At 72.6% G+C, this 55,868-nt stretch carries 55 protein-coding genes and 1 riboswitch (2 of these 56 running past the window's edge); of the genes, 23 read left to right on the top strand and 32 right to left on the bottom strand.

The window, feature by feature from the left end:
• Both ACFSL2_RS25180 and ACFSL2_RS25175 read right to left on the bottom strand, forming a co-directional pair.
• Window positions 1-25: the beginning of a hypothetical protein gene (locus tag ACFSL2_RS25180; protein ID WP_377200467.1), read on the bottom strand. 260 nt of this gene lie to the left of the window's left edge; the window shows 25 of its 285 coding nt (coding positions 1-25); the start codon lies at window positions 23-25; its stop codon lies beyond the left edge, outside the window.
• Window positions 26-29: 4 nt separating this feature from the next.
• Window positions 30-491: an ATP-grasp domain-containing protein gene (locus tag ACFSL2_RS25175; protein ID WP_377200466.1), complete on the bottom strand. Its 462-nt coding sequence runs from the start codon at window positions 489-491 to the stop codon at window positions 30-32.
• Window positions 492-788: 297 nt separating this feature from the next.
• Here ACFSL2_RS25175 and ACFSL2_RS25170 point away from each other — a divergent pair, with 297 nt between their 5' ends.
• The 5 genes from ACFSL2_RS25170 to ACFSL2_RS25150 all read left to right on the top strand — a co-directional run bounded on the left by ACFSL2_RS25170 (window position 789) and on the right by ACFSL2_RS25150 (window position 3,742).
• Window positions 789-1,265: a MarR family winged helix-turn-helix transcriptional regulator gene (locus tag ACFSL2_RS25170; protein WP_377200465.1), complete on the top strand. Its 477-nt coding sequence runs from the start codon at window positions 789-791 to the stop codon at window positions 1,263-1,265.
• A 124-nt stretch (window positions 1,266-1,389) separates the two neighbouring features.
• Window positions 1,390-1,710 (top strand): DMT family transporter, encoded by a 321-nt coding sequence (locus ACFSL2_RS25165; protein WP_377200464.1) that lies wholly within the window; start codon window positions 1,390-1,392, stop codon window positions 1,708-1,710.
• A gap of 62 nt (window positions 1,711-1,772) precedes the next feature.
• Window positions 1,773-2,195: a DMT family transporter gene (locus ACFSL2_RS25160; RefSeq protein WP_377200463.1), complete on the top strand. Its 423-nt coding sequence runs from the start codon at window positions 1,773-1,775 to the stop codon at window positions 2,193-2,195.
• 86 nt (window positions 2,196-2,281) lie between these two features.
• Window positions 2,282-2,776, top strand: coding sequence for an NUDIX hydrolase (locus ACFSL2_RS25155; protein ID WP_377200462.1), 495 nt, complete (start codon window positions 2,282-2,284; stop codon window positions 2,774-2,776).
• A gap of 93 nt (window positions 2,777-2,869) precedes the next feature.
• Window positions 2,870-3,742, top strand: a complete 873-nt coding sequence (locus ACFSL2_RS25150; protein WP_377200461.1) for a VOC family protein — start codon at window positions 2,870-2,872, stop codon at window positions 3,740-3,742.
• On the opposite strand, the gene ACFSL2_RS25145 is transcribed toward ACFSL2_RS25150, so the two are convergent.
• Window positions 3,737-4,897: a VanZ family protein gene (locus ACFSL2_RS25145; protein ID WP_377200460.1), complete on the bottom strand. Its 1,161-nt coding sequence runs from the start codon at window positions 4,895-4,897 to the stop codon at window positions 3,737-3,739. The genes ACFSL2_RS25150 and ACFSL2_RS25145 overlap by 6 nt on opposite strands.
• Before the next feature lie 153 nt (window positions 4,898-5,050).
• Between ACFSL2_RS25145 and ACFSL2_RS25140 the strand changes: the two genes are divergently transcribed.
• The 11 genes from ACFSL2_RS25140 to ACFSL2_RS25090 all read left to right on the top strand — a co-directional run bounded on the left by ACFSL2_RS25140 (window position 5,051) and on the right by ACFSL2_RS25090 (window position 15,889).
• A complete protein-coding gene (locus tag ACFSL2_RS25140; protein ID WP_377200459.1) occupies window positions 5,051-5,863 on the top strand; it encodes a DeoR/GlpR family DNA-binding transcription regulator in 813 nt (270 codons plus the stop codon).
• 309 nt (window positions 5,864-6,172) lie between these two features.
• Window positions 6,173-7,543 carry an ABC transporter substrate-binding protein gene (locus ACFSL2_RS25135; RefSeq protein WP_377200458.1) on the top strand — a complete coding sequence of 457 codons (1,371 nt, stop codon included), beginning with the start codon at window positions 6,173-6,175 and terminating at the stop codon, window positions 7,541-7,543.
• A gap of 76 nt (window positions 7,544-7,619) precedes the next feature.
• Window positions 7,620-8,558: a carbohydrate ABC transporter permease gene (locus ACFSL2_RS25130; RefSeq protein ID WP_377200457.1), complete on the top strand. Its 939-nt coding sequence runs from the start codon at window positions 7,620-7,622 to the stop codon at window positions 8,556-8,558.
• Complete coding sequence (locus ACFSL2_RS25125) at window positions 8,555-9,373, top strand: carbohydrate ABC transporter permease (RefSeq protein WP_377200456.1); 819 nt, start codon at window positions 8,555-8,557, stop codon at window positions 9,371-9,373. The genes ACFSL2_RS25130 and ACFSL2_RS25125 overlap by 4 nt, the downstream gene beginning before the upstream one ends.
• The gene (locus ACFSL2_RS25120) at window positions 9,370-10,827 is read left to right on the top strand and encodes a mannitol dehydrogenase family protein (protein WP_377200455.1); all 1,458 of its coding nucleotides are present in this window, start codon (window positions 9,370-9,372) and stop codon (window positions 10,825-10,827) included. The genes ACFSL2_RS25125 and ACFSL2_RS25120 overlap by 4 nt, the downstream gene beginning before the upstream one ends.
• A gap of 73 nt (window positions 10,828-10,900) precedes the next feature.
• Window positions 10,901-11,932 carry a 2-keto-3-deoxygluconate permease gene (locus ACFSL2_RS25115; RefSeq protein WP_377200454.1) on the top strand — a complete coding sequence of 344 codons (1,032 nt, stop codon included), beginning with the start codon at window positions 10,901-10,903 and terminating at the stop codon, window positions 11,930-11,932.
• An 11-nt stretch (window positions 11,933-11,943) separates the two neighbouring features.
• The gene (locus tag ACFSL2_RS25110) at window positions 11,944-13,176 is read left to right on the top strand and encodes a four-carbon acid sugar kinase family protein (RefSeq protein ID WP_377200453.1); all 1,233 of its coding nucleotides are present in this window, start codon (window positions 11,944-11,946) and stop codon (window positions 13,174-13,176) included.
• Window positions 13,173-14,204 (top strand): 4-hydroxythreonine-4-phosphate dehydrogenase PdxA, encoded by a 1,032-nt coding sequence (pdxA, locus tag ACFSL2_RS25105; RefSeq protein ID WP_377200452.1) that lies wholly within the window; start codon window positions 13,173-13,175, stop codon window positions 14,202-14,204. Before ACFSL2_RS25110 ends, pdxA begins: the two co-directional genes overlap by 4 nt.
• A 2-nt stretch (window positions 14,205-14,206) precedes the next feature.
• Window positions 14,207-15,076 carry a GntR family transcriptional regulator gene (locus ACFSL2_RS25100; RefSeq protein ID WP_377200451.1) on the top strand — a complete coding sequence of 290 codons (870 nt, stop codon included), beginning with the start codon at window positions 14,207-14,209 and terminating at the stop codon, window positions 15,074-15,076.
• A gap of 86 nt (window positions 15,077-15,162) precedes the next feature.
• Window positions 15,163-15,432: a type II toxin-antitoxin system prevent-host-death family antitoxin gene (locus tag ACFSL2_RS25095; protein WP_377200450.1), complete on the top strand. Its 270-nt coding sequence runs from the start codon at window positions 15,163-15,165 to the stop codon at window positions 15,430-15,432.
• Window positions 15,422-15,889, top strand: a complete 468-nt coding sequence (locus tag ACFSL2_RS25090; protein ID WP_377200449.1) for a type II toxin-antitoxin system VapC family toxin — start codon at window positions 15,422-15,424, stop codon at window positions 15,887-15,889. Before ACFSL2_RS25095 ends, ACFSL2_RS25090 begins: the two co-directional genes overlap by 11 nt.
• On the opposite strand, the gene ACFSL2_RS25085 is transcribed toward ACFSL2_RS25090, so the two are convergent.
• On the bottom strand, window positions 15,843-16,763 hold the full coding sequence (locus ACFSL2_RS25085) for an alpha/beta fold hydrolase (protein WP_377200448.1): 921 nt from the start codon (window positions 16,761-16,763) through the stop codon (window positions 15,843-15,845). The two genes, ACFSL2_RS25090 and ACFSL2_RS25085, sit on opposite strands and share 47 nt — an antisense overlap.
• Window positions 16,764-16,895: 132 nt before the next feature.
• Here ACFSL2_RS25085 and ACFSL2_RS25080 point away from each other — a divergent pair, with 132 nt between their 5' ends.
• The 3 genes from ACFSL2_RS25080 (at window position 16,896) to ACFSL2_RS25070 (ending at window position 19,547) form a co-directional block, all read left to right on the top strand.
• Window positions 16,896-17,348: a DUF6153 family protein gene (locus tag ACFSL2_RS25080; protein ID WP_377200447.1), complete on the top strand. Its 453-nt coding sequence runs from the start codon at window positions 16,896-16,898 to the stop codon at window positions 17,346-17,348.
• Between the two features lie 103 nt (window positions 17,349-17,451).
• Window positions 17,452-18,039 (top strand): DUF305 domain-containing protein, encoded by a 588-nt coding sequence (locus ACFSL2_RS25075; protein WP_377200446.1) that lies wholly within the window; start codon window positions 17,452-17,454, stop codon window positions 18,037-18,039.
• Between the two features lie 59 nt (window positions 18,040-18,098).
• Window positions 18,099-19,547 (top strand): copper resistance CopC/CopD family protein, encoded by a 1,449-nt coding sequence (locus ACFSL2_RS25070; protein ID WP_377200445.1) that lies wholly within the window; start codon window positions 18,099-18,101, stop codon window positions 19,545-19,547.
• 22 nt (window positions 19,548-19,569) lie between these two features.
• Here ACFSL2_RS25070 and ACFSL2_RS25065 read toward each other — a convergent pair whose 3' ends face one another.
• Complete coding sequence (locus ACFSL2_RS25065; protein ID WP_377200444.1) at window positions 19,570-19,884, bottom strand: DMT family transporter; 315 nt, start codon at window positions 19,882-19,884, stop codon at window positions 19,570-19,572.
• Window positions 19,885-19,894: 10 nt separating this feature from the next.
• A riboswitch (guanidine-III (ykkC-III) riboswitch) is annotated at window positions 19,895-19,958 on the bottom strand.
• Between the two features lie 90 nt (window positions 19,959-20,048).
• Here ACFSL2_RS25065 and ACFSL2_RS25060 point away from each other — a divergent pair.
• Both ACFSL2_RS25060 and ACFSL2_RS25055 read left to right on the top strand, forming a co-directional pair.
• Window positions 20,049-21,092, top strand: a complete 1,044-nt coding sequence (locus ACFSL2_RS25060; RefSeq protein ID WP_377200443.1) for a fatty acid desaturase family protein — start codon at window positions 20,049-20,051, stop codon at window positions 21,090-21,092.
• 28 nt (window positions 21,093-21,120) lie between these two features.
• Window positions 21,121-21,348, top strand: a complete 228-nt coding sequence (locus ACFSL2_RS25055; RefSeq protein WP_377200442.1) for a ferredoxin — start codon at window positions 21,121-21,123, stop codon at window positions 21,346-21,348.
• A gap of 9 nt (window positions 21,349-21,357) precedes the next feature.
• Here ACFSL2_RS25055 and ACFSL2_RS25050 read toward each other — a convergent pair whose 3' ends face one another.
• Both ACFSL2_RS25050 and ACFSL2_RS25045 read right to left on the bottom strand, forming a co-directional pair.
• Window positions 21,358-22,470, bottom strand: a complete 1,113-nt coding sequence (locus ACFSL2_RS25050; protein WP_377200441.1) for an NAD(P)-binding domain-containing protein — start codon at window positions 22,468-22,470, stop codon at window positions 21,358-21,360.
• 95 nt (window positions 22,471-22,565) lie between these two features.
• Window positions 22,566-23,120, bottom strand: a complete 555-nt coding sequence (locus ACFSL2_RS25045; protein WP_377200440.1) for a TetR/AcrR family transcriptional regulator — start codon at window positions 23,118-23,120, stop codon at window positions 22,566-22,568.
• Window positions 23,121-23,180: 60 nt separating this feature from the next.
• Between ACFSL2_RS25045 and ACFSL2_RS25040 the strand changes: the two genes are divergently transcribed.
• Complete coding sequence (locus ACFSL2_RS25040) at window positions 23,181-24,404, top strand: MFS transporter (RefSeq protein WP_377200439.1); 1,224 nt, start codon at window positions 23,181-23,183, stop codon at window positions 24,402-24,404.
• 58 nt (window positions 24,405-24,462) lie between these two features.
• Here ACFSL2_RS25040 and ACFSL2_RS25035 read toward each other — a convergent pair whose 3' ends face one another.
• From ACFSL2_RS25035 to ACFSL2_RS24990, 10 genes are all read right to left on the bottom strand, one after another.
• On the bottom strand, window positions 24,463-31,008 hold the full coding sequence (locus ACFSL2_RS25035; protein ID WP_377200438.1) for a DUF2341 domain-containing protein: 6,546 nt from the start codon (window positions 31,006-31,008) through the stop codon (window positions 24,463-24,465).
• A 95-nt stretch (window positions 31,009-31,103) separates the two neighbouring features.
• Window positions 31,104-31,535: a DUF6098 family protein gene (locus tag ACFSL2_RS25030; protein WP_377200437.1), complete on the bottom strand. Its 432-nt coding sequence runs from the start codon at window positions 31,533-31,535 to the stop codon at window positions 31,104-31,106.
• 30 nt (window positions 31,536-31,565) lie between these two features.
• Window positions 31,566-32,903, bottom strand: a complete 1,338-nt coding sequence (locus tag ACFSL2_RS25025; protein WP_377200436.1) for a cytochrome P450 — start codon at window positions 32,901-32,903, stop codon at window positions 31,566-31,568.
• A gap of 99 nt (window positions 32,904-33,002) precedes the next feature.
• Window positions 33,003-33,419, bottom strand: a complete 417-nt coding sequence (locus ACFSL2_RS25020) for a CBS domain-containing protein (protein ID WP_377200435.1) — start codon at window positions 33,417-33,419, stop codon at window positions 33,003-33,005.
• A 96-nt stretch (window positions 33,420-33,515) separates the two neighbouring features.
• Window positions 33,516-33,758 carry a hypothetical protein gene (locus ACFSL2_RS25015; protein ID WP_377200434.1) on the bottom strand — a complete coding sequence of 81 codons (243 nt, stop codon included), beginning with the start codon at window positions 33,756-33,758 and terminating at the stop codon, window positions 33,516-33,518.
• Between the two features lie 24 nt (window positions 33,759-33,782).
• Entirely contained in the window at window positions 33,783-34,388 is a 606-nt protein-coding gene (locus ACFSL2_RS25010; RefSeq protein WP_377200433.1) for a flavodoxin family protein, read from the bottom strand.
• Window positions 34,389-34,500: 112 nt separating this feature from the next.
• Entirely contained in the window at window positions 34,501-35,625 is a 1,125-nt protein-coding gene (locus ACFSL2_RS25005; protein WP_377200432.1) for an FUSC family protein, read from the bottom strand.
• 18 nt (window positions 35,626-35,643) lie between these two features.
• Window positions 35,644-36,063: a CBS domain-containing protein gene (locus ACFSL2_RS25000; protein ID WP_377200431.1), complete on the bottom strand. Its 420-nt coding sequence runs from the start codon at window positions 36,061-36,063 to the stop codon at window positions 35,644-35,646.
• A 113-nt stretch (window positions 36,064-36,176) separates the two neighbouring features.
• Window positions 36,177-36,974, bottom strand: coding sequence for an isocitrate lyase/PEP mutase family protein (locus ACFSL2_RS24995; protein ID WP_377200430.1), 798 nt, complete (start codon window positions 36,972-36,974; stop codon window positions 36,177-36,179).
• 52 nt (window positions 36,975-37,026) lie between these two features.
• Window positions 37,027-37,680, bottom strand: a complete 654-nt coding sequence (locus tag ACFSL2_RS24990) for an NADPH-dependent F420 reductase (RefSeq protein WP_377200429.1) — start codon at window positions 37,678-37,680, stop codon at window positions 37,027-37,029.
• Window positions 37,681-37,962: 282 nt separating this feature from the next.
• Between ACFSL2_RS24990 and ACFSL2_RS24985 the strand changes: the two genes are divergently transcribed.
• Window positions 37,963-38,925: a zinc-binding dehydrogenase gene (locus tag ACFSL2_RS24985; RefSeq protein ID WP_377200428.1), complete on the top strand. Its 963-nt coding sequence runs from the start codon at window positions 37,963-37,965 to the stop codon at window positions 38,923-38,925.
• Between the two features lie 69 nt (window positions 38,926-38,994).
• Here the strand turns inward: ACFSL2_RS24985 and ACFSL2_RS24980 are convergent, their stop codons facing one another.
• The 15 genes from ACFSL2_RS24980 to ACFSL2_RS24910 all read right to left on the bottom strand — a co-directional run.
• Window positions 38,995-40,512, bottom strand: a complete 1,518-nt coding sequence (locus ACFSL2_RS24980) for an HNH endonuclease (protein ID WP_377200892.1) — start codon at window positions 40,510-40,512, stop codon at window positions 38,995-38,997.
• Between the two features lie 204 nt (window positions 40,513-40,716).
• Complete coding sequence (locus ACFSL2_RS24975) at window positions 40,717-40,878, bottom strand: hypothetical protein (protein WP_377200427.1); 162 nt, start codon at window positions 40,876-40,878, stop codon at window positions 40,717-40,719.
• A gap of 182 nt (window positions 40,879-41,060) precedes the next feature.
• Window positions 41,061-41,924 carry an HpcH/HpaI aldolase/citrate lyase family protein gene (locus tag ACFSL2_RS24970; protein WP_377200426.1) on the bottom strand — a complete coding sequence of 288 codons (864 nt, stop codon included), beginning with the start codon at window positions 41,922-41,924 and terminating at the stop codon, window positions 41,061-41,063.
• The gene (locus ACFSL2_RS24965) at window positions 41,921-43,129 is read right to left on the bottom strand and encodes a CaiB/BaiF CoA transferase family protein (protein WP_377200425.1); all 1,209 of its coding nucleotides are present in this window, start codon (window positions 43,127-43,129) and stop codon (window positions 41,921-41,923) included. Before ACFSL2_RS24965 ends, ACFSL2_RS24970 begins: the two co-directional genes overlap by 4 nt.
• Window positions 43,126-45,216, bottom strand: a complete 2,091-nt coding sequence (locus ACFSL2_RS24960) for an SUMF1/EgtB/PvdO family nonheme iron enzyme (RefSeq protein WP_377200424.1) — start codon at window positions 45,214-45,216, stop codon at window positions 43,126-43,128. Before ACFSL2_RS24960 ends, ACFSL2_RS24965 begins: the two co-directional genes overlap by 4 nt.
• Entirely contained in the window at window positions 45,213-46,169 is a 957-nt protein-coding gene (locus ACFSL2_RS24955) for a ribokinase (RefSeq protein WP_377200423.1), read from the bottom strand. The genes ACFSL2_RS24960 and ACFSL2_RS24955 overlap by 4 nt, the downstream gene beginning before the upstream one ends.
• On the bottom strand, window positions 46,166-47,554 hold the full coding sequence (locus ACFSL2_RS24950) for an ADP-ribosylglycohydrolase family protein (RefSeq protein WP_377200422.1): 1,389 nt from the start codon (window positions 47,552-47,554) through the stop codon (window positions 46,166-46,168). The genes ACFSL2_RS24955 and ACFSL2_RS24950 overlap by 4 nt, the downstream gene beginning before the upstream one ends.
• Window positions 47,551-48,738 (bottom strand): ADP-ribosylglycohydrolase family protein, encoded by a 1,188-nt coding sequence (locus ACFSL2_RS24945; RefSeq protein WP_377200421.1) that lies wholly within the window; start codon window positions 48,736-48,738, stop codon window positions 47,551-47,553. The genes ACFSL2_RS24950 and ACFSL2_RS24945 overlap by 4 nt, the downstream gene beginning before the upstream one ends.
• A gap of 85 nt (window positions 48,739-48,823) precedes the next feature.
• A complete protein-coding gene (locus tag ACFSL2_RS24940) occupies window positions 48,824-50,101 on the bottom strand; it encodes an ABC transporter substrate-binding protein (RefSeq protein ID WP_377200420.1) in 1,278 nt (425 codons plus the stop codon).
• Window positions 50,102-50,147: 46 nt separating this feature from the next.
• On the bottom strand, window positions 50,148-50,987 hold the full coding sequence (locus ACFSL2_RS24935) for a carbohydrate ABC transporter permease (protein ID WP_377200419.1): 840 nt from the start codon (window positions 50,985-50,987) through the stop codon (window positions 50,148-50,150).
• A 4-nt stretch (window positions 50,988-50,991) separates the two neighbouring features.
• Entirely contained in the window at window positions 50,992-51,957 is a 966-nt protein-coding gene (locus tag ACFSL2_RS24930; protein WP_377200418.1) for a carbohydrate ABC transporter permease, read from the bottom strand.
• Window positions 51,954-53,024, bottom strand: coding sequence for a LacI family DNA-binding transcriptional regulator (locus ACFSL2_RS24925; RefSeq protein ID WP_377200417.1), 1,071 nt, complete (start codon window positions 53,022-53,024; stop codon window positions 51,954-51,956). Before ACFSL2_RS24925 ends, ACFSL2_RS24930 begins: the two co-directional genes overlap by 4 nt.
• A gap of 276 nt (window positions 53,025-53,300) precedes the next feature.
• Complete coding sequence (locus ACFSL2_RS24920) at window positions 53,301-54,497, bottom strand: MFS transporter (RefSeq protein WP_377200416.1); 1,197 nt, start codon at window positions 54,495-54,497, stop codon at window positions 53,301-53,303.
• Between the two features lie 70 nt (window positions 54,498-54,567).
• The gene (locus tag ACFSL2_RS24915) at window positions 54,568-55,617 is read right to left on the bottom strand and encodes a CobW family GTP-binding protein (RefSeq protein WP_377200415.1); all 1,050 of its coding nucleotides are present in this window, start codon (window positions 55,615-55,617) and stop codon (window positions 54,568-54,570) included.
• A protein-coding gene (locus tag ACFSL2_RS24910; RefSeq protein WP_377200414.1) for a class I SAM-dependent methyltransferase crosses the window boundary here: on the bottom strand, window positions 55,614-55,868 show its 3' portion. The gene runs 498 nt beyond the window's last position; only the last 255 of its 753 coding nucleotides appear in the window; its start codon lies off the right edge, out of view; it ends in the stop codon at window positions 55,614-55,616. Before ACFSL2_RS24910 ends, ACFSL2_RS24915 begins: the two co-directional genes overlap by 4 nt.

Genomic DNA, 55,868 nt, shown 5'->3' with positions numbered 1-55,868 from the left:
ATTCCCAGCCTCTGGAGACCTCCACGCCGTCAGTATCCCGCGGCGAGTGCCTGCATGAGCCGGGCCGGCTCTTCTGCGGTGGGCAGATCGCTGACCTGGCCGTCGCCAACCTCGATCACGCGCCACACCCCGTCAGACCGCAATGCGAGGTCCGTGGTCACGAACGGCGCACCCAGGGCACGAACGCCCGCGCCGACCGCGTCGCACACTGCAGTCGGAACATCCACTGTGGCGCCGGCGGGCGCGTCAGGGTGCGGGGTCATCAGTACCGCCGATTCCGCGACCCACCAGATCCGCGCTTCCTGGGTGCACCCGCCGACGTCGGGCGTGAACTGCTCGAAGGCGCGCACGACGATCCCGCCGGCCAAGTCGTCCCCCTGCAGTTCGACCATCCTTCCGAGCACACGGGTGGCGGCCGCAACATCGGCTAGATCGGGAACGAAGCATGCCTCGTGCCATTCGTGCTTGCGGGACTTCACGTAGTCCTTCACGACGCCCGGACCACCTCGCAGCGTCGTGGTCAGCCGGCCGACGTCCGCGCTCGTCGGCGCCCGACCCGCCTCCCACTGCGACCAGACACTGGCGGGAGTCAAGTCCGCGAACGTGTTGTACCAATCGGGCAGCTCGTGCGCGGCTCGGTAGGCAGCGGGGTCTGTCAGGAGCCGGACTCCGCAAGCGCCCAGCTGGTTGCTGAGCCGGCGTGGCCATGCGTGGACCGTACCGACTCGCGCGATCGAGTTGCTACGGCATTCGGCCTCTGCGGCCACGAGCCGTGCTACGTTACGTGCATGCACATGCAGCCATCCTCGGACGGACGACTTCTGGCCGACGTCAGCACCACCTGGGCACGGGTCGCCGCCTTCTCCTCCGCGGTGGACGCGAACCTGGACCGGTGGCTCGCTGACACCTATCGCGTCGGGCTCACCGAGTTCCGGGCCCTGACGTTCGTCAGCCACGCCTCCGACAAGGAGCTGCGCGTCAACGATCTCGCTCAGCGGGTCGGCCTCAACCAGAGCTCGGCGACGCGCTTGGTGAGCCGCCTGGAGGCAAAGGGGTACGTGCGCCGAGACCTCTGTGAGGACGACGGGCGTGGCGTCTATGCGGTCATCACCGAGCAGGGCGAGGCGCTGGTACATGACGCACGGTCCCCGTACGAGGAGCGCATCACCGAGCTCCTGACCGCCACGTCCGTGCATTTCCCGAACATGGACACGCCGCAGCTCGGCCGTGCCCTGCGCGAGATCGGAGCGCTGCTCGCGCCCTGACCCGGCCCGTACCCTTCACCTCGCAGCTCCTCGCACACGTACATGCATGTACAGGCATCGACGTCCGGACACGGGCCCCTGGCCCGTCGGGCATCTCTCCACACACCACTACGAAAGGAACACCATGAGCTGGATCTACCTCGGCATCGCCGTCGTCTTCGAGGTCGCCGTCGGAATCGCCGCGGGCAGGGCCCAAGGCTTCAAGAACGTTCCGTGGACGATCGGCACGCTCATCAGCGGCGCGATCGCCACCTTCTTCCTCAGCCTGGCCCTGCTGACCTTCGACGTCGGCGTCGGATACGCCCTGTGGACCTCGCTCGCCGGCGTCGGGATCGTCATCGTCGGCGCACTCTTCCTCTCCCAGCAGCTGACCTGGAAGAAGCTGCTGGGCGTCGCCATCGTCATCGCCGGTGTCGTGGGGCTCAACCTCGCCGGGACCGCGTAGCCCCCTCCGCCCACCAGCACGACCACCACGACGATCACGACCACCCTGAAAGGACGCATCTCATGACCACCACAGCACCCGCACCAGCACCAGCACCAGCGACCACCGGAAGCAGGACCGGCCCCTGGCTGGCTCTTCTCGTGGCCGGTGCCTTCGAGGTCGGCTACGCCCTCAGCGTGAACGGCAGCGAGGGGTTCACCCGGCCCGTCTGGTCGACCGTCGCCATCGTCTTCTTCCTGTTCACCCTGTACTTCCTCAGCGTCGCCCTGAAGCAGATCGACGTCGGGATCGGTTACGCCGTGTGGGCCGGCATCGGCGCGGTCGGTGCCGCTCTGCTCGGCCCCGTCTTCTTCGACGAGACCCTGACCCTGGTCAAGGCGTTCTGGCTGGCAGTCATCATCGGCGGGGTCGTCTGGCTCAAGCTCGCCGACCGCGCCACCCCACCCTCCCCCGGCACCACGGCCTCGACAGCCGCGACGGCGTGAGGTCCGCGAGGCCCGGAGCCCTCCCGCCTCCGGGCCTCGCCGCCGCACCGGCGGCCGCATCCGCACCGCAGGGCGAGACTGGACCCATGCCGACGACGAGCGCGGGTCTCCTGCCCTACCGACGACTGCCCGACGGCGGTACCGAGGTGCTGCTCGGCCACATGGGCGGACCGTTCTGGGCGCGCAAGGACGCGGGCGCCTGGACGGTGCTCAAGGGTGAGCTCGACCCGGGCGAGGACCCCCACGCCGCCGCGCTCCGGGAGGCGAGCGAGGAGCTCGGGATGGATCTGCCGCCCGCACCGGCCCCGGACCTCGACCTCGGCGAGGTCCGGCAGCGCGCCGGCAAGAAGGTCCTGGCCTGGGCGCGCGAGTGGCCGCGGACCGGACCCGATCTGGCGCAGATCAGCAGCAACACGGTGGAGATCGAGTGGCCGCCCCGCTCTGGGCGGCGCCTCGAGGTGCCCGAGATCGACCGCGTCGCCTGGTTCGGTCCGGACGACGCCCGCCGCCTCGTCGTCAGTGCGCAGGCGGCGTTCGTCGACCGTCTGGAGCACGCCCTCGCGACGCCCGGGGTTCCCTGACGGGCGCCCGGGCCGGACGCACGAGGCACCGGCACCGTCGATGTCAGTGGTCCGAGGCAGGATCGAGGCAACGCAACCGACCTGGAGGACGTCATGGCCGCCCCGCACCCCACCCGCACCTACCCGCACGGCGTGCCCAGCTGGATCGACCTGGAGACGCACGACGTCGACGAGGCGCTCGCGTTCTACGGCAGGCTGTTCGGCTGGCGGTTCACCGAGAAGCTGCCGCCCGGAGCACCCGGCCGCTACGCCGTGGCGTCGCTGGACGGTACGGACGCCACGGCGGTCGCTGCCGTCGCCACGCCTGCCCCGGGGTTCGACGGCGAGGCGGCGTGGCACACCTACCTCGCCGTGGACGACGTCGACGCGGCCGCCGCGCGGGTGGTGGAGCTGGGCGGCGTCGTCAGCTCTCCGCCGGAGACCGTCGGACCCCCGGGGCAGCCGGCGGGCCGGATGGCGCGGATCGTCGACGCCCAGGGTGCGCCCAGCCGGCTGTGGCAGGCGGGCACACGGCTCGGCGCCCAGGTGGCCAACGCGCCAGGCACGTGGAACTTCAGCAGCCTCCTCACGCCGGACGTCGACCGCGCGCTCCAGTTCTACGGTCCGTTGCTCGGTTGGGTACGCAGCGACGACCTCGGGGCGGGCATGGCACGCGTGCCCGGCTACGGCGACCACCTGGCCCGCACGATCGACCCCGGCATCCACGAGCGTCAGGAGCAGGCACCGCCCGGATTCGCCGACGTCGTCGCCGGTGTGCTGCCGGCCGAGGGACCGGCACGGTGGTCCGTGGCGTTCGCCGTCGCCGACCGGGACGGTTCGGCCACGGAAGCGGAGAGCGCCGGCGCGACCGTGTCGGCGACCGAGGACGGTACGTGGTCGAGGGAGGCGACGGTCCGCGACCCGTTCGGCGCCGAGCTCCTGCTGGCGCAGTTCGCCCCACCGGCGGAGGCACCTACGGAGTCATGACCGCGCGCCGAGGTGCTCGGCCTGCCGGGCATCGACCAGCCGGTACGGGGCCGCCTTGCCCGAGAGCCCGCGCTTGCCGACGGTGAACGGCACGGCCACGACGAGCACGACCGCGAGGGTCGTGGCCAGACCCGTGGCCGGGCCGAGCGAACCGACGTCGAACATCGTGCCGGCGTCCGACAGGACCTGGAGCAGCCCCCACAGCGCCCCTCCGACCAGACCCCGCCGCACGCGCGCCGGCCAGGAGAGCCCCGCGCCGCCGTCGGCCCGTGGGGTGGTCCCGGGCTGCACGGCGAGCCACACGGTGCGCTGCCCCAGCGACTCCCCCGCACCCGTGGCGAGCGGGACGAGGAACACGACGACCCACGGCAGGACGCTGGCGAACAGCCACAGCGGCACGGTGTCCGGCGGCGCCTGGCCGGTGCCGAGGTAGCCGGCCAGGCCCCACGCCATGGCGAGGAGGCCGCTGAGCGTCGTGTAGGCGACGGCGTCCACGGCCATGCCCAGCCAGCGCCGCCAGACGGTCACCGGCCGTGGCACGCCCCGGGTGGCCGCGAGGGTCTTCGCCCGGGGCATCCAGCGCAGCACCCAGGGGGCGACGAGCGCACCGAGCACGCCGCCCAGCGTGTTGGTCAGGAGGTCGTCGACGTCTGCGAGACGGTAGGAGCACGGGATCAGCCCGAAGATCCCCGTCAGCTGGGTGACCTCGATCAGGAGCGACGCGGCCAGCGCGGAGGCGGCGGACAGGAGCAGGCCCCACCCGAGGTAGCGGCGCACCAGGACGCCCCACGGCACGAACAGCACGATGTTGAAGACACCCTGCAGCACGGAGATGTCCCGGGCCGCCGCACCCCACGACAGCCCCGCGGTGCGCTCGCGGATGTCCGCGAAGATCTGCCCGGGCCGCAGCTGTGCGCCCTCGTAGCCGTACTGGGCGCACCAGGCGACCAGCTCGCCGGACGGCAACGGGAGCAGCGTGTACGCGGCGAGCGCCGTGCCGTAGATGGCGAGCGCCGCCGCCCCGATCAGACGGACCGGGCTGATGGCGCCGTAGCGGCGCACCTGGATCACCAGGACGGGTACGAGGAGCGCTACGAACAACAGCGCCCCGAACAGCACGCCGATCTCGGCCGGCCAGGTCCACACGTCGCTCACGGCGGCAACGCTAAGCGCCCGAGGGCCTGCGCGCCCAGGCGGGGCGTGTCCGGAACGTGACCGAGGGTGCGGGCGAAGTGGGTCGCGAGCCGTTCCGGAACGGGCCGGCACACGGCAGACTCGGGGCAGGGCTGGACTACGGAAGGCTTGACGATGGCGTTTGACGCGTCCGCCGGTTCCGTCCGCGTGGTGCCCGAGCGCCCGGCGCGGCAGGTATCACGGTCGGAGGAGCTGCTCATGCTCGTGCGCCGTCGCGGGCGCATCGAGGTGAGCGAGTCGGCACGCCTGCTGTCGGTCTCGCAGGAGACGGTGCGCCGCGAGCTGCGCAAGCTGGAGGCGCAGGGGCTGGTGCGGCGCAGCTACGGGCTCGCGTTCCCGGTCGAGACCAGCTCGTTCGAGACGGCCCTGTCGGAGCGCCGGCAGAGCTTCCCGGAGGAGAAGGCCCAGATCGCGCGGGAGGCGGCGCGGCACCTGGGCGAGGCGCAGACCATCTTCGTCGACGAGGGCTTTCAGCCGTTGCTGGCCGCGCGCGCCCTTCCGCGCGACCGCGAGCTGATGGTGGTCACGTCGTCCCTGCCGGTGGCGACGGAGCTGTCGGCCCGGCCGAACGTGCAGGTGATAGTGATCGGCGGCCGGGTACGCGGCAAGACGCTCGGTGTCGTCGACGGTGGGGCGGTGGACATGCTGCGCACCTTCCGGCTGGACCTGGGGCTGATCGGGTCGAACGGCGTCACGATCGAGGACGGCCTGACCACGCCGGACCCGGCGGTGGCGCAGGTCAAGGCCGCCGCGATCGAGGTGAGCCGGCGCCGTATCTTCATCGGGGCGCACCACAAGTTCGGTGTCACCAGCTTCGTACGGTTCGCGGGGCTGGACGACTTCGAGGCGATGATCACCGGCACGCAGCTCGGCGCGGCCCGGGCCCGGGCGTTCCATGCGGCGGGTGCGCACCTCGTCCAGGTGTAGCCGGACGCAGGACGAGCAGCGCTGCGGCGTGACCGTTGTGGTCCGCCGGATGCACCAGTTCATGCCCGGTTCGTGCCCGGTTCGTGCGGAGCCGGTCCGGCGGGACGCGGCGGGACGCCCGCTGCGCACGGGCGTCGCGGCCCGGTGCCCGACGGCGCGCGATGCCGGGCACCGTGCGTTCTCGCCGTCACGGTGACCGTTTCGAAAACACCGTCATTGACCCCCTCCTGACCCCGCCAGAGCATGTGCGAGTCCGTGTTCCCCGACACGACGACATCTCACGACGCTGTGACGAGAAGGGTCGAAGCAATGATGCTGACGAGGATTGCGCGCCGGAAGGCGGCGCCCGCCGGGCTCGCGACCGCCGTACTGGCCCTGGCGCTGACCGCCTGCGCCGGTGCGGGCGGAGGCGGCGGGTCCGCCGCGGAGGACGGAGAGACGGTCGAGCTCACGCTCGCGACCGTCAACAACCCGCAGATGAAGGACATGGAGGAGCTGAAGAGCGCCTTCGAGGAGGACCACCCGGGCATCACGGTCAACTTCATCCAGATGGAGGAGAACGACCTGCGTGACGCCGTCACGAAGGACGTCGCCACGGACGGCGGCCAGTACGACATCGTGACCGTCGGCTCCTACGAGGTGCCGATCTGGGCCGAGAACGGGTGGCTGACCGACCTGACGGGCGACCTCGAGTCCGACGCGGACTACGACGTGGACGACCTGTTCCAGCCGGTGAAGGACGCGCTCACGGTCGAGGGCTCGCTCTACGCGGTCCCGTTCTACGGCGAGTCGTCCATGCTGATGTACAACAAGGAGCTGCTCTCCGACGCGGGCATCACCATGCCGGAGCACCCGACGTGGCAGGAGGTCGCGGACGCGGCCCGCCAGGTCGACTCGGACACCGTGGACGGCATCTGCCTGCGCGGCAAGCCCGGCTGGGGCGAGGTCTTCGCACCCCTGACGACCGTCGTGCAGACGTTCGGCGGCAGCTGGTTCGACGAGGACTGGAACGCGCAGGTCGACTCCCCGGAGTTCGCCGAGGCGGTCCAGTTCTACGTGGACCTGGTGGCGGACGCCGGCGAGTCGGACCCGGTGTCGACCGGCTTCACCGAGTGCCTGAACAGCGTCAGCCAGGGCCGCTCCGCCATGTGGGTGGACGCGACGGTCGCCGCGGGCCTCCTCGAGGACCCGGAGTCGTCGGAGGTGGCCGGGAAGATGGGCTACGCCCACGCCCCCGTGGTCGAGACGGAGGAGTCCGGGTGGCTGTGGTCCTGGAACCTCGCCATCCCCGAGACCACGCAGAACCGCGACGCCGCCGTCGAGTTCGTGAAGTGGGCGACGAGCAAGGAGTACCACGAGCTCGTCGGCTCGGAGCTCGGCTGGAGCCGCGTGCCGCCGGGCGCACGCACCTCGACGTACGAGGTACCGGAGTACCAGGAGGCCGCGGCGGCGTTCGCGCCCATCACGCGCGACATCATGCTGTCGGTCGACCCGGAGCAGCCGGGCGTCGCCCCGCAGGCGTGGACCGGTATCCAGTACGTCACCATCCCGGAGTTCCAGGACCTCGGCAACCAGGTCTCCCAGGACCTGGCCGACGTGTTCGCGGGCCGCAGCGAGCTCGCCCCCGTGCTCGACCGGGCGCAGGACCTCGCCCAGGAAGCCGGCGACGCCCAGAAGTAGCCGGACCGGGGCGCGGGCACGACCCCCGCGCCCCGCGCCCCGCCGTCGTGCGGGGAACGAGCCCAGGAAGGGCCCCATGACCACCCTGATGAAAGCCCCGACGACACGCCGGGCGCCGAACACCGACAGACCGTCCCGGAAACGCGGTGGCCTCGCCGTCTCGCGCGCCCTGCTCTGGCCGGCGCTGATCGCCTCGATCGTGCTCACCCAGATCCCCTTCGTGGTGACGATCTTCTACTCCCTGCAGAGCTGGAACCTGCTGCGCCCCGGCGACCGCGGGTTCACCGGCCTGGACAACTACGCCCACGTCCTGAGCGACGGGTCGTTCCTGTCCTCGCTCGGCGCGACCGTCGCCGTCACCGGCACCTCGGTGGTGCTCTCCACGCTGCTCGGCATGCTGTTCGCCGTGCTCCTGGACCGCAGCTTCCCCGGCCGCGGCGTGGCCCGGACGCTCATGATCACGCCGTTCCTCGTCATGCCCGCCGCAGCCGCACTCATCTGGAAGTGGTCGATCCTCGACGCCACCACCGGGATGGCCAACTGGGGGCTCGGGCTGCTCGGCATCCCGCCGGTCGCCTGGAACACCGAGGTCCCGATCGTCACGATCATCCTCGTGCTCACCTGGCAGTACACTCCCTTCGCCATGCTGATCCTCCTGGCCGGCCTGCAGGCACAGAACAAGGAGGTGCTGGAGGCCGCCGCCGTGGACGGCGCGGGCCCCCTGCGCACCTTCAGCTGGATCACGCTGCCGCACCTGCGGCAGTACATCGAGATCGCGGTGCTCCTGGCCTCGATCATGCTGCTCCAGGTCTTCGACCCGATCGCGATCATGACGCGCGGCACCGGCGGCACCAAGACGCTCTCCTACCTGCTCTACGAGCGGGCGTTCGTCGGCCTCGAGGTCGGCGAGGCCACCGCGTACGGCGTGATGACCGTGCTCGTCACGATCCTCGTCGCCACCGTCGCGCTCCGGACGCTCTTCAAGGTCTTCTCGACGGAAGGACTCGGACGATGACGTCCTCACGCCTGCGCGGCTCCCTGGTGACCGCGGCCACCTGGGTACTCGTGCTCATCTTCTTCTTCCCCGTGGCCTGGATGGTCTTCACGGCCTTCAAGCCGGAGCACCAGGCCGCCACGATGCCGCCCACGTTCGCCCCCGACCTCACCCTCGACGGGTTCCAGGCCGTGTTCGACCGGGGCATGCTGCCCTACCTGCTCAACTCGCTCAGCGCGAGCGTCGGCTCCACCCTCCTGGTCCTGGCGCTCGCGGTTCCGGCGGCGTACGCCCTCAGCATCCGGCCCATCGTCCACGTGCGGGACGCGCTCTTCTTCTTCATCTCCACGCGGTTCATGCCGGTCGCCGCCTCGATCATCCCCGTGTACCTGCTGCTGCAGTCGGTGGGCGGCCTGGACAACATCACGTGGCTGACGATCCTGTACATCGGCGTCAACCTGCCGATCGCGGTGTGGATGATGCGCTCGTTCCTCGCGGAGGTGCCGCGCGAGCTCATCGAGGCGGCGCAGCTCGACGGCGCCCGCCTGGGCACGGAGATCTTCCGGGTCGTGCTGCCGATCGTCATGCCCGGCATCGCCGCGGCCGGCCTCATCTGCTTCATCTTCGCGTGGAACGAGTACTTCCTCGCGAACCTCCTGACCGCGCAGGTGGCTCGCCCCACGCCACCGTTCCTCACCAGCTTCGTCGACGGCCGCGGCCAGTTCCTGTCCGTCCTGTCGGCCGCCGCGACCATCGCGATCGTGCCGGTGGTGGCGGCCGGGTGGATCGCCCAGAAGCAGCTCGTCCGTGGCCTCGCGATGGGGGCGATCAAGTGACGCTGGACCTCGGCGCCACCGCGCCCGAGCTCGACCTGCCGCCGTACGACCGGTCCGGCATCGAGGTGGGGATCGTCCACCTCGGTGTCGGCGGCTTCCACCGCGCGCACCAGGCCCTCGCCGTCGACGAGCTGCTGCGCCGCGGCGGCGCCCGCGAGTGGGGCATCTGCGGCGTCGGGCTGCTGCCGGGCGACGCCGCGATGCGCGACGCGCTGCGGGCGCAGGACGGCCTCTACACGCTCGTGACCAAGCATGCGGACGGCCGGCTCGACGCCCGGGTGGTCGGCAGCCTCGTGGAGTACCTGTTCGCGCCCGACGACCCCGAGGTGGTGCTGGAGCGCCTCGCCGACCCCGCGACCCGGATCGTCTCCCTCACGATCACCGAGGGCGGCTACAACTTCGACCAGGTCACCGGAGAGTTCGACGCGACGGCGCCCGACGTCGTCGCCGACGCCCGGCCGGGAGCCACCCCCACCACGGTGTTCGGCTATGTGGTCGAGGCCCTGGCCCGGCGGCGCAGCCGCGGCCTGCCGCCGTTCACCGTGATGTCGTGCGACAACGTGCAGGGCAACGGCGAGCGGGCGCGCACCGTGTTCTCGGCCTTCGCCGCCCTGCGGGACCCCGAGCTCGGCCGGTGGGTGCACGACGCCGTCGCGTTCCCCGGCTCGATGGTGGACCGCATCACCCCCGTGACCACCGACGACGACCGCCGGCTCGTCCGCGACCGCCTCGGCGTGGCGGACCGGTGGCCCGTGGTGGCCGAGCCGTACTTCCAGTGGGTGCTCGAGGACCGGTTCCCGCTGGGCCGGCCGGCGTTCGAGCACGCGGGGGTCCAGCTCGTCGAGGACGTGGAGCCCTACGAGCTGATGAAGCTGCGGCTGCTCAACGTGAGCCATCAGGCCATCGCGTACTTCGGGTGGCTGAGCGGTTACCGCTACGCGCACGAGGCGATGGCCGATCCCGTCGTGGCGTCGTTCGTCCGCGCCTTCATGGACCACGAGGCGACGCCGACGCTGCGGCCGGTGCCGGGCGTCGACCTCGAGACGTACAAGGCGACGCTCGTCGAGCGGTTCGCCAACCCGGCGGTGCGCGACACGCTTGCACGGCTGTGCGCGGAGAGCTCCGACCGCATCCCGAAGTGGCTGGTGCCGATGGTCCACGAACAGCTGCGCGCGGGCGGCGACGTCTTCCGCTCGGCGGCCGTCGTCGCGAGCTGGGCGCGCTATGCCGAGGGCGTGGACGAGCAGGGCCGGCCGATCGAGGTGGTCGACCGGCTGGCGGACGAGCTGGTCCCGCTCGCGCGCTCGCAGCGCGACGACCCGGTGGCCTTTCTGCGCAACCCAGCACTGTTCGGCTCGCTCGTGGACGAGCCGCGCTTCGTCGAGGCCTACCTCGACGCGCTGGGCTCGCTGCACCGGGCCGGGGCCCACGCGACGCTGGCGGCGCTGCTGTGATAACTTCGTCCGTACTTTCTTGTACGCACAATCGCGAAGCCATCGTCGGCGGCGCACGAATGAGAGGTTCGCCATGGATGCCGGGCGCTCACCGAAGTCAACGGTCCCCCTCTACGACTGGATGAACCGGATCCCGGGTGGGCTCATGCTCATCCCGCTCGTGCTCGGCTCGGTCGTCGGGACGTTCTTCCCGGGGTTCCTCGAGCTGGGCTCGTTCACCACCGCCCTGTTCAAGGACTCGGCCCTGCCCCTGATCGCCGTGCTCATCTTCGCCACGGGCATGCAGATCACGGCCCGCACCTCCGGGCCCGTCCTCGCCACCACGGGGACGCTGCTCCTGACGAAGTCGCTGATCCCCGCGGCGCTCGTCGCGCTGGCCGGCAGCATCTTCGGGATCGAGGGCTTCCTCGGCGTCTCGATCCTCGCCCTCATGGCCACCGTGGACAACAGCAACGGCGGCCTGTGGCTGGCCTTCACCGGCAAGTACGGTGACGAGCGGGACCGCGGCGCCTACATGGCCTCGGCCCTGAACGACGGCCCGTTCATCTCGATGCTCTTCCTCGGCGCCTCCGGGCTCGCGGACATCCCCCTGACGGCGTTCCTCGCGGCGATCATCCCGCTGGTGCTCGGCTTCGTCGTCGGCAACCTGGACCCGCGCTGGACCGAGGTCATGCGCCCCGTCCCGAACATCGTGATCCCGTTCTTCGCGTTCGCGCTCGGCACCGGCATCGACCTGCGCGACGTCGTCTCCGGTGGCGCGAGCGGCATCCTCGTCGGCATCATCGCCGTCGGCCTGACCGCCGTGCTGACCTACTCGGGCTACCGGTTCATCCTGCGCCGCGGCATCAGGTCCGGCATCGCCATCTCCGCCGCGACGACCGCCGGCAACGCCGTCGCGACGCCCGCGATCATCGGCGCCATCGACCCGGCGTTCGAGCCGTACGTCGCGGTGGCGACGGCCCAGGTCGCCTCGGCGGTCCTCGTCAGCGCCATCCTCGCGCCGCTCCTCGCCACCATCGTGCTCAAGCGGCAGGGCGGCCTCACGCCGGCCGACGACACCGAGCCGGCGCCCGTCCCGTCCGGCGAGGGCCACGGCGCCGCATGAGCGAGCAAGGCATGAGCGAGCACGGCACGGACGAACACGCCGTCGGGGTCGTCGCGGACGACCTGACCGGTGCGGGCGACTGCGTGGTGCAGTTCGCCCGCGCCGGCTGGCGGAGCCACCTGGCGCTCGGCTCCGCGCTGCCCGTCGGCGAGCGGACGGCGGTCGCCGTCGTCACCGACGCCCGCCCGCTCGACGACGCCACCGCGGCGTCAGCCACCGCCGACGCCGTGCGCGCCCTGGTGTCGGCCGGAGCACGACGGCTCTACGTCAAGATCGACTCGACCATGCGGGGCAGCGTCGCGGGACAGGTCTCCGGGGCGCTGGCCGCCTGGCGTGAGCGGACCCCCGGCGCGTTCGCCGTCGTCTGCCCCAGCTATCCCGCCCTGCGGCGGACGGTCAGCGGCGGCGTGCTCCTGGTGGACGGCGCCCCCGTCGCCACCACCGCTGCCGGCCGCGACCCCGTCACGCCCGTCCACGCGAGCGACCTGACCGCGCTCCTGCCCGGCGCCGTCCGCGTAGCGGCCGACGGCGACCCGGCCACGATCGCCGCCCGGCTCGCCGAGGCCGGCGGGACGGCGGGCACGGTGGTGGTCGACGCCGTCGAGGACGCCGACCTGGAACGTCTCGCCGACGCGGTCACCCTGCTCGGCGCCCGCGCGGTCCCGGTCGGCTCGGCCGGTCTCGCGGCAGCCCTCGCGCCACGCTGGGGCGGCGGGGCCGACGAGTCCGAGCCCCCACCAGTCGCGGTCGAGCGGGTGCTCGTGGTGCTCAGCTCGCTGAACGAGGTCTCCCTCGGCCAGGCGGACGAGCTCGTGCGCGCCGAGCCGGGCATCCAGGTGCTCGTTCCGGACCCCGCCGGCGGCGCCGGCGTCGGACCACGGACGCCGCCCGCCACGACCCTCGTCCGCACCCCGGAACCCACCGGCACCGGCCGGGAGCGCGCTGCCCAGGCGGCCAGCGCCCTGGCCGAGCTCGTCGCCGACGTCGTCGCACGGACCCGCCCCGACGCGATGGTCCTCATCGGCGGTGACGGCAGCCGCGCCGTCCTCGCCCGTCTCGGCGCCCGCAGCGTGCGGATCGCCGGGTCGGTGGCCGAGGGCGTGCCCCTCGGCCGTCTCGAGGGCGGTACGGCGGACGGCACCGTCGTCGTGACGAAGGCCGGCGGGTTCGGCACCCCCCGGACCGTCGTCGACGTCCTCGCGAACCTGAGGTCGTACTGTTCCCACCAGGAGGTAAACCCTTGAGCATCCCCACCCTCGCCATCACCCTCGGCGACGTCGCGGGTATCGGCCCCGAGATCACGGCCAAGGCCCTGCTCGGCCACGACGACCTGCGCGCACGGTGCGTCCCGGTGGTCGTGGGCGACGCAGACGCCATGCGGCGCGCCGTCTCCGCGCTCGGCGCCGACCCCGCGGCGGTCCGCGTCATCGGGACGCCGGCCGAGGCCACCAACACCCCGGGCGTCATCGAGCTGCTCCAGGCGGGACCCTCGCTCGCGGACGTCCCGGTCGGGGAGCTCAGCGCGGCGGCCGGCGACGGCGCCTACCGGTTCGTCGTCGAGGCCTGCCGCCTGGCCCGTGACGGCCAGGTCGACGCCATCGTGACGCCGCCGCTGAACAAGGCGGCGATGCACGCGGGCGGGCACAAGTGGCCCGGGCACACCGAGCTGCTCGCCCACGAGTTCGGGGTCGAGAACTTCAGCCTGGTGCTCTCCGCGGGCGACCTGTACTTCTTCCACCTGACCACGCACGTGTCGCTGCGGCAGGCGATCGAGAACATCACGCCGGAGCGCACCCGTAACGTGCTCGACCTGGCCGGCGCGTTCACCGCGGCGCTGGGCCGACCCGACGAGGCGATCGGCCTGGCGGGCCTGAACCCGCACGCCGGCGAGAACCGGCTGTTCGGCGACGAGGACGCCGACATCCTGGCCCCCGCCGTCGAGGAGGCACGCGGCCGCGGCATCAACGCGCACGGCCCGCTGCCCGCCGACGCCCTCATCCCCGCCGCGGTCAAGGGGAAGTGGAACATGGTCGTCGCGTGCTACCACGACCAGGGCCACGCCCCGTTCAAGGCGGTCTACGGCGACGACGGCGTGAACATCACCGTGGGCCTGCCCGTGGTGCGCGTCTCGGTCGACCACGGGACCGCCTTCGACATCGCCGGCCAGGGCATCGCACGGGAGGCCAGCCTCGTGCTCGCGATCGAGCGCGCGGCCGAGCTCGCGCCCGGCTGGGACCACGTCTGGCAGACCGCCCAGAAGACCGCGAGCTGACCGTGTCGCTCCCGGGACCCGACGGCATGCCGCTCCACCGCAAGCTGAGCAGCGAGCTGCGCGCGCAGATCCTCGGCCGCGCGCTCGCGCCGGGCGCGCACGTTCCGACCGAGGCCGAGCTGCAGGAACGCTACGGGGTCTCCCGTTCGGTGGTCCGCCAGGCCCTGGCCGCGCTGGAGCAGGAAGGGCTCGTGGAGCGCCGCCGGGGCCGGGGCACCACCGTCCGCGAGCGCGGCGAGCTCCACCGCCTCGTGCAGCGGGTGCCTGGGCTCTCCACCCAGGTGGAGGACGAGGGCGTGCACGTCAGCACGGAGATCCTCGAGCTCGGCCTGGAGCCCTCCTCGGAGGCCAACGCCGTGCTGGGCTCCGCACGGGTGCTGCGCCTGCAACGGTTGCGCAGCGCGGGTGACGAGCCGCTCGCCCTCATCGAGACCTGGCTGCCCGAGGAACTCGGCGACCTGACCGCCGAGGAGCTCACCGACACCTCGCTGCACGCCACGATCCAGCGCCGGTTCGGGACCCACGTCGTCGAGGGCAACCGGCAGGTGCGGGCGGTGGGCGCCGACAGCGAGACCGCCGACCTGCTGCGTGTGGCGGTCGGGACACCGGTGCTGCTCCTGGAGGGCACCAGCACCGACGAGGCCGCCCGGCCGGTCGAGGTGTTCCGCACCTGGCACCGCGCGGACCGGGTGGTCTTCGACATCAATGTGATCCGCGAGCCCGACGTCGGCCACCTCACCGGTGCCGGTGCGCACGGCGGAGACGCGAATCGCAAGAGGACGAGCCCCGGCGACCTCCGGGAGCGGCTGGACGCGCTGGGCCGCGAGATGCTCGACCTGGCCCAGGAGCTGGAGTGCGAGGAGAACCGCTGAACCGCACCGACAGTCGTAGGCGACAGCCAGCCTCTCAGCGGGCCACGACGTGGCACCCTGTGGCACCCTGTGGCACAATTGACGGCATGAGCACTCAGCCAGAGATCACGCAGCGCGACCTACGCTCGCGGTCGAAGGAGATCATGGACGCGGTCCAGTCCGGACACTCGTTCACCGTGACGCGGGATGGACACGAGATCGGCGAGCTCGTCCCGCTGCGACGTCGGCGCCGCTTCGTCCCACGCGCAGAATTTGCTGCGATGTCCCAGGCAGGCCCGCACATGTCGCTGGAGGCGTTCCGCGCCGACCAGGATGCAACCATCGACGACGAGGCTTCCGATCCCTATGAGCGCTGAACCCACCCAGGGCCTTGTCGACACGAATATCCTGATCCTGCGAGACCGGATCGACGTCGCCGAACTGCCCGACGAGATGGCCGTCAGCGCCATCACGCTCGCCGAACTCTCCGCGGGACCACATCTGGTCCGCCCCGATCAGGCCGAATACGACGAACACGCTGAACGAGCGCGCCGCATCGACGTTCTGCAGCGCGTCGAGAACGAGTTCGATCCCATCCCCTTCGACGCGGAGGCGGCCCGGCTCTACGGTCGGATCAACGCCGGCGTCGTCGCCGTCGGACGCACACCGCGCAGACGTGCCGCCGACCTCATGATCGCCGCCACCGCCGCGGCGGAGGGTCTCTCTCTGTACACGTCGAACCCGGATGACTACAAGGGGCTCGACCACATCATCACGCTCGTCCCGGTCACTCGACCGCTTCACTCAGTACGCCGTCAGCGACCAGGCGCCTGACCTCCCCCGCGATCGTCGTCCAGGTGACGCCCGGCAGGTCGTGGCCGACACCGGGCAGGAGCACGAGCTTCGCGCCCGGGACCCGGCGGGCCACGACCCGGGCGGCCGACGTGCGGATGAGCGGGTCGTCCGCGCCGTGCAGCACGAGGGTGGGGACGTCGACGTCCCGCAGCGACGGTCCGTGCCACGTGGCGCGGAGCTGGCGTCCCAGGCCCTGCATGTCCCGCGGCCCACGGTCGAGGCCGCTCTCGATCCGGGCGCGGGCCGCGCGCTCGTCGCAGGGGTTGGCCGGCGACGCCATGCCCTTGGCGACCGCGAGCGACGCGGCGACGTCACCCTCGCGCCCGTCGGGAAACCTCTTGGTGGCCAGCCTCGCGAGCAGCCCGGGCCGCAGGTAGCGCAGCGCGGCGAGCCCTGCGGCGTCGCTGGGCGGAGCGTCGCACGACACGAGGCCGACGACCCGCTCCGGGTGGCGCAGCGCGAAGCGTTGCGCCACGACACCGCCCAGGGAGTGCCCGAGCACGACCGCCCGGTCCAGTCCCGCGGCGTCGAGCACGGCAGCCGCGTCGTCCACGACGTCCTCGGCCGTGTAGGGCGCGCGGCGGGTACCGAGCAGCCCCGCCCACGGGCCGCGGCGCGCGGCGCGACCGAACCGGGTGGACTCGCCCGCGTCGCGCTGGTCGGAGCGGAGCACGTCGAAACCCTGGTCCGCGAGCGCCTGGCACAGCCCGTCCGGCCACCAGAACCGGGAGATCGCGAGGCCCATCAGGAGCAGGAGAGGAGTGTCGCCGCCCTGGCCGAAGCGGTCATAGGCGATCCGGACGTCACCGTTGCGCGCGTAGGCGGTCGGCGACCAGGCGGCTCGATCGGTCATCGGAATCATTGGCATGCCCCACTTTGCGTCTTTCCCCAGGTTCGCACCGCTCGCGCGGACCCGCACGGGCGCCGCACGGGTGGTTGGGCGAGTGGTTCGGCGTGGCATCCGCGTTGCGATAGCCTCCGTGGCGTGCACGTGCTCTCGTTCCTCCGCTCGGCCCTGGCTGGTCCCGGGCGACGGCTGAACGGCGCCCTGGTGATCCTGACGGTGATCGTCGGCGTGGTCACGATGCACTCGATGAGCGGGTCCCCGACGTCGCACCACGCGCCGCACGCCGAGTCCGCCGTCGTCGCTCCGGGCACCACCCCCGTCGGCGGGATCGCGCTGCCGGAGCCACCGGACGGCCATGCCGCGACGGAAGCGGCCGGGCACGAGGGGTGTGCCGACGGGTGCGGCGGGCACGACGCGGCGATGGCGATGTGCCTCATGATCCTCGTCGCCCTGCTGGCGCTGGCTGTTCCGGCCCGGCGGCTCCTGTGGCGGGTCCTGCCCGCGTGGTCGGTGCGCCCCGTACGCGTGTCCGTCGGTGTCCGCGCGGTCGCCACGCCCTCCTTGCACGAGCTCTGCATCTCCCGGACGTAGCCCCGGTGTCGGCGCGCACGCGTCGACCCGACCAGCGCGGACGTGCCCATGCACGCCCGCGCCAGCGAGTGCTACCCCGATGAGCTGTGGAGGAAAGAACCCGATGAAGCGCACCCTGATGTCTGTCGTTGTCCTGGCCGGCGCCCTCACCCTGGCCGGCTGCTCGGGCTCGGAGGAGCCCGCCGAGCAGGCCCCGTCCGCGGTGGCCGGTGCGGAGTCCAGCACCGACTCGGCCCACAACGACGCGGACGTCATGTTCGCCCAGATGATGATCCCGCACCATGAGCAGGCGATCACGATGGCGGACATGGTCCTGGCGAAGGACGGGACGAGCCCCGAGGTCGCCGAGCTGGCCACCGAGGTCAAGGCGGCGCAGGCCCCGGAGATCGAACAGCTCGGCGAGTGGCTGGACGCCTGGGGCGCGGACCGCGCCGCCGAGCACGCGGGTCACGCCGGCATGAGCGGCATGATGTCCGAGGACGACCTGCGGCTGCTGGAGGAGGCCGGCGCCCCGGAGAGCGACCGGCTGTTCCTCGAGCAGATGATCGCTCACCACCGCGGCGCCGTGGAGATGGCGCAGACCGAGGTCGAGTCGGGCACGGCCCCGGACGCGGTCGAGCTGGCGCAGACGGTCGTCGAGACGCAGACGACCGAGATCGAAGCGATGGAAGACCTGCTCACCTCGATGTGACCCGATGAGTGGTGCGCCGGCGCGAGCCGGCGCACCACTCGTCCCTGAAGGAGCCTCCCATGCTCGAACGCCCCAGGGCCGCGCGCGGCCCGGCCCGTCTGGTGGTCAGCCTGCTCGCCGCACTCGTGCTGGCGATGTGCTGCGCGCCGGTCGCGGCCGCACACACCAAGCTCGAGTCGTCGGCACCGGCCGACGGCGCGACCTCGGCCGGACCGGTCGACAAGGTCAGGCTCACGTTCACGCTGCCCGTGACCACCCTCGGTGAGGGCATCGTGATCGACGGCCCCGCGGGCACCGTCCCGGCCGACGTCGCCACCGCCGACGACGGCCTCGTCCTCGTGGCGACACCGGACAGCGCGCTGGCCGCCGGGAGCTACACGGTGCGCTGGACCACCGCCGCCCAGGACGGCCACCCCCTGGAGGGCTCGTTCGGCTTCACGGTGACCGGACCGGAACCGGCTCCCTCCGACCCGGCCGCGTCCGAGCCCGCTCCTGCCGTGCCGGAGCCCTCCGAGTCGGCCACGTCCGGGCCACCCCCGCACGACATGGCCGACATGGACGACATGGACGACGACATGGACCACGACGCGGCGGCGATGGGCGGCACGGCGTCCGGCGTAGCCGGTGTGGTCACCCGGCTGGGCGGCGCGGCGGGCCTCTGGGGCGGGCTGGTCGCGGCCGGTGCCCTGATGTTCGCGGGCCTCGTGCTCCGTGGCCCGGACCGGGAGGACGTCCCGGTGGTGCTGCGGCTCGTGCGCTGGATGGGTGGTCTGGTCCTGGCCGGGCTCGTCGTCCACGTCACGGCCGGGTCCGTGGTCGTGGCGCACGGCGACGTCGCCGCCGCGGTCTCCCCCTCGGCCGTCGCGGGCTCCCTCACCGGTGCGACGCGCTGGGCCCTGGGCCTCCAGGCCCTCGGGGCGGTGGCGATCGCGGCGGGTGCCTGGCAGACCTTGCGCGGCTCGTGGCTCGCCGTGCTCGGCAGCGTGCTGGTGGGCGCGGGACACGTGCTCGGTGGGCACAGCAACACCGCCGAACCACGCTGGGTGGTCGTGACCGCCGACGTCGCGCACCTCGCGGCGGCAGCCGTGTGGGTGGGCGGTGTCGTCGCGATGGGACTGCTCCTGCACCACCGCCGCCGGGACGGACGCAACCTCGACGCCGCACTGATCGGTGCCCGGTTCTCCGTCGTCGCAGCCGTGTCCGTCGCGGTGGTGGGCGCCGCCGGGGTGGTGCTCGCGGTCGAGATCCTCGACCGTCCCGAGCAGATCTGGGAGAGCACGTGGGGCCTGCTCCTGCTCGCCAAGATCGCCGTGGTCGCGGTCGTCGGCACCGTCGGCGCGTACAGCCACTTCCGGGTCGTGCCCCGGCTCTCGGCGCGCCGCTCGAGGGCCCGCAGCGTCCGCAAGGCGAGCAACCTGCTCCGCCGCAGCACCGTCCGCGAGACGGCGCTCATGGCCGTGATCGTGCTGATCACGGCCTGGCTGGTCGCCGCGTCCGTCGAGGTCTGATCCTCGTCAGGACCCGCTCAGGTCAGTGCGTCAGCTTGAGCCCGATCACGCAGCCGATGAGACCGGCGATCAGCAGGACCCGGACCACGGAGACCGGCTCCGCGCCGGTGGCCATGGCCCACACGACGGTGGTGGCCGCCCCGATACCCACCCAGACGGCGTAGGCGGTACCCACCGGCAGGTCACGCAGCGCGTAGGCGAGGCCACCCATGCTGGCGACGAGGGCCACGCCGAAGACGACGCTCGGTCCGACGTTGTGGAACCCGTCGGAGCGGCTGAGGGCGGTGGCCCAGACTGCCTCGAGCAGGCCGGAGACGACAAGAACGATCCAGGACATGGTTGCTCCTTAGTTGCCGTCTTGTCGCGCACCGGGTACGGCAACCCTCGTCCGGGAACCCCTTCAGGCTCTGCTTCCATATTCGCACAGGGCGGACCGGCGAGGCACCGGCACCTTGGCTAGCATCGAACCGGAAGCTGCTCGCCAGGTTTCGAGAGGTGCCGATGCTGGGAAATCACTATGTGGAGGCGTTCCATCAACTGACGGCCGAGGCCAACGACGCGGGCCTGATGCGCCGTCGCTACGGCTTCTACTGGACGATGATGCTGTTCTGGGCCCTGGTCACGGCCGGGGTCCTGGTCGGCGTGGCCCTGCTGGGCGACACCTGGTACCAGCTCGTGCTGGCGGCCCTGCTCGGCGTGGCGATGGCACAGTTCGCCTTCCTCGGCCACGAGGCTGCCCACCAGCAGATGTTCGCCTCCAAGAGCTGGAACGAGTGGACGTCCCGGGTCATCGCGGGGCTGTTCAACGGGCTCAGCTACGGCTGGTGGGTGGACAAGCACGGCCGGCACCACGCCAACCCGAACAAGGAGCGCGAAGACCCCGACGTCGAGTCCACGGTGCTGTCCTTCACGCCGGACAGCACCGACGAGCGCACCGGGCTCGCCGCCCGGCTGGCGAGGTACCAGGGCTTCTACTTCCTGCCTCTCCTGCTCTTCGAGGGGTTCTCGCTGCATGTCAGCTCGGTCCGGACCATCCTCACCGGCAAGGACGTCACGTACCGGTGGACCGAGATCCTCTTCGTCGGGATCCGGCTGGCCGGCTACCTGGCCTTCCTGTTCGTCGTCCTGCCGCCGGGGATGGCGGCAGCCTTCGTCGCCGTGCAGGTCGCCGTGTTCGGCTTCCTGCTCGGTGGCGCGTTCTCGCCGAACCACATCGGGATGCCCACCGTCCCGCACGACGCCGACCTCGACTTCCTGCGCCGGCAGATCCACATGTCGCGCAACGTCCGTGGCGGACCGCTGGTGCACTTCTTCATGGGCGGCCTGGAGTACCAGGTGGAGCACCACCTGTTCCCGATGGCGCCACGCCCGAACCTGCGTGCGGTACAGCGGCTGGTCCGTTCGTACTGCGCCGACAACGGCATCCCGTACACCGAGACGTCGCTCACCGGGGCGTTCCGGACGATCATCGCCTACCTCAACCAGGTAGGGCTGAAGAACCGCGACCCGTACACCTGCCCCCTCGTTCGCCGGTATCGCGGCTGAGGCTTGGTGGCTCAGGCTTGGAGGACCCATGAAGCCAACGGTCAACCCCGACACGTGCATCGCCTCCGGCAACTGCAGCCGGACGGCACCCCGGGTGTTCGCGAACCTCGAGGAGAACGGCGGGTTCGTCAGCATCATCGACGAGAACCCGCCGGAGTCGGAGTGGCCGGCCGTCCGCGCGGCCGAGGAGCAGTGCCCGTCGGCGACCATCCACATCGAGAAGGACGACGGCCTGCCGGCGACGACCCCGGCCTGAGCGCAGCGGTCAGGCCACCGCCACCCGGAGCCGCCGCACCACCGCGGCGGCGGCCTCGCGCCCGGCCCGGTTCGCGCCGACCGTCGACTGCGACGGGCCGAACCCGATGAGGTGGACCCTCGGCTCGGCGTCCGGCCGGGTCCCGTTCATCGCGATCCCGCCCAGGTCGTTCCGCAGGTGGAGCGGGTCCAGGTGGGTCAGGTCGGCCTTGAACCCCGTGGCCCACAGGATCGTGTCGACCGGGGTGAACGTGCCGTCCGCCTCGCGCACGCCCATGGGCTCGACCGCCGTGAACATCGGCCGCCGCTCCAGGGCGCCGCGCTCCTTGGCCGCCAGTGCGTACGGCGTCCAGGCCAGGCCCGTGTACGAGACGACGCTCCCGGTGGGCCGGCCCGCGGCGACGTCGGCCAGGACCTTGGCGATGGTCTCCCGGCCGGCCGTCTCGGGCTGGAAGCCGTCCTCGCGGAAGACCGGCTCCCTGCGGGTGTACCAGCGGGTGGTCGCCACACGCGAGAGCTCCTCCAGGAGCTGGACCGCCGAGATCCCGCCGCCGACGACCGCCACGCGCCGGCCCGCGAAGTCCTCGGCCCGGACGTAGTCCCGGGTGTGCAGCTGGCGCCCCACGAACGTGTCCTGGCCCGGATAGCGCGGCAGCACCGGGTTGGTCCAGGTTCCGGTCGCGTTGATGACGGCCCGCGTGGTCCAGGAGCCGCGGTCGCTCGTCACGACGAGATCGCCGTCCGGGTCGTCGTCGGCGCGGCGCACCGCCACCACCTGGACCGGGCGCAGGATCGGGAGCGCGAACGTGCGCTCGTAGTCGGCGAAGTACCGCGGGACGGCGGCACGGCTCGCCTCCGTCGTGTCGACGGCGGGCTGGTCCAGTCCGGGGAGGTCGAAGATGCCGTTGACCGTGGCCATCCGCAGCGACTCCCAGCGATGCTGCCAGGCGCCGCCGGGTGCGCGGTTCGCGTCCAGGACCACGAAGGTGCGCTCGGCGTCCGGCTGCTCCACGGCGCTCACGAATCCTCGGCGCTGCAGGTGGTACGCCGCCGACAGACCAGCCTGCCCGGCCCCCACCACGACCACGGTCGCCGCCAGCATCACATCTCTCACCCTGCACATAACACCACTCCCGCAGGAATGTTCCGCCCGGGCCCGCAGTGTGATCGGTAGAACGTCAGGTGATCGGCAGCCCGGGTTGCCGATCACCTGACGTTCTACCGACCATCGGGGGGCGCCGTGATTCGGCGGACCGCCTCCGTGACCGTTTCTCGGCGGGGGGCCTCCGTGTCCAGGGCGCGGTGGATCGTGAGGCCCTCGATCAGGGCGTCCAGCATCCGGGCCGTGACCGGGTCGAAGTGCCGCTCCAGGGCGGCACGGGACCGCGCCATCCACGCGTTCGTCAGCTCCCGGTACGCCGGCTCCCGCGCGGCCAGCGTGTAGAGCTCGTGCGTGAGCACGAGGTCGCGCTGGCTGCCGAACACGTCCTGCGTGATGATCTCGACCACCGCGGCCCGCGCCGCCGCCAGGTCGCCGGCCGCGCTCATGCGCTGCTCGAACCCGTCGCTGACGCTCCGCGAGAACCGGCCGAACGCCTCGCGCAACAGCTCGTCCATCCCCGCGAAGTGGTACGTCATCGACCCGAGGGGCACGTCGGCGAAGGCGGCCACCTTGCGATGCGAGACCCCGGCCACCCCCACCTCCGTGATGAGGTCGAGGCAGGCGTCGATGATCCGGTCCCGGCGGTCCGGGTCGTGTCGACGTACGGTCATGGTGGCCACCCTAGCGGGCGTTGTGTACGACCGTACGCTGTGGTCGGTACGCTCGTGAACATGCCTCTTCTTCCGGGCCCCGGCCCGCAGCCCGCCGACCGGCGCGCCCGTGCCGCCGTCGCCGCCCTGTTCCTCACCAACGGCGCACTGTTCGCCAACCTGGTGCCGCGCTACCCGGAGATCAAGGCCGCCCTCGACCTGGACAACACGGTCTACGGGCTGGCCGTGGCGGCGTTCCCGGCCGGGGCGATCATCGCCGGCCTGGGTGCCGGCTTCCTGGTCCGCAGGCTCGGGTCGGCGCAGGCCGCGGTCGTGGGCACCATCCTCACCGGGCTGGGCGTGCTCGCCGCCGGGCTGGCGCCGTCGTTCGGCCTGCTGGTGCTGGCGCTGCTCCTCGGCGGAGCGATGGACGCCCTCACGGACGTCGCGCAGAACGCCCACGGCCTGCGGGTGCAGCGCCGCTACGGGCGGTCGATCATCAACGGCTTCCACGCGGTGTGGTCCATCGGCGCCGTGCTGGGCGGGTCCATGGCGGCCGGCGCCATCGCGATCGGGCTGCCGCTCGGTGTGCACCTCGGCATCTCCACGACGGTCTTCGCGATCGTCGCACTGGTCGCGCTGCGCTTTCGCCTTCCCGGACGGGACGGTGACGTCGACGAGGCGAGCGGGGCGGCCGGGCCGGCGCAGGCCGGCGGCGTGCGCGGGGCCGGCGTGAACTCGCGCACCGTGGCGATCATCACCGCCCTCGTGCTGATCGCGATCGGCGGCGCCCTGGTGGAGGACGCGGGCAGCTCGTGGGCGACCTTGTACCTGTCCGGGACGCTCGGCGCCCCCGCGGCCCTGGCCGCCACCGGCTTCGTCGCGCTCGTCGGCGCCCAGTTCGTGGGCCGGATGCTCGGCGACCGCATGGTGGACCGGTTCGGTCAGCGGATGGTCGCCCGCGGCGGCGGCGTCGTCATCGCGCTCGGCATGGGACTGGCCCTGGCCTTCCCGACCGTGCCGGGCACGATCCTCGGCTTCGCCGCGGTGGGCCTCGGCAGCGCGACGCTGGTGCCCGCCGCCATGCACGAGGCGGACGAGCTCCCGGGCCTGCGGGCCGGTACCGGCCTGACCATCGTGTCGTGGCTGATGCGGCTGGGCTTCCTGGCGTCGCCGCCGCTGGTCGGCATGGTCGCCGACGCCGTCGGCCTGCGCTACGGCCTGCTCGTCGTACCGCTCGCGGGCCTGCTGATCGTGCTCCTGGCGGGAGTCCTCCAGAACCGCACCGCTCCCCCAGCACGTTGAGCTCCTCGTCGGTCGAGCTTGTCGAGACCGGTCCCGACAAGCTCGACCAACGGGGCGGTCAGCGCGTGGGGCGCTGCCTCGGCAGGGTGAACGTGCTCACGGCGCTCCGCGTCACGTGGCCCGCCGGGTCGCGCAGCTCGACGTACCACTCGTGCGGCACGCCGCCCTCGGCGTCGTCCAGGACCACCGACATCCGCTCGGCGCCCACCGCCGTCCGCGGGTCGCCGACCTGCTCCCGCGGTCCGGCCGCCACGGTGAGCGACTCGGCGGCCAGGGTGCGCGTGGTGGTGCCACCGAGGTCGATCTCCAGCGCGAAGTTCTCGGTGTCGTCGCCGTGGAAGCCAGGGATGGCACCCTCGGGCACCTCGTGGTGCCAGTTGCCGTCGGAGGTGGCCTTCTCCAGCAGCGGTGACCAGGTGTTGAAGTACATCAGGTCGTTCTCGGTGTCGACGCTGATGTGCTTGAGGTACTCCTGCCCGCCGTAGACACGCGACTGGTAGTCGGTCAGGACGCCGTAGGCCCGGTTGCCGCCCGCGGTCTCCCGCGACGCGACGCCGGTACCCGCGATGTGGCCACCCAGCACCAGCTTGACGTTCGCGTACGGGTCGACGAGCTCCCGGGTCACGTTGCCGTTCGACCAGCCGTTCACGCCCTGGTTCACCGAGTTGTGGTTGGCGATGATCACCGCGTGGTCGGGGTGCGCCTCGATGATGTCCTTGGCCCAGGCCAGCCCGGGGTCGTTCGCGTTGTCCGCCGAGAAGAACCCGACCGTGAGCAGCAGGAGCCGTGCCCCGTCGATCTCCGCCGTGTAGAAGTAGTTGTCGATGTTGTCGCTGCCGCCGAACCGCCAGGGGCTGCCCTCGAGACTCTTCTCGAACCGCTCCATCGGGAAGTACTTCGGTAGCATGACGCGACCGTTGCGGTTGTTCTGGTAGTCGTGGTTGCCCCACGAGATCATGTACGGCAGCCCGGCGTCCTCCATCGCCCGGGCCGACGGCTCGGCGTTGACCCACTGGTACTCCTGCGAGAGGTACTCGCGGTTGACCCAGTCGCCCGCCTGGACCACCAGCTCGGTCTTGCGCTCCTCGGCCACCTCCGCGACGTACTCGAACTGGTGCGTCATGAGGTCCGGCGTCGCCTGGGCGTAGAGCTGGGAGTCCGGCACGTGGTCGAACGCCCAGTCGTACCGGTCGGCGGTCGGCAGCGCCTCGATGTCCCGGTCCTCGCCGTCGGGCAGGGCCGTCAGGCCGCGCCAGACGAGCAGGTGCAGCTTGCCGTCGGCGACGACGTTCTCGGCGGCGCGGGCGGTCACGTCCAGCTGGACGGCGGCGCCGTCCGGGTCCGCCCCGGAGTCCTTGAGGATCCAGCGGCCGGCGGCGTGGTCGTACACGTGGGCCGAGACGGTGCGGGCGTCGCCGGCACCCGACCAGGTCAGGTGGAACTCCTCCTGCGCGGCCTGCGCGTCGGTGAGGGAGATCTCGTAGACCTGGAACGGGTTCTCGTTCTTCCCCACGGTGGTCGGCAGCAGCTCGTCGCCGACCTTTCCGCTGGCCGGCGTGAGGGCGTCGGGCACCCGGTCGGCAGTGCTGCCGCTGCGCACCACGACGTTCGAGTCGTCGAGCGGGATGGTCGGACCGGCGTAGAACGTGGCCTCGACCCGCTCCCGGTCCTCGGTGCGCGGCGTCGCGGAGAGGGTCACGCCCGCACCGGAGGCGGAACCCGCGTCGTCGCTCACCTCGGGCGCGGCGGGCGCGACCGTGTCCTCGACCGTGACCGGCACCTCGACCGGCTCCGCCGTGTCCCTCGGCCCGCCGACGGCGGCCGCGCGCACGGTGAGCGTCTGCTCCCCGGGGACGTTCACGGGCACCCGGACCGTGAACGGCCCGGCGTCGACCCGCTCGGTGTGCACCTTCTTGCCCGCCAGCTCGGCCCTGAGCACCGCGCTGCGGCTGACCGTCCCTGTCACCTCGACGAGGCCGGCCTCGAGCGTGCTGCCCGTGCGCGGTGTGCCGACGACCAGCGTCACGGGCTCGTCCGCCCGCTCGACGCGCTCGCCGAACGTCACGGCGTCACCGAACAGGTTGGCGAAGCGGAACGCCTCGAAGTCCGGGGTGAACGCCACGCCCGCGATCTGCACCTCGTCGACCAGGCCGTGGAACGGCGACCGGAGGCTGCCGTCGTTCGTGAAGTAGTCGCCGATCGTCGTCTGCACCGCCGGGTCGGAGAACGTGCTGCGGTACTCGACCATCTGGCTGTGCACCTCCCGACCGTCGACGAACACCGAGTACGTCATGCCGTCGTAGGTCTGCGTGACCAGGTGCGGCTCACCGTCCGCGGAGAGGTCGAACCGGTGGCTCAGGTCGACGTCGCCGAACTCGAAGCTGTTGCCGGCCAGCCGGGTACCGACCTGCGGCCCGCCGGGCCGCACCCCCTGCCAGAAGGTGAGCTGCCCGTCACCGGTCGCGCTCTCCTTGGCGACGACCGGGGCGGGCGAGCCGAGCTGCGCCAGGTCCTCCTGTGTGAGCGAGTACACGCCGCTGATGGCCATGCGGTCGTGGTGACCACCGACGTCGCCCGGGTACTGCAGGCGTGAGCCGGCGAACCGGGCCTGGCCGGTGCCCCGCTCGGACGCGTCGACCGACAGGTCGTCGCCCACGACGAGGCCCGCGTGCTGTCCCGTCGAGTCGGTGCGGCGGTCGCCGCTCGCGGTGGCGCTGCCGAAGTGCTCGACGAGGGTGTAGTCCTCGCCCCACACCGCCGTCGGGTCGTTGGCCGGGGCCGAACCCCCGAAGTAGGCCCACACCTGCTGCGCGGACCCGGCGGCCAGCCGGGGCACCCGGACCCACACGGTCGAGGTGCTGCCCGGCTGCCAGGTCTCGACCTCGAACGGCAGGGGTACGCCGTCGGCGGCGAAGAACGACAGCTCGTCCTGCTCGACGGCGGGTGCCGCCGGGATGCGCAGCTGCACCGGCGTACCGGTGAAGTCGGACCGGGTGTCGTTGCGGACCGTGACCGCCTGGCGTGCGGTCGCGTCGGCGTCCGCCCAGGCGACCGTCTTGCCGTCGGTCGAGACGAGGCCGGCCAGCTCGCGCAGGCGCCGCTCGGCGGCCTCCAGCCGGGGCAGCCCCGTGAGGGCGCCCCGCTGCGCCTCGGTGAGCCCGTCGACGGCGGCGCGCACCGCGGCCACCGCCTCGGAGTCGTCGAGAGTCACGTCGTCGACGGCGGGCAGCTCGTCGATCAGCGCACCGACCGGGGACAGCTCCCGGTCGATGCCGAAGCCCTCGAACAGGCGCGGCACGCCGCGGTCGCGGATGTCGTACACGTTGACCGTGAGGCGGTCGGCCGTGACGTCCACCGCCGTGAAGTTCTCCCCGGCCTGCTCGCCCGTGCGGTCGAACAGGCGCAGGTAGGGCTCCAGGTCCACGCCCCGCGGGTCGGTCGCCTGCGTGTAGTGCTTCGCGCCGGCAGTGTTGGGCAGGAAGTAGATGGTGCCCTCGGGGTCCACGGCGTACTCGATGCGCTTGCCATTGCGGATCTCGGTGATCTTGGTGGTCTCGACCGGGCGGGCGCCCTCGACCCCGTCGGGGTCGGCGGCCAGGACCTTCGACCGGCTCATCACGTGGTCGTGCCCCTGCAGCACCAGGTCGATGTCCAGCTCGTCGATCACCGGCACGAGGGTGCGGCGCATCGCCATCACGTCCTCGTCGTCCAGGTGGGTCGCCGTGGTGTACGGGCCCTTGTGCATCGTCAGGACCAGCCACTGGGCGCCCGCGGCCTTGGCGGCCTCGGCATCGGCCCGGAGCCAGTCGATCTGCTCCCGCGAGATGCCCTCGGAGCCGCCCTCGTTGGTGTTGAGCACCATGAAGTGCGCCCGGTTGTACGTGTACGAGTAGTAGACGCCGTCGGACCGGTCCTGCTCGGGGCCCGCCAGGGTGAAGTGGTCGGCGAACGCGTTGGTGTGCCGGTCGTGGTTGCCGGACGCCGGCGCGAGCGTCGTGCTCAGCAGGCTCGGGCGGGCGGAGTCGAGCAGGTCCTTCCAGTCCTGCTCCCTGCTGCCGTCCTCGACCAGGTCGCCGTTGTGCAGGACGAACTCGGCGTCAGGCACGTGCTTGAGCGCCTTGGCGATCGTCTGCGCGGAGAGCTCGGCCTCGGCCAGGTTCTGCGACTGCGTGTCGGTCAGGTCGACGAACGTGAAGTCCTCGTCGCCGCCCTCGGCCGTGACGAACGTGCCGGTGGCGCTCCACACCTGCTCGGCGGCGTCACCGACGCGGTAGTAGTACGTCGTGCCGGGCCGCAGCTCGCGAGCGATCGCGCGGTAGAACGTCTCCCCGTCCTCGCTGTCCTCGCGCTGCGCCTCGATCTCGACGGTCGCGGAGCCCTCGGGGAACTCGCGGTCGGTGCTCAGCACCGCCACGGCGCTCCCCGTCGTCAGCGTCGAGTACCAGGTGAAGGCACGCTGCGTGCCCGGGTCGCCGTAGAACGTGGTGGTGATCCGGTTCGGCGCCTCGGCGGGCGAGACGTACTTCGGCACGGGGTGACCCAGCTCGTCGTCGAACCGCCACTTCTCGACGAAGTCCCAGCCGCGCGCCGCATAGGTGGCCTCCTGGGCGAGCACCTCCGGCGTCGTGTCGGTGCCGTGCTGGTTCTTGGTGCCCGGGCCGGCGACGGTCTGCCCGCCGATGGTGATCCCGCCGTTCGCGAGGTTGTCCTGCGCGGTCCAGCCGGAGTAGCCCGTGTAGCCGATCACCCGGCCCGCGAACCCGTCGACCTTGCCGGTGTAGTCGATCGACCCGGCCAGCGCGACGTTGCCGGTGAACGACGCGCCCGAGCTGGGGTTACCCGGGTAGGCCACGACGTGCGCGGCGTCGATACCGCGCGTGCCGCCCGTGCCACCGTCCGCCGCGACCGTGAGGTCCGCCTCGACGAGGTTGTTGCGCACGGTCACCGCATTGCGGGTGTAGGAGGCGATGCCGGCGGGCATCTTGTGCGCACTGACGGAGCCGCGCACCCAGTTGTCGGTGACGGATCCGCCGTGCAGCTCGGCGACCAGGCCGGCCACCTTCTCGGCGCTCGTGGCGGTCAGGTCGATGTCGAGCACGGTGTTGCCGGCCAGCGTCGCATCGGTGGCGACGACGGCGAGGCCGGCCACGTACCCGGTGCGGGAGCCGCCGTCGGCCGTGACCCCCGCCAGGGTGAGGCCGCGGATCGTGCCTCCGGCCAGCTGGCGCACGAGGCCGAGCCGGTCGGCCTCGCCGCCCGCGCTCTCCTGCGTGCCGTAGACGAGGTTGCTGATCGTGTGGCCCGCACCGTCGAGGACGCCCTCGAACCGGTTGATGCCGCGGTACGGCTCCCGCCCGGCGAAGTCGACGTCGGCCGTGAGCACGAAGTGCTTGTCGCCCGTGTAGCGCGGGCTGCCGGCGTTGAGCTGCGCGGTGAGCAGCTCCAGGTCCTCGGCCGAGGCGATCTCGTAGGGCTGCTCCGCGCTCCCGTTGCCGAACAGCGAGGCCGTGTACTGCGGCACCGGGTGGCCCAGCGCGTCGTCCCAGCGCCAGGCGTTGGTGAAGTCCCAGCCGAGCGCGTCGTAGGTCGCCCGCTGTGCCAGCTCCTCGGCGGTGGCGTCCGTGCCGTGCTGGTTCTTGGTGCCCGGACCGGCGACCGGGTCGCCGCCGATCGTGATCGCGGTGCCGGCGAGGTTGTCCTCGGCCGTCCAGCCGTCGTACGCCGTGTACCCGATGACGCGGCCGACGAAACCGTCGATCTTGCCCGCGTAGTCGATGGAGCCGGAGAGCGCCACGTTGCCCGAGAAGGTGCTGCCGTTGGGCGAGCCGGGGTAGCCGGCGATCAGCCCCGCGTTGTTGCCGCGCGTGCCGTTCGCACCGCCCGGGACCACCATCGTCAGGTCGGCGGCGACCAGGTTGTGGCGGAGCACGGAGTCCTGGTTGACGTAGGCGGCGATGCCGCCGGGCATCTCGCCCGCGCGCAGGGAGCCGGTCACCCAGCTGTCCGCGATGGTGCCGTTGTGGAGCTGGGCGACGATGCCGCCCACCTTCTCGGCGTTGCTCGCGGTCAGCTCGGCGTCCGTCACCACGTTGCCCGTGAGGGTGGCGTTGGTGGCGACGACGGCCACCGCGCCGATCCAGCCGTTCGTGCTGGTGCCGGCGTCGGCCCGGACCCCGTCGAGCGTCAGGTTGCGGACCGTGCCGCCGTCCAGCCGGCGGATCAGGCCCAGCCGGTCGGCCTCGCCGCCCGCCGACTCCTCCCGGACGAGCCGGAGGTCGCTGATCGTGTGCCCCGCACCCTCGAACGTGCCCGTGAAGGAGTTGATGCCACCGAACGTGCTCCCGGCGAAGTCGACGTCGGCCGTCAGCCGGTAGGCCGACCCGCCGTAGGCGCCCGGGTCGGCGTTGATGGCGTCCGCGACCGCACGGAGGTCGTCGGCCGAGTCGATCTGGTACGGGTCGCGTGGCGCTCCCTCCCCGTCGATCCCGGGTAGAGGGTCGGCCGCCTGCGCGGCGGGCAGACCCGATCCGAGGGCGAGGGCGACGCCGAGCGCTGCGGCGACAGGCGCCAGCAGACGTGGACGTACTGGGACATGTCGAGGCATGCCGCGAGTTCACCTGCCGGTCCTGAATGCCCACCGGCCGACAGATGAAGCCGCGATGAACAGTCCATCACCGTCCGTTCGTCACCGTCGGCCCGTCACCGTCCGTCCGCCCCCGCGCGGAACACGCGGGAGTACATCGTGGCCGCCTCGTCCACCACCGACCGGTCGATCGAGGCGACGGTGGTGGTGCCGACCAGGAGCGGTTCGCAGTCGGGCCCTCGGCCGGCGATCTCGCCGGTGAGCGCCCACGGGTAGCGTTCCGGCGACTGCAGGTGCGCGTACTGCCACAGCTGCCGCGCCAGCCAGTGTTCGAGCTGCCGGTCCCACCACGGCTCCGGCGTCAGCGGGTTCACACTGAGGCCGGGCAGCAGGCACCCGCTCTCGTGGTCCCGGCTGACGGTGGCGGCGTCGGCGACGGGTCCCGCGCTGAACCGCACGTAGAGCGGCGAGACCGCCGTGACGAGCTCGGCCACCTCGCCGATCGACCGCAGGTGCGGCACGCCGGGCAGCATCCCGGACTCGGTCATGACCGCCCCCTCCTCTCCGCGGTCGGGTGCTCAGGCCTCACCGGCGCTCCGGAAGCGCAGGCCCAGGTGGTCCATCGTGGCGGGCACGGGGTCCCGCGCCAGGTAGCGCCCCCGGGCGACCCGCAGGTCCCGGGCGGCCAGCCGCGTGAGCAGGTGGGAGGCGACGAGCAGCACGACGTTGCGGCCGGGGCACGCGACGGGGCCGCCGCTGAAGGGGATCAGGCCCCAGTCGGCGTTGTTGCGGCCGTCCAGCCAGGCCTCGGGCACGAACGCGTCGGCGTGCCCGAGCCGGGCCGGGTCGCGGTGGAAGAACGAGCTCAGGATCGCGAAGCCGGTGTCGGTGGGCAGGGTGCGCTCACCCCACTCCGTCGGCCCGGTCGAGTCGCGGAGCACGGCGAACGTCGTCGGCCAGAGGCGCAGGGACTCCAGCACGCACGCCCGTGCGTAGGGCAGGAGCGCGGGCGCGCTGTCCCCGGCCGGGCCACCTGCCGGGCCGGCGGGCTCCGCCTCGGCGAGCAGCCGCTCCCGCACCGCCGGCCGGGCGGCGGCCATGGCGAGCGCCCGGAGGGTCGCTGCGCCCGCCGCGTCGAAGGCGAAGAGCCAGTGCGGCACCTGGCCCACCGCAGTGGCAGGCCCGCACCGGTGGGCCGCGGCGGCGAGGCCCTGGGGGTCCGGCGTCAGCACGTAGGACGCGATACGGCTCTCCAGGTCGTCGCAGAGCCCGGACCGCCGGGGGTGCAGCCACGACCAGTTCGCGTCGCGCCGCAGGGCGTCGAGCATCGCCACGAGCTCGCGGTCGTCGCGGGCCTTCGGGCCCAGCACGACGTCCAGGACGATGCCCCACCACGCGTCGGTGAAGCTCTGGGCGTCGAACCGTCCGGTCGAGTCCAGCCGCTGGGTCAGCTCCGCCGCACCGTGCTGGACGGCGTCGACCACGGCGGGGCCGTCGTCGTGCACCGCTTGTTCGGTCTGGAGCACCGCTTCGTTGAACGGCCTGCGGTGCCAGCGCTCGGCGGTCGAGGAGATGAGCACGCCCTCGGGCTGGAAGTGCGCGAGGGCGGCGCGCTTCTCCTTCGTGGCGGGGGTGAACGGCTCGGGTGAGCCTTCGAGCAGCCGGCGCACGTCCTCGGGTTCCGTGACCACCACGAGGCGACGCGACCCGATCCGCACGACGAGCGGCGCGCCCCCGTAGCGGGCACGCAGGTCCGCCAGGACGGTACGTGCCGTGCGGTCGGTCTGGTGCCGCTCGGCCCAGGCCGTGGCTCGCGGGCGACGCACGATCGCGCCCTGGGCGACCAGCGGGGCGAGCACCCGGCCCAGCACGCGAAGGTTCTCGGCAGCGGTCAGGTCGACGGGCGTGGGGCTCATGGCGTCTCCTCACCGGAGCTCGGTGCGCGGTCGCACGTCAGGTGGCAGATGCCGGGCTCGTTCGCCGAGCGCCGACGAACGAGCCCGGCCGGCAGCCGCTCAGCGGTTCGGCTCCGCCTCGGAGATGTCCGCGAGCGCGGACGCCGGGTCCCGCGTGACGGCGAGGTCCCCGATCGCGACGATGCCGACGGCCACGTCACCGTCCATCACAGGCACTCGCCGGACGGCGGCGTCGCGCATCACCTCGACGGCGGTCTGCACCGGGTCGCCGGGACCCACGGTGACGAGCTGCTCGCTCGCGACCTGACCGACGGTCGCGTCCACGCCGAGGCCCTCGGCGAGGCCGCGGATCACGAGGTCACGGTCGGTGACGATCCCGACGATCTTCGACTCGGACTGGACGACCAGCGCACCCACGTCCTCGGCGAGCATCGCCTGGGCGGCGACCTGCAGCGAATCGGATACGTCGACGGCGGTCGGCGCTGGGGTCATGACATCGGCGACGGTTTGCACCATGTCGCTCTCCTCCCTCGGTTGGGCCGACGGCGGGCTGCTTCACCGACACGTCCACCATGCCCCGGTGACCTCCCGCTCGCATGCGCGTCGGACGGATCAGACGCCCACGCTGTCGGTGATGTCCGCGCCGGTGCTGGCCCGTGCGCAGTGGCTGCAGCAGTAGGTGGTGTCGTTGGCCTCGACACCGTGCCCGAGCACGGTGCAGCCGCAGTGGGCGCACCGCGGGGCCATCATGTCGGCGGCGCACTCGAACGAGTCGAAGACGCCGGTGGCGCCGTCGTCCTTGGTGATCGTGAACGTGTGGGCGTACTCGTTGCCGCACTTGTCGCACGTAGGCATGTGCTCCTCCTTGGTCTTTCGGTGTCAGCTCTTGGGCGGGGGCACGGGCTGGGCGGCGAGCGCCGACGCGACGGCGTACAGGTTGTGCGCCATGAGGCGACCGGTGCCGTGCGACCATTCGTGCCCGTGCTCGGTCTGCGGGTACTCGGCGCCGGGTCCGGGGCCCTGGTTCCAGTAGGTCCAGGACTGGCCGGGGATCGTGTAGCCGATGTCGCCGAGCGCTCCGCCGATCTCGGAGATCACGTGGTGGGCACCGTCCTCGTTGCCGGTGACGACCACGCCGGCCACCCGGCTGTAGGCGACGGGGGTGCCGTCCTCTGCTGTCTCCGAGAGCATCGCGTCCATGCGTTCGAGCATGCGCTGGGCGATGGACGAGGGGCGTCCGAGCCAGGTCGGGGTGACGACGACGAGGATCTGCGCGTCCAGCAGCTGCTCGTGCACGCCGGGCCACTGGTCGCCGTCGCCCAGGTCGGTGACGACTCCTGGCGGCACGTCGAGGTCGGCGAGGCGGACGTGGTCCACGGTCACGTCACGTTCCTGGAGGGCGTCGGCGACGACGGAGGCGAGCGCCTCGGTGTTGGACGGTTCGGGGGACTTCTTGAGCGTGCAGCTGAGGAAAAGGGCCTTCACGGAACACCTCGGCAGGTTTGATCGGCAGCCGCTTCTCGACCTTCTCCAACGTAACGCCGGTGCGGTTCGCTTGCCGCCCGGCGGTCCGTGGGACGGCTGGGTGGGGCGTCGCTCAGTGCCGCAGGGCGTCGGCGCCGCGGGCGAACTTGATGATGAGGGCGCCCGCCACGAAGTAGTCGTACTCCGAGGAGCGCTGGGCCGTGCGGACGACCTGGCGGAGGTCCTGGATCGACTCGTCGAGCCGGTCGACCGCTTCGGCCGCGTCCTCGGCGGCGTCCGACTCCTCGGCGACGTCGCGCGTCACGGCGGCGCGCAGGGCCACGGCGAAGGCCCGCAGGGTGCCGGCGAACTCCGGTCTCAGCTGCTGCCCGAGCGCGACGTCATCGCGTCCCTCCTGCTCCCACTCGACGAGCAGGCGCACGATCTCGTCGACCACGTCGGCCTCGATGCCGAGGGCGCCGGCGCGCCGGGTCTGGGAGGCCACCCAGTGACCGTTCCCGTTGTACCGCACCCGGACGTTCGCGCGGGACGCCTCGCGGGTCTGGGCCACGGCGGCGCGCGCACGCTCGACCGTGGGCACCAGGTCCTGCCGGCGCTCCTCCCACTCGTCGGGCACGAGCGGCCCCTCGTTCTCCAGCCAGTCGGCGAGCGACTCGACCTGGTCGGCGAGCCCGTCGCGCAGGCGGCCGAGCGCGAGCTCCGACGGCGTGAGCGGCAAGGGCGGGAGCAGCACGTTGACGCCGATGCCGATGGCCGCGCCCACGACGATCAGGCCGGCGTAGGAGCCGACGTAGTCCGCGCCGTCGCCGTTGCCGAGGATGAGCACGAAGATGGCCGACATGACGGTCCAGCTGCCCATGTCACCGAAGATGCGCCAGCCCACGCACAGGAGCGCCAGGCCCACCACCACGGCGAGCTCCAGCAGGCCGGGCAGGGGCAGCAGGGCCACCGTGCGGGCGATGATCGCGCCGACCAGCACCGCGGCCACCGACTGGAGGGAGTCACGGACCGAGCGCACGATCGTACTGGTCGTCGCGAGCACGGCACCCAGCGGCGCGTAGTACGGGTACTCGCCGAACGGCGGGGGTGCGACGAGCCCCACGAACCACGCCAGGCTCGCGGCGAGTGCGCCCTTGAGCGCGAGCGACCACCGCGGGTGCCGCAGCCAGGCACGGTGGAGGGCCGCGAGGGCGCCGGCTGGACGGGCCACCGTCAGGGTCTGCCGAAAGTCGACCACGTCTCAGCCTCGCACGGCTCAGTCGTTCGGTTCGGCCTCGGAGATGTCCGCCAGGGCCGACATCGGGTCCCGCTCGGTCGCGAGGTCGCCGATCGAGACGATCCCGACCGGCACGTGCTCGTCCAGCACGGGAATCCGCCGGACGGCGGCGGCGCGCATCAGCTCGACCGCCACCTCGACGGGCACACCGGGTCCGACGGACACGAGCTCCTCACTCGCCACCTCACCGACCATCGCCTCCGTCCCGAGGCCTTGGGCGAGGCCGCGGACGACAAGGTCCCGGTCGGTGACGATGCCGACGGTCGTGTTCCCTGCCTGGACGACCAGTGCCCCCACGTCCTGCGCGGCCATCGTCCGGGCGGCGGTCTCGAGCGTGTCGGACATGCCGATCGTGGTCGGCTCTGGGGTCATGACGTCAGCGACGGTCTGCTGGACCATGTCGCGCTCCTTCCCTCGGTGCCACGTCCCTGGGTCGGGGCCGACGGCGGGCTGCCTCACCGGCGATCCCACCGTCCCGCGCCGGGGTGCCGCTCGCATCCTGTCCGACCGGTTCAGGGTGTTCCAGTCCGGTCCGCCACCTGCTGCGCGTACCGTTCGAGTCGCGCCTGCGCCTGCGGGTAGGGCGTCGCCGCCGGTGTCGCGCCGCCGTCCCGGACCGCTGCCGCGGCGGCGACGGCCGCGTCGATCGCGGCGCGGTAGGGCAGCGATCCGGTGCTGACCCGCCGGACGCCGAGGTCGCCCAGCCGGTCCAGCGAGAGACCGGGAACCGCGAGGACGTTGAGCGGTAGCGGGAGCGCGGTCGCGAGACGTTCGAGCACGGCCGGGTCGGTCGCGGCCGGGACGAAGATGCCGTCGGCCCCGGCGTCGACGTAGACGCGGGCCCGGTCGAGCGTGGCCTCGACCGTGGCGTCCTGGTCCAGCCAGTACGTCTCGACGCGCGCGTTGACGAACACTCCCGGTGCCGCCGTCCTGATCGCCGTCACCTTGGCGGCGTGCGCCGCCGGGTCGATGAGCTGCCCGTACGTCGAGTCCTCGACGTTGACGCCCGCGAGGCCGACGTCGGCCAGCGCCGCGACCAGGTCGGCGACCTCGGCCGGGTCGTCGCTGTAGCCGTCCTCGAGGTCGGCGGTCACGTAGGCGGGCAGTGCGCGCAGGCGCCGGACCAGGTCGGCGGTGGCCTGACGGCTCGTCCGTCCGGCGTCGGGCCTGCCGATGGCGGCGCTGACGCCGAAGCTCGTGGTGCCGACCGCGGGGAACCCCGCCTCGACGAAGGCCAGGGCGGAGGCGACGTCCCAGGCGTTCGGGAGGAGGAGCGGGCGCGGGCCCCGGTGGAGGTCGGCGAAGGTCATGGGGACAGGGTGCCAAACCCGGCCGGTGTGCGGCCGCTCGGGGCCGGCCTGGTCACCCCCGGAGGGCGGGGTTCGCCTGCTCCAGGTTGAGCGCCAGCTCCTCGCGGCTCTGCCAACCGGAGCGGACCCACGCGGGCTGCCCCGGCGCGTTGCGCCAGGACTCGCTCAGCGGGCTGTGGTCCGCGGCGTCGAACCCGAGCTGGTCGTACAGCCGCGTGACGACGTCCACGGCCTCCGGGTGGTCGCTCGACACGGCCAGCGCCACCCGCTCGGGATGGCCCGCCGGTCGGGCAGCGGCGCGCAGCCGCTCGTGCTGGATGTGGGTGAACGCCTTGGCGACCCTGGACCGTGGGAGCTGTTCCTGGCGCAGCTGGTGCACCGTCCGCTCGCCGGAGTCGATCACCGGGATGTGGCCGTCGCGCCAGACCATGTAGTTGTTCGTGTCCAGGACCACCTTGCCCGCGAGCTCGGCGACCGGGAGGTCGTGCGCGATGCTGAGCGGGAAGGACAGGATCACGAAGTCGCCCGCCGCCGCGGCCTCCGGCGCGTGTGCGGCTCGTGCCGACGGGCCGAGGTCGTCGATCAGCCCGCGGAGCGTCTGCGGTCCTCGCGAGTTGGCGATCACGACGCGGTACCCCTGCGCGATCGCCGCGCGGGCTATCTCGCTGCCCATGTCGCCGGCGCCGATCATCCCGATCGTCTCCACGGCTTCCTCCTGACGATGCTGATGTGGTGGGCCGTGCTGCTCGATGGCCCGTGGTCAGGACCCTAGGAGCGCCCGGGCGAAACAGCCAGAGCCGCCTCGGACCCGGGGGGTGCCAGACCCCCCGCACCGCACTGCGGCCACGTGACCCGGCCGCCAACTGGAGCAGTCTGTCGGGCATCCCTCTCACTTCGCCGAAGTGGACGCCCCCGTCCGTTAGCGTCCCGACCGGAGGCCAGAGACCCCGAAGTTCAGACACACGCGTAGCAGCACAGGAGACGAGCAATGCGAGCAGTGACGATCGAGCGATTCGGCGACCCGAGCGGCATGGCGGTGACCGACGTTCCGGTGCCCGCCCCCGGCCCCGGGCAGCTGGTGATCGAGACGGAGGCGATCGGGGTCGGCGGCGTCGACGCCGTCATCCGCCGGGGGACGCTCGCCGGGTACGGCTTCACCACGGGCCTGATCCCCGGCAGCGAGGTCGCCGGCACGGTGACGGCCGTCGCCGCCGACGTCGACGCGTCGTGGCTGGGTCGCCGGGTGTGGGCGTTCACCGGCACCGGCGGCGGCTACGCCGAGCACGCGCTCGCGCAGGTGGCCGACGTCGATGCGCTGCCCGCCGAGCTCTCGGCGGTCGACGCGGTGACCCTCGGGAACGCTGGGCCGGTCGCGCACTTCGCGCTCGCGCACGCGCACTTCGCGTCCGGCGAGTCAGTGCTCGTCCGCGGGGCGGCAGGGAGCATCGGCATCGCGACCGTGGAGCTGGCGGCGCTCGGTGGCGCGAGCGCGGTCGCCGTGACGACGTCGTCGCCCGAGCGCGGGGGCCGGCTCCGTGCCCTCGGGGCGACGCACGTGCTCGACCGCTCCGGCGGCGGCGACCCGGGCGCACCGAGCTCCTATGACGTGATCATCGACATCGCGGGCGGACCCGGCACGTCCGAGTTCGTCGACCGGCTCGCCCCGAACGGGCGCCTCGTCGTCGTGGGCGCGATCGCCGGCATGCCCCCCACGGACTTCGGCGAGCGGCTCCTGCGCGCATTCCAGCAGTCCCGTTCGGTCGCGACGTTCAGCCTCGATACCGTTCCCACGTCGGAGCGGGACGCCGTCCGGGCCGCACAGTTCGCCGCCGCCGCGCGGGGCGAGCTGCACGCTGTCGTGCACGACGTCCTTCCCCTGGGCCAGGCCGCCGACGCGCATCGTCAGATGGACGAGGGCACGGTGTTCGGCCGGATCGTGCTCGTGCCCTGACGGTCGTGCGCCGTGCTGCCGGCCGCCCTGGTCGTCGGCAGCATGACCGCGACGGGGTGTGCCGCTCGCCTATGCGCCGGTTCCCGGCATGGTGCGAGCAGGGCTGTGCCCCCACGAGAGGTCGGGCCGGCCGCTGGGGCGACGAGATCGTGGTCGCGATCTGGGCCGGTACGCAATTGCGGCGCTGCGCGGCCCGGTGTGGCAGCCGATGCTGTACCGGCTGCGTGGGATGCGCCCAGGTGCGGGGCCGGTCGTGCCGACAGCCGGGGTCCATCCCGGAGCATGATCGTGGACGGGTTCGCGCGTGCGGACGGGTTCGGGTGGTCGGGGCGTGACGGCGGTATAGGTGTGCCCGGTCGGGGTGATCGTCTCTACGCTGTGTCGGCCGTCGGTCTGGGTGGTTTGCTGTCGCCAGCCCGGTGCTTGTTTCGCGTGGTTGCACTGGGCGCACAGTCCTTGACCGTTGGTCAGGCTGGTCTCGCCGCCCTCGGCGTGCGGGGTGACGTGGTCGGTGTGCCGCACGGGTGCGTCGCACCACGACGTGGCGCAGATGCCCTGTTCCCGGGCGCGGAGCAGCGCGGCCAGGCCCTGCGGGTGGAACCGGGACGCGGACGTCGTCGCGAGCAGACGGCCGTGGGGGTCGACGTAGATCGCGCGGAGCCAGGCGACGTCGGCGTCGATCCCGTGCGCGGCAAGGTTCCGTGCCACCGGGCCCGGGACCGTACCTGCGCCCACGGGCATACCCTCGGGCACCACGGCAGGCAGGGCACCCCCGGCGAGCAGGGTCTGGTCGGAGACCAGCAGGTTGATCATGACCGGCACGTCATCCGCGTGGCCGGGCTCGCGGCCGGTGACCCGTTCGATCAGGGTGTCGGCCATGATCTGCCCGGCACCACGCCCGTCGCCGGCCGCTTTGGCGGCGGCGGCGTGCGCCGTGAGCTGCGCGTAGGCCTGCACGCCCTGCTGCATCGGGACCAGCGCGGTCAGGTAGACCATCAGGTCGGGCGCCGGACGCACCGAGACCCGCCGCTCCGCCACGGCCCTCGCGTTCCGCTGCACACACGCATGCACGTCCAGCCGGGCTGCCAGCTCCTTGACCCGGGCGACCAGCCGCCGGGTCCCCCACCGGGCCAGTGCCGCCCGAGCCGTGGGCCCGCAGAGCTCTTCATCGACCCGCGCCCGGTGCTCGACGGACAGGTGCGACGTCTCCCGCACCAGCAGCGTCGCCCGCCACTGCGACAGCACACCGGTCCGTAGGGCGTCGAAGGTGTGCGGCATCTGCGTGAGCCAGGCCCGGGCCGTGCCCAGGAACGAGCCACCCGCGTGCGGACTCACCCGCATCGCCGCACCGACCTGGCTCGACACACCACGCCCCCGCCGCTCGGCCCGAATCCCCTGTGCCGACTCGTCGGACTTCGTCGCCTCTTGCAACGCGACCGCCAACCGCGCCTGCGCAGCGGCCACAGTGTTCTTCACGGCCTCCAGCTCACCCAGCAGATCCACCCACCCGGCCTGCACCTGCTTCGACACCGGGCCATCCGTGTCGGTGCCACCCGGCAGGATCAGACCCGCCAGCCGCTCGCGCATCGCCTCAACGTCCGCGAGGCGTACCACCGCTCCGTCGCTGATGGGCAGCACCGACCCGAGAGGCTGGTCGCCCGCTCCAGGTGCACTCACCGTCGCTGTCATGCCACCATCTTATGGCACATCTGTTCTATCCGCTCGTCGAGCGAGCATCGTCTGCCGACAGCAGAAAGCGAGACCGGTCGCCGGCGTCGGCCAGGGGGCGCGTCACATCTGGATGGCGCCCTGTGCTCGCAACGCATCCTCGGGCACCACGGCTCGGCGTGCGGCTTCGGCAACGATCACGTCGGCCGACTCCTCGGGCGCCTGCTCTCCCGAGTCGAGCCACCAGCCGAGGTCACCCAGCTCCCGCCGCTGGTTCCGCGCCAAGGGAGCGAAGTTATAGTCCACGCGGGTCTCGACCGCGCGGGTCGCGTTCCGGTGCCGCGCCACGTCCAGCGGTGCGCGACACGGTGGTCTTTCCCGCCCCGGGTGTCCCGGTGATCAGCAAGCAGCCGGCCGGCGCCTCTCGATGAATCACCTCGCCACCCTGGCATCCGGCATCAAGCCTTTTATCGGGCGGAGGCGAGCCCCAGCACCCACCGCGCCCGCTCCACCATCGCGACGTCGAGGAACGTCCCGTCCGTCAGCGCCACGGCGCCCACGCCCTCGGTCGCGGCGTCCCCGACGCGCGCCAGCACCTCCCGCGCCGCGGCGACCTCCGCCGACGAGGGCAGGAACGCGGTCCGGATCGTGTCGAGCTGCCCCGGATGGATCGCCGTCCGGCCGCAGAACCCGAGCGCGCGTCCGGCGCGGCACGACGCCGCCAGCCCGTCGAGGTCCCGCACGTTGGTGTACGCCGACATGTGCGGGGGCGGCAGCCGGGCGGCCCGGGCCGCGACGACGACCCGGGCGCGCGCCCAGGTGAGCCCCTCGTCGCCGTCGACCCGCAGGTCGGAGCGCAGGTCCGCCTCCCCCAGCCCGATCGACGCGACCTGCGGCGACGCCGTCGCCAGCTCGAACGCCCGCTCGACGCCGAGCGCCGACTCGACCAGCAGGTGCAGCGCCCGGCCGGGCAGCGCGGCCGCGAGCGAACGCACCTCGTCGGCCGACTCCACCTTGGGGACCCGTGCACCGACGCCCACGGGCAGCACCGCGACCATCGCGACGTCGTCCGCGTGCCACGGCGTGCCGGGATGGTTGATCCGCACCTGAACCGCACGACCGCTCACCGCGGCAAGGAGCCCTGCCACGTTCTCGCGTGCCTCGTCCTTGCGCGACGGCGCGACGGCGTCCTCCAGGTCGACGAGCACCGCGTCGGCCGACGACGCCAGGGCCTTGGTCACCCGGTCGGGCCGGTCGGCCGGCACGTACAGGAGGGTCAGCGGCGTGGCTCCGCCCGCGACAGCACGCCCACCCTCGACCGCACCGGTCATACCGCCCCCTCCTCCCGCAACTCGGCGATCCGCTCGGGGGAGAACCCGAGCGCGCCGAGTACGCGATCGGTGTCCGCACCGTGGGGGCGGCCGGTGAACTGGATGACGCCGTCGTTCTCGGAGAGCCGGAACAGCGGCCCCTGCATCAGCATCGGCCCCAGCTCGGGGTCCTCGATCTCGTGGAGGGTGCCCAGCGCCTGGAACTGCGGGTCCTCCACGATGTCCCGCGCGTCGTACACCGGTGCGACGGCGGCCTGCGCCTCCTCGAACGCCGCGACCACCTCGTCCCGCGTCCGGAGCCGGATCCAGCCGCCCACCGCCTCGTCGAGCTCGTCGGCATGCATCGCGCGGTCCACGCCGCGGGCGAACCACGGCTCGTCGGCGAGGTCCGGTCTGCCCACGAGCCGCACCACGCGCTCGGCGATCGACTGGGCCGACGTGGAGACCGCCACCCAGTGCCCGTCGCTGGTGCGGTAGGTGTTGCGGGGCGCGTTGTTGCTGGACCGGTTGCCGGTGCGCGGCTGCGTGGTGCGTAGCTGGTCCCAGCGCGTGATCTGCGGCCCGAGCATCGCCAGGATCGGCTCCACGATGGCCGTGTCCACCACCTGGCCGCGGCCGGTGCGCTCGCGTGTGGTCAGCGCCGTCATGACCGCGAACGCGGTGGCGAGCGACGCGACGCCGTCGGCCAGGCCGAAGGGTGGCAGGGTGGGCGGGCCGTCGGGTTCGCCGGTCATCGCGGCGAACCCGCTCATCGCCTCGGCGAGCGTGCCGAACCCCGGGCGCGTGCGGTACGGGCCCGTCTGGCCGAACCCGGAGACGCGTGCGAGCACGAGGCGCGGGTTACGGGCCGACAGCTCCTCGTACCCGAGGCCCCAGCGTTCGAGGGTGCCGGGGCGGAAGTTCTCGATCACCACGTCCGCCTGCTCCGCGAGCGCCAGGAACACCTCGCGTCCGCCCGGTGAGCCGAGGTTCGCCGTGACGGTGCGCTTGTTGCGCCCCAGGGTCTTCCACCAGAGGTTGACGCCGTCCTTCGCGGCCCCGTGCGTACGCGACGGGTCCGGCTTGGCCGGATGTTCCACCTTGATCACGTCGGCCCCGAGGTCACCCAGGTGCATGGCCGCCATCGGCCCGGCGAACAGCGTGGACGCGTCGACGACCCGGAGCCCGGCCAGGGCGCCGTCGTCGGGGTCGCGGGAGACGGTCATCGGGTCACCTCCGGTCCCGTGGGCCCGGAGGCCGCGTCCAGGTCCCACGCGCAGCGGAACCCGACCGTGGCGCTCCGGGCGAGCCCGAGCCCCGGGAGCAGGTACTTGACCGAGTAGTCCGGGGCGTGGCGCCCGCCCTCGACGTACCAGTCCGAGTCAGCGGCCCGGTAGTCGCTGCCGCCCTTGAGCATGACGAACCGGGTGCGGCCGTCGCTGTGCTCGCTCTCGGTCCAGCTCCACACGGCGGGCGCGGTACGCTCCGGTCCGAACGCCGCCGGACGCGCCTCGCCGGCGAGCTGCCACTCGTCCTCGGTCGGCAGCCGGCCGCCACGCCAGGCGCAGTACGCGCGGGCGTCGTCGAGATCCACGAAGGTCACGGGGTGCTCGGCGGTGCGCGCGTCGGGTCCGTCCTCGGCCCAGTGCGCCAGGAACCGGTGCGGCTCGGCGGGCACGTAGTCGGTCGCGGCGAGGAACTCGGCGAACTGCGCGTTCGTCACCTCGCTCGTCGCGACGGCGACGGATGCGGCGAGCACGCCGTCGCGCTGCAGCGTGCGCGCGTCGTGCAGCCGGGGCGGGAGGGGCTTCCACTCGTCCACGTACGGCGCGCCCTGGTACATGCCGGTCTCGCGTGCGCGATACCGAACGGTCAGCGCATAGGCCCCTTGCGGCACGACGACGACGTCGGGCACAGAGCTGTCAGGCGCGGAGGTCACCCCGGTGACCCGTGCCTCCGACACGTCGGGGGCGGGGGCGACGCGGCGGGCGAGCCGGTGCGGGAACCGCGCGTCGGCGTCGTGCGGCGCGTCCGCGAGGGCGGTGAGCAGACCGGGCAGCCACGCGGGCTCCTCGGCGCCGTCGGCGAGGTGCAGCAGGGCGGCGATCCCCCGGCCTGGCACGACGACGTCCGAACCATCGGACGCGTTGCCGCCGGTCAGGGCCGTCAGCCGGCCCGACGCGCACTCCGGCGCGTCAGCGGACAGCACCCCGCCCGCGTAGTCGGCGTCGCCCCGGTTCACGAGCGTCCACAGCGTCACCCCGTCGAGCTCCCACCGCGACGCGTACACCCCGGCGGCCTCCGCCTCGGCGGTGAGGGGGGCCAGCGGCGTCCACTCACCGTCGAGCAGCAGGTCACCCGCGGCGCGCTGGACGGTCACCAGGCGGCGTACCGTCGCGGCGTCCCGCCGGGACCAGCCCACCCACACCCCGAACACGACCTCCCACACCATGACGCCCACGCCGTTGAGCCACGCGGACTGCAGCTCCTCCGAGTGGTCACGGTGCCAGCGCCGCACGTGGTGCTGCATGTGCCGGCGCTCGTACCAGTGCGCACGCAGCACGCCGGGCACCGGCGAGTCCGCGAAGAACTGCGCCCACGACGACGAGTGGTCCTCGATGCGCTCGACCGGAAGCTTCGACTCGCCCTCCAGGACGATCCCCGGACGCGCCTCCTCCAGCCGCGCGACCAGCTCCGGCTCGGCCTTCTTCAGCGTGTCGAGGAAGACGCCGTCCGCCCCGAGCTCGCGCACCACGGCGGCCAGCTCGGTCAGGTCGTCGGCCCCGCGGCGCGTGCCGACGTCCCACGGGTTGTAGTCGACGAACACGTGCAGGCCGGCGTCGTGGAAGGCCGCCACGAGCGCCACCAGTCCGGGCACGTCGCGGTAGAAGTCCCACTGGTTGCGTTCGTCCAGCCCGATGACGGGGTACGCGTGCCACAGCACCACCGCGTCGAGCCCGCCGAAGCGCTCGCGGGCGTCGGCCAGGAACCGCTCTGGCGTGAACCGCCCCTCGTCGAACGAGTACAACAGCTCGTCCCACAGCCAGACCTGCGCCACGGTGCTGCAGCGCGCCGCCCACGCGGCCTCGGGCCGGGCGTACGCGTCGCCCGTGTAGCCGTGCCGGTCCCGGGCGTCCGCCCGCCAGGCGTGCAGCGTCTCGCGCCAGGCGGGCCGGTCGGCCGGGTCGGCGGGCCCGGAGAAGATCTTCGCCTCGTCGAGCGCCGTGCTCCGCTCCGGAGTCAGCGGCCCGACGGCGACCTCGGTCGGCCGGTCGATGGGCCGTGGGACGAGGGGGTCGAACACGTACGTCATGGTGCCTCTCTCAGTTCGTCGGCCAGCGCGGCGACGTCGGCGGCGTCGGGCACGGCGTCCTGCGCGCCCGGCCGGGTGACGGCGAGCGCCCCGGCGGCGCCGGCCAGGCGCGCGGCGTCGGCGAGCTCGGCCCCGCGGGCGAGGGCGGCGGCCAGGACTCCGCAGTAGGTGTCGCCGGCTCCCGTGGTGTCGACGGCCGCGACCTGGGCGGCCGGCACGCGGACGGCGGGCACGCCGCGCCGGGCGACGAGGCTGCCCTCCCCGCCGAGGGTGACGACGACGGCGCGGACCCGGCGCAGCAGTGCCGCCGCGAGGGCTTCCGGCGGTGCGACGTCCGCCGCGCCGCCGGGCGCCGGGCCGTCCACCAGGTCGGCGGCCTCGTGCTCGTTGACGACGAGCACGTCGAGCTGCTCCCACAGCCCGTCGGGCAGCTCGCGCGAGGGTGCGGCGTTGAGGACGAAGAGCGCTCCGTCGCGACGCGCCCGGGCGCCCGCGACGACGGTGTCGAGGGGGATCTCGAGCTGGGCCAGCACGACGTCGGCGGCGATGATCCGGTCGCGCTGCGCCGCGCCGATGTGCACGTGCGAGTTGGCGCCGGGCGCCACGACTATCGCGTTCTCACCGTCGGGTGACACGGTGATCAGCGCGGTGCCGGTCGCGGTGTCGACCCGGTCGACGGTGTCGGTGCGCACGCCCGCGCCCGCCAGGGAGGCGAGCAGCAGCTCGGCCGACTCGTCCCGGCCGAGAGCGCCGACGAACGTGGTGTCCGCTCCCCCGGCCCGGGCCGCGGCGACCGCCTGGTTGGCACCCTTGCCGCCGGGCGAGCGGCGGAGGTCGCCGCCGAGGATCGTCTCGCCGCCCGCGGGATGCCGCGGCACGTCGACGACGAGGTCGACGTTCGCCGACCCCACGACGACCACGCGGCCGTCCGCCTGGTCCCGTCGGGCGGTCACGCGGCATCTCCGGACGGCGGAGCGAGCGAGACGGTGCGCGCCGCGAGGTCGGCGATGCGCTGCTCCCCACCCGGGAGCGACGTGGCGATCCGCCCGTGCAGGGGTGCGGTCCAGCGTTCCCCGATGGCATCCGGGCGCAGCGCGCCGACGACGGCGCCGACGGTGGCCGCCGCCGAGTCGGTGTCCCACCCCGCGGTGACGGCCGCCGAGACGCTGGGCCCGAACTCGCCGCGCCCGGCACTCAGCGCGAACGCGATCACGGCGGCGTTGTTCAGCACGTGCACCCAGTGCAGGTGCCCGTACTCGGCATGCAGCCGGTCGAGGCCGGCGCGTACGCCCGCCTCGCTGCCGTCGCACACGCCGCCGAGCTCGCGGCCGAGCCGCACGGCGGCGGCCAGCCGGCTGCCCGGCGGGACGACCGAGCCGGCGGCGTCGAGCACCTCGTCCACGCCGTCGGCGACCATCGCGGCCGCCCCGAGCGCCGCCGCCCACTGCGCGCCGTAGATGCCGTTGCGGGTGTGGCTGAGCCGGGCGTCGGCCCAGGCCAGCCGGGCAGCCGCGCGGACGTCGCCGGGCGAGGTCCAGCCGAGCAGGTCGGTCCGGATGAGCGCGCCGATCCACTCGCGGAACGGGTTGTCGTGCGTCGCCGTCTCCGGCACGGGACGGGCGTCCAGGATGTTCCGGTAGGCGGCGCGCTCCGCCGTGAAGGTGCGACCGGCCGGCAGGTTCTCGAGCCAGAGCTGCGCCACGTCGTCGGTGGTGAACCCGCGGCCGCGCCGCTCCAGGAGGGCGAGCGCGAGGATCGGGTAGTTCAGGTCGTCGTCCTCGGGCATCCCGTCGATGTTCTCCTCCAGCGACGTCGGCGCCGACCGGCGGTTCCAGGGCCAGCGCGCCGCGACATCGTCGGCCAGGCCCACCGCGGTGAAGTACCGCTCCAGGGGCCACCGGCCGGTCGACCGCAGGATCTCCTCGATGCCCGCCCGCGGGATCTTCTCGACGGGCTTGCCCAGGAGGCACCCGGCCGCGCGCCCCGTCCAGGCGCCCTGGACGCGCGCGGCGTACGCGGCATCGGGCCCGCCGGGTCCGGACGGCCGCCGCGGCAGCAGCGGGGCGAGCGGCAGCAGGGCCTCGATCGCGGCCCAGTCGTCCGGCTCCTCCGGGGCGGACGGCGCCGGCCGGGCCGCCAGCTCCTCCAGCAGCAACCGTGCCAGGGCCCGCAGCTCGGGCGACGCGGGGACCGGTCCGGCCCCGCTCACCGCGGGCGTCGGATCGCCGCCCGCGGCCACCCAGCGGTCGCGGACCCGGGCCACGTCCTTGCCCTCGGCCGCCGCCTGCACGAGCTCGTGCGCCAGCAGGTCCTCCGGCTGGGCCCAGGTCAGCCTCATGCGAGCTCACCCGCCCTTGCCCCGTCGGCGGCACCGACCGTGTCCAGCACCGCGAGGCGGCCCAGTGCCCGCTCACGGTCGGCGCGCAGGATGTCGGCCGCGGCGGACGCCATGAGCCGTCCGGTCTCCCGCACGTCCATCTTGCTGGCGGCCTCGATCTCGTCGAGCCACTCGGCGGGCACCACACCGCTCCCACCCAGGCCGGCCGCGACCGCGCCCGCCATGACGGCGATCGAGTCGGCGTCCCGGCCGTAGTTCACGGCGGCGAGCACCGCGCCGCGGTAGTCGCCACGATGGCCGAGCAGCAGCCCGAGCGCCGCGGGCAGCTCCTCGATCGACTTGGTCCGCGAAGGACGGCGGGCGTCCATCGACATCTGCCGGTACTCCGGCCCGACCGAGTCGTAGGGGGCCACGACCTCACGGACGAGGCGAGCGAGGCGACGCTCCTCCTCGTCGTTCTGCGGTGCGGCCGGCCAGCCCTCCACGGCTTCCACGACCGCACGGAGCGCGGCAGCCGTGCCGTCGTGCGCGACGTCGAGCGCGGCCGCCACGACGTCGTCGAGCGTGGCGCCCGGGACGACGGACGCCGCGACCATCGCCGCGAACACGCCCGCCGCCTCGCGCCCGTAGCTGGACTGGTGGGCGCCCGTGAGGTCGATCGCCTCGGCGTAGGCGCCCCGCGGGTCGCCCGCGTTGACGAGCCCGACCGGGGCCGCGTACATCGCGGCCCCGCAGTTGACGACGTTGCCGACGCCGGCCTCGCGTGGGTCCACGTGTCCATAGTGCAGCCGGGCCACCAGCCACTTCTCGGCGAGGAACACCCGCTGGAGCAGCAGTGCCGTCGACTCGAGCTCGGGGATCCAGCGGGGCTCGCCGATCATCAGCGGGACCAGGTCCTCGGCCATCGCGTACGCGTCGAGGTGCTCGCGGCGCTTCGCATACACCTCGACGAGCGCCCGCGTCATGAGGGTGTCGTCCGTGATGTGCCCGTCACCCTTGTGGTAGGGCGCGATGGGGCGTGCGTCCTGCCAGTTCGGGTACCAGGGCCCGACGATGCCGCGCACGCGGCCCCCGTGCCGCTCCTCGATCTGTTCTGGTGTCCAGCCCTCGGTGGCGCCCCCGAGGGCGTCTCCCACGGCGGCACCGGTGATCACGGCCACCGTCCGGTCCTCTAACCAGCTCACGGCTACGCTCCTTCGTCGTTCCTCGGCACGCCGCACGTCGCGACGCGGTCCCCTGCTCGGGCCCGGGGCCCGTCCCCGGGGATCGTTACTGCGTGATCTCGTCCCAGCCGTTCGTCAGCTGGTCGGCGAGCTCGGTCTCGTCCGTCTCCTGCGCGAGGTAGCGCTGGTAGGCCGGCGTGGCCACCGTGTCCTTCCACTGCGCGTAGGAGTCGACGAACAGGTACGGCGCCGAGACGAAGTTCTGGCCCGAGGCCAGGATGGTGTCCCACCCGTTCTCGTCGCCGAGCTTCTCCGCCAGGTGCTCCTGCGCGGACGTCGTCGCCGGGATCAGCGCGTCCGCCTCGTTGAGCGCCGCGAGGTGCTCGGTCTCGGTGAAGAACTCGATGAACTCCGCCGACTCCTCCACGTGCTCGGAGTCGATGTTGACCGACAGCGTCTGCGGGTTGGCCGCCTGCTGCGGCCCCTCGGGTCCGGCCAGCGGCGGCAGCGCCACCCAGTCGAGGTCCTTCGGCGCGTCCTTGGCGATGTTCGCGGCCTGGTACGAGCCCTGCACCGTCATCGCCGTCTGCCCGGCGTAGAACGAGGCGATGGCCTCGGAGCCCGACTGCGTCATGGTCACCGGCAGGATCGACTTGTCCTCGTACGCCATGTCGTGCACCAGCTCGGGCAGGGCCATCTCGCCGTCGTCGACGGTCAGGGTGGCGTCCTCGCCCGTGCCCTCGAAGTAGGTGCCGCCGAACCCGGGTGCCAGCGACATGAACGCCGCCGTCGGGCTCGACAGACCCCAGCCGAGGCCGTACACCTCGTCGCCGTCGGTGGTGGCGCTCGCGATCTCGCGCAGCTCGTCCCACGTCATGGTGTCGCCGGTCGGGATCTCCACCCCGGCGTCCTCGAGCAGCGTGCGGTTCGCGAAGACCATGTACGACTGCAGCTCCGTCGGGTAGGCGACCAGCTGGTCGTCGACCGTGACCGAGTCGAGGATGCCCTCGGGGATGTCCGCACGGCGCTCGTCCGACATGAGGTCGGTGAGGTCGGCGAGATAGCCGTCACGGGCGAAGGAGACGATGCTCGCGGCCTCGTAATGGATGATGTCGGGCGCGGCGCCGCCGTTGAACTGGGTGATCAGCTTGTCGTAGACGCCGTCCCAGCCGGCCGGGACGATCTCGACCTGCACGTCGGGGTTCGCCTCGTTCCAGTCCGCGACGATCGACTCCGTCGCCTCGATGGCGGCCGGCTGGTCCGACAGGGCCTGGAACTTCAGCGTCACCGGGCCGTCGTCGCCCGAGTCCCCGCTCCCGCAGGACGCGAGCAGCGCGGTGGTGATCGTGAGGCATGCAGCGATGGACACTCCACGAGTCTTCATGGGTCTACCTTTCCGAGAGGTGTTGCTGGGTGATCTGGGTGGGCGGTCATCCCTTGACCGCCCCGGCCATGAGGCCGCCGGTGAGCTTCTTCTGCATGATCGAGAAGAAGACGATGCTCGGGATCGCGGCGAGCACGGAGCCCGCCGCGAGGGGGCCGAGCGCGACCTTGCCCTCGCCGCCGATGAACGTCGACAGCGTGATCGGCAGGGTGTAGTTCTCGGGCGACTGGAGCAGCACGAGCGCGAAGAAGAACTCGTTCCAGGAGGACACGAAGCTGAACATCGCCGTGGCGACGACGCCGGGAGCGAGCAGCGGGAAGACGATCCGGCGCAGCACGACCAGGCGGTTACCGCCGTCCATCGCCCCGGCCTCCTCGAGGTCCACGGGGATGGCGGCCACGTAGCCCTGCAGCATCCACAGCGCGAACGGCATCGTGTACGTGGTGTGCACCAGGGTGAGGCCGACGAGGCTGTCCGTCAGCCCGATGGTCCGCAGGATGAGGAAGAGCGGCAGGATCACCAGGATCACCGGGAACACCTGGCTCACCAGGATCCAGCCGACACCGGCCACCCGGATCGCACCCTTGAGCCGCGCCAGCACGTAGGACGCGGGCAGCGCGATGAGGATGACGAGCGCCGTGGACGCGAGCGCCACCAGGACGCTGTTCCCGGCGGAGCTCACGAGGCCCTGGCGCGCCAGCGCCTCCGCGTAGTTCTCCCAGTGCCACTCCTGCGGCAGCAGGTTCACCACGAGCGAGTTGAGCTCGGCGGACGACTTCACCGACGCCGAGACGAGCCACAGCAGCGGGAAGCCGAGGAACACGATGTAGCAGGCCAGAGCCACGTACTGGGCGGGGCGGACCAGCTGCTGAGCAAAGACGCGCATCGACTCAGCCCTCCTTCTTCGTCTTCTCGAAGCGGTCGTCGCGGAACTGCGACCGCAGGTAGACCGCGAGGAGGAGGACGACCACGACGACGAGCACGACGCCCATCGCCGCGGCGTACCCGATGTTGCGGTTCTTGAACGCCTCCAGGTAGGTGAACAGCATCGGCAGCATGGTGCGGCCGCCGGGTCCGCCCTCGGTCAGCACGTAGACCAGGGAGAACGAGTTGAAGTTCCAGATGAAGTTCAGCGACGTGATCGAGGTGATGATGGGCCGCAGGCTCGGCAGCGTCACCGCGGTGAACCGGCGCCAGGCCCCGGCGCCGTCGATCGCGGCAGCCTCGTGGAGCTCTGCCGGGATCTGCTGCAGCCCGGCCAGGAGCGTCACGGTGGTCTGCGGCATGCCGACCCAGACGCCGACGACGACGACGGCCGGCAGCGCGGTGGAGAAGTCGGCGAGCCAGTTGATGTCGTCCGGCAGGCCCAGGGTGCCGAGGAACGCGTTGAGCGGTCCGGCGTTGGGCGAGTAGATCATCTTCCACATGATCGCCACGACGACGGGCGGCATCGCCCAGGGGATCAGCGCGAGCACCCGGGTGAGCGACTGCAGGCGCAGACCCGAGTTGAGCAGCTGCGCGAGGCCCAGCGCCGCGATCAGCTGGAGGAGCGTCACGGAGACGGCCCACGTCATGCCGATCCGGAACGAGTCCCAGAAGAACGAGTTGCCCGCGAGCCGCACGAAGTTGTCGACGCCGACGAACTGGTAGTCGGGCCGGCGGACGAGCTCCGCGTCCGTGAACGCGAGCAGCACACCCATCAGCAGCGGCGCGACGGACAGCACCAGGATGGGCAGCAGGGACGGCATCACCAGCGCCGCTGCTTCGCGGCGCCGGGCGCGGTCCAGGCCGGTCGGGCCGCGGCGACGCCCTCGGGGCGCCGGCGACGGCGGCCGGGGTGAGGCGAGGACGGTCATCGTGCGCTCTTCTCCTTCGAAGGTGATGGGGCCGCGACGCCGTCGGCGCGGGGCGTGGCCGTGGACTCGCGCACGACGAGGTGCGGGCCGATGGCGACCTGCTGGGCGGGCTCGACGCCGTCACCGACCCGGTCGAGGACGAGCCGGGCCGCGGCACGGCCACGGTCGGCCGACCCGAGCGAGACGCTGGTCAGGCTCGGCTGGAACACCCGGCCGATCTCGGTGTCGTCCATCCCGGTCACGGCGAGCCCGCCGGGAACGGTCAGCCCCAGCTCCCCCGCCGCCCGGATGACGCCGATGGCGAGCAGGTCGTTGGCGGCGACGACGGCGTCGAACGGGCCCGCCGCCGGGGTGCGGGACAGTAGCCGGCGGCCGGCGGCGAGCCCGGCGGCGACCGTGAAGTCTTCGGCCCGCTCGGTCTCGGCGTGCTCGCCGGCGAACGCGGCCGCGCTGGTGGCGGAGTCGAACCCGCGCTGGCGTGCGGCGCCCGGCGTGGTGTCGAGCGGGCCGTTGACGAACCCGATCCGGCGTCGGCCGATCTCGACGAGGTGGGCGACGGCCTGGCCGAGGCCCGCGGCGGAGTCCGTCGAGACGGAGTCGATGCCCTGCTTCTCGAGCGAGCGCCCGATCACGACGACGGGCACCGGTGCCTGCCGGATCGCCTCGACCAGCGCGTCGTCGGTGCGCAGGGGGCTCACGATCAACCCGTCCACGAACCCGCTGCCGAGGCTGCGGACCAGGTCCACCGTGGAGCCGACCGTGTGGCCGGTGGACATGACGACCACCCGGTAGCCATGGGGTGCGAGCACCTCGTGGATCGCGGTGAGCATCTCGACGTAGACGGGGTTACCGATGTCGGCGACGGCGAACGCGACCTGGAACGTCCGCTTCATCCGCAGCGACCGGCCGATCGCGTCGGGGCTGTAGCCCAGCTCGGCGGCGGCCGCACGGACCCGGTCCACCATCGCCTGGCTGGCACCCGTGCCGTGCAGCGCCCGCGAGGTGGACGCGAGCGACACGCCGGCGCGCTCCGCCACCTGCATCAGGGTGGCGCGTGATGACGACACTGTCACTCCACTTCGTCGTGAGGTTCGCTGGTTCTGATTCTGATCCTGGAAACGTTTCCAGTTTCTGGGACGAGTCCGGCTGGAAACGTTTCCGGTGATGGTCGTCAGTGTGGCACCAGCCCGGAGCGCCCGTCAAGCAGCCCTCAGGACTCATGAGTTTCGGTTCGTGATGGGATGGGATGAGATCGGTCGGATGGGATGAGATCGGTCGGTTGACTGACCGATCTCATCCCATCCGACCGAAGTCACTCACTCCAGCGTGACAACCGACCGAACTCACACGGCTCGCCGGCCGGCTCCTCCCACCAGCGCCACCACCGCGATCGCCACGCACAGCGCAGCCGTGGTCAGCAGGCCGACGGAGAAGCTGGTCCCCGCGGCGATGAAGCCGACGACGAGCGAGCCCAGTCCGGTGCCGGTGTCGAACCCGATGTTCCAGACCGCGCTGGCGATGCTGCGGTCGCGGTCGGGCACCGCGGCGAACGCGGTGACCAGCGTCAGGTTCTGCAGGCTGCCGTAGGCCACGCCGACGACCGTCATGCCGACCACGAGCATCTCCGCGCCGGGCCCGGTGCCGGTGAGGGACCAGGCGCACAGCGCGAGGCCTCCGGCGCACAGGACGAGCAGCGGCGGGATGAACCGGCTCGGCCCGAAGCGGTCGGCGGGCCCGCCGACGAGCCAGCGGGACAGCGCCGCGGCCGCCGTGAACCCGAGCAGGCCGAGCACCGCCACGGTCGAACCGTGCCGGAACTGCGGGGCGAAGGTGAGCAGGGCGCCGCCGGGCGTGGTCACGGCGAGCAGGACGAGCGAGGGCAGCGCGAGGGCCAGCAGCATGCGGCCGCGCCCCTGCCGCGCCTCGTCACCGGCGTCGAGACCGCCCGCGGCGATGTCGTCGAGGCGCCGGCCCAGGGCTGCGGCGAACGGTACGGCGAGCGCCGGGGCGGCGCCGACCACGAACACCACCGCGAAGTCGAGCGTCTCGGCGATCCAGGCCGCGCTCGGTACGAGGAACAGCTGCGGGGCGGCGACCGCGAGCCCGTAGACGCCGATCGCCCGCCCGCGCCGGGTGGCGTCGACCAGCGAGGCGACGGCGCTCGCGCCGCAGACGGTCAGGATCGCGAAGCCGGCGCCCCGGACGGCCGACACGGCAAGGATCCACGCGAGCTGGTCCGTGAGCATGAGCGCGAGCGAGGGCAGGCCGAGCAGCAGCACGCCGGTGCTGAGCGTGATGCGCCATCCCCACCGGCGCAGGGCCCACGGCACGGTCGTCTGGACGGCGACGGTCGCGAGCATCAGCACGGCGTTGACCAGGCCTGCACCGCCCTCGTCCGCACCGCCATGGGTGGCCCACAGGGGTGCCGTCGGGAGCAGCAGCGCGTAGCCGGCGAAGCCGAACACCGACATCCACACCAGCGCCCGGATCCCCGGTACGCGGAAGATGGGCAGATCGCGGTCCATCGGTGTCGTGCTCACGTGAACTCACCCTACGGGCGCCCGACGCCGCCGGACGACGGACGCCCCCGGCCCGCCCGGCGCCGACCGCTCACTGGCTGAGGCGCCGGTAGCGCTGGAGCCGGGCGAAGCCCTGAGCGTCCGGGCGGGCCGACGGCGCCAGCGCCCGCTCGAGCCGGTCCCGCACCTGCCCGACGTCGAGGTGCATGCCGATGGCCACGAGCTCGCCGGCGCCGTCGCCCCCGCCGCCATCTGCCGCGGGGTCGACCCCCCTGCTGGTCACGTGCACCGAGCGGCCCACGACGTTCACGACGTAGCCGCGCAGGCTGCGACCGGTGTCGACGACCACGCGCCCCTTGATCCGGTACGCGCCCGCCGGCGGGTCCTCCAGGAGGTCGACCAGCCGTCCTGGGCCGACCGGACCGGCCGCGGTGACCGTCACGGCGTCGGCGTGCTCGTGGTCGTGCTCACGCCCGTCGCGCAGCAGGGCGGCGAGGGGGAGCTGGTCGGGCGGGTCCTCGGCGGACGCCGCGTCGTAGACCAGGGCCGGATCCACGCGTCCGTACGCCGTGCGCACCACCTGAGCAGCCGGGTTGCGCTCGTGGACCCGGGCCTCGATGCGCGCGAGCGTCCGCTCGCCCTCGCGTGCGGGCAGCCGGTCGGTCTTGTTCACGACGACGAGCGAGGTCACCGCGTACCGCGCCGGCGCGTCGCCCCCGCGGTCGACGGTGCCGAAGTGCTCCACGGCGTCGACGACGTCGACCACTCCCCCGGGCCGCACCCGTTCGACGCCGCTGAACCGGATCATCCGCGCCAGCGTCAGCGGGTCGGCGATGCCGCTGGCCTCGACCAGGACGACGTCCAGCCCCAGCCGGGGGTGGGTGAGCTTCTCGAGCGCGCCGTCGAGCCCACCGGCATCGGGCAGGCAGCACAGACAGCCGCCCGCGATGGAAGCCGGCTCGTCGATCTGGCCGGTGACCAGGCCCGCATCGACGTTGACGTCGCCGAAGTCGTTGACGATCACGCCGACCCGCGCGCCGGGCTGTTGCAGCAGGTGGTTGAGGAGCGTGGTCTTGCCCGCGCCGAGATGCCCGGTCAGCGTCACCACGGGCACGCGGCCGTTCGCCGCAGGGCTGCTCATTGCCGTGCCACCGCCCAGCGGAAGGCGTTCACGAGCCGGTAGCCGCCGTCCGGCCGGCGGAACGGGGCCGCTGCGGCGACCACGACCGGGGCCAGCTCCGCGATCGTCGACGCGTCCTCCCCGAAGAGGATCCCGCGCACCAGATCGGTGTCGTGCCGCGCGGTCCACGGCACGGGCACGACGCCGTCGTCGAGCACCTCCCAGCCCGCGCTGCGCAGCAGGTCGGTGAGACCGCCCTCGACGCGCAACGG

This window comes from Promicromonospora aerolata (genome assembly GCF_042682255.1).
GTDB classification, from domain to species: domain Bacteria; phylum Actinomycetota; class Actinomycetes; order Actinomycetales; family Cellulomonadaceae; genus Promicromonospora; species Promicromonospora aerolata.
The sequence above is the reverse complement of the archived record's forward strand: the minus strand, read 5'-3'. Positions and strand labels throughout refer to the sequence as shown.

Coding starts and splice junctions, on each gene's coding strand:
- ACFSL2_RS25170 (WP_377200465.1), top strand. CDS start 789: ATGCACATGCAGCCATCCTCGGACGGACGACTTCTGGCCGACGTCAGC.
- ACFSL2_RS25165 (WP_377200464.1), top strand. CDS start 1,390: ATGAGCTGGATCTACCTCGGCATCGCCGTCGTCTTCGAGGTCGCCGTC.
- ACFSL2_RS25160 (WP_377200463.1), top strand. CDS start 1,773: ATGACCACCACAGCACCCGCACCAGCACCAGCACCAGCGACCACCGGA.
- ACFSL2_RS25155 (WP_377200462.1), top strand. CDS start 2,282: ATGCCGACGACGAGCGCGGGTCTCCTGCCCTACCGACGACTGCCCGAC.
- ACFSL2_RS25150 (WP_377200461.1), top strand. CDS start 2,870: ATGGCCGCCCCGCACCCCACCCGCACCTACCCGCACGGCGTGCCCAGC.
- ACFSL2_RS25140 (WP_377200459.1), top strand. CDS start 5,051: ATGGCGTTTGACGCGTCCGCCGGTTCCGTCCGCGTGGTGCCCGAGCGC.
- ACFSL2_RS25135 (WP_377200458.1), top strand. CDS start 6,173: ATGATGCTGACGAGGATTGCGCGCCGGAAGGCGGCGCCCGCCGGGCTC.
- ACFSL2_RS25130 (WP_377200457.1), top strand. CDS start 7,620: ATGACCACCCTGATGAAAGCCCCGACGACACGCCGGGCGCCGAACACC.
- ACFSL2_RS25125 (WP_377200456.1), top strand. CDS start 8,555: ATGACGTCCTCACGCCTGCGCGGCTCCCTGGTGACCGCGGCCACCTGG.
- ACFSL2_RS25115 (WP_377200454.1), top strand. CDS start 10,901: ATGGATGCCGGGCGCTCACCGAAGTCAACGGTCCCCCTCTACGACTGG.
- ACFSL2_RS25110 (WP_377200453.1), top strand. CDS start 11,944: ATGAGCGAGCACGGCACGGACGAACACGCCGTCGGGGTCGTCGCGGAC.
- ACFSL2_RS25095 (WP_377200450.1), top strand. CDS start 15,163: ATGAGCACTCAGCCAGAGATCACGCAGCGCGACCTACGCTCGCGGTCG.
- ACFSL2_RS25090 (WP_377200449.1), top strand. CDS start 15,422: ATGAGCGCTGAACCCACCCAGGGCCTTGTCGACACGAATATCCTGATC.
- ACFSL2_RS25085 (WP_377200448.1), bottom strand. CDS start 16,763: ATGACCGATCGAGCCGCCTGGTCGCCGACCGCCTACGCGCGCAACGGT.
- ACFSL2_RS25075 (WP_377200446.1), top strand. CDS start 17,452: ATGAAGCGCACCCTGATGTCTGTCGTTGTCCTGGCCGGCGCCCTCACC.
- ACFSL2_RS25070 (WP_377200445.1), top strand. CDS start 18,099: ATGCTCGAACGCCCCAGGGCCGCGCGCGGCCCGGCCCGTCTGGTGGTC.
- ACFSL2_RS25065 (WP_377200444.1), bottom strand. CDS start 19,884: ATGTCCTGGATCGTTCTTGTCGTCTCCGGCCTGCTCGAGGCAGTCTGG.
- ACFSL2_RS25060 (WP_377200443.1), top strand. CDS start 20,049: ATGCTGGGAAATCACTATGTGGAGGCGTTCCATCAACTGACGGCCGAG.
- ACFSL2_RS25055 (WP_377200442.1), top strand. CDS start 21,121: ATGAAGCCAACGGTCAACCCCGACACGTGCATCGCCTCCGGCAACTGC.
- ACFSL2_RS25050 (WP_377200441.1), bottom strand. CDS start 22,470: ATGTGCAGGGTGAGAGATGTGATGCTGGCGGCGACCGTGGTCGTGGTG.
- ACFSL2_RS25045 (WP_377200440.1), bottom strand. CDS start 23,120: ATGACCGTACGTCGACACGACCCGGACCGCCGGGACCGGATCATCGAC.
- ACFSL2_RS25040 (WP_377200439.1), top strand. CDS start 23,181: ATGCCTCTTCTTCCGGGCCCCGGCCCGCAGCCCGCCGACCGGCGCGCC.
- ACFSL2_RS25035 (WP_377200438.1), bottom strand. CDS start 31,008: ATGCCTCGACATGTCCCAGTACGTCCACGTCTGCTGGCGCCTGTCGCC.
- ACFSL2_RS25030 (WP_377200437.1), bottom strand. CDS start 31,535: ATGACCGAGTCCGGGATGCTGCCCGGCGTGCCGCACCTGCGGTCGATC.
- ACFSL2_RS25025 (WP_377200436.1), bottom strand. CDS start 32,903: ATGAGCCCCACGCCCGTCGACCTGACCGCTGCCGAGAACCTTCGCGTG.
- ACFSL2_RS25020 (WP_377200435.1), bottom strand. CDS start 33,419: ATGGTGCAAACCGTCGCCGATGTCATGACCCCAGCGCCGACCGCCGTC.
- ACFSL2_RS25015 (WP_377200434.1), bottom strand. CDS start 33,758: ATGCCTACGTGCGACAAGTGCGGCAACGAGTACGCCCACACGTTCACG.
- ACFSL2_RS25000 (WP_377200431.1), bottom strand. CDS start 36,063: ATGGTCCAGCAGACCGTCGCTGACGTCATGACCCCAGAGCCGACCACG.
- ACFSL2_RS24995 (WP_377200430.1), bottom strand. CDS start 36,974: ATGACCTTCGCCGACCTCCACCGGGGCCCGCGCCCGCTCCTCCTCCCG.
- ACFSL2_RS24985 (WP_377200428.1), top strand. CDS start 37,963: ATGCGAGCAGTGACGATCGAGCGATTCGGCGACCCGAGCGGCATGGCG.
- ACFSL2_RS24980 (WP_377200892.1), bottom strand. CDS start 40,512: ATGCGCGAGCGGCTGGCGGGTCTGATCCTGCCGGGTGGCACCGACACG.
- ACFSL2_RS24970 (WP_377200426.1), bottom strand. CDS start 41,924: ATGACCGGTGCGGTCGAGGGTGGGCGTGCTGTCGCGGGCGGAGCCACG.
- ACFSL2_RS24965 (WP_377200425.1), bottom strand. CDS start 43,129: ATGACCGTCTCCCGCGACCCCGACGACGGCGCCCTGGCCGGGCTCCGG.
- ACFSL2_RS24960 (WP_377200424.1), bottom strand. CDS start 45,216: ATGACGTACGTGTTCGACCCCCTCGTCCCACGGCCCATCGACCGGCCG.
- ACFSL2_RS24950 (WP_377200422.1), bottom strand. CDS start 47,554: ATGAGGCTGACCTGGGCCCAGCCGGAGGACCTGCTGGCGCACGAGCTC.
- ACFSL2_RS24940 (WP_377200420.1), bottom strand. CDS start 50,101: ATGAAGACTCGTGGAGTGTCCATCGCTGCATGCCTCACGATCACCACC.
- ACFSL2_RS24935 (WP_377200419.1), bottom strand. CDS start 50,987: ATGCGCGTCTTTGCTCAGCAGCTGGTCCGCCCCGCCCAGTACGTGGCT.
- ACFSL2_RS24930 (WP_377200418.1), bottom strand. CDS start 51,957: ATGACCGTCCTCGCCTCACCCCGGCCGCCGTCGCCGGCGCCCCGAGGG.
- ACFSL2_RS24915 (WP_377200415.1), bottom strand. CDS start 55,617: ATGAGCAGCCCTGCGGCGAACGGCCGCGTGCCCGTGGTGACGCTGACC.